Below are 57671 nucleotides of genomic sequence, written 5' to 3'. Positions count from 1 at the left end.
CCCGGTACCGGTTACGCCATCACTACGCTGACCAAATACGCGATCACACTGGTCGGCGGGATTATCGGCTTCTCACTGATCGGCATTGAATGGTCGAAAATGCAGTGGTTTGTTACCGCAATGGGGGTCGGGCTGGGCTTTGGTTTACAGGAGATTTTCGCCAACATTGTTTCCGGCCTGATGATCCTGTTCGAAAAACCGATCCGTATCGGCGATACCGTGACTATCCGTGACCTGACCGGCAGCATCACGCGCATCAACACCCGCGCCACCACGCTGACAGACTGGGACCGCAAAGAGATTATCGTTCCGAACAAAGCCTTTATTACCGAGCAGTTTATCAACTGGTCGCTCTCGGATACCGTCACCCGTATCGTCCTGACCATCCCGGTCCCGGCGGAAGCCAATCCGGAGCAGGTCACCATTCTGCTGCTGATGGCGGCACAGGACTCGGCAATGATTCTGGACACACCAAACCCGGAAGCTTACCTGGTTGATTTACAACAGGGTATTCAGATCTTTGAACTGCGCGCCTACGCCGCTGAAATGGGGCACCGCCTGCCGGCGCGTCATGAGATCCACCAAAATATCCTGCGCAGCTTCGCGGAAAACAATATCATCCTGCCGTTCCCGCCGTTTGAAGCACGGGTGGATATGGTGGGGAATATTCTGCGCAGCGGCACAAAAAATCTGTCGGGCCGTAACCCGTCACGGAAATCAGGGGCGTTGTGATATCACAGAACCGACCCGGAGAGACGACAGGAGCAGTTCACACTTTGTTCATTTCCGGGGGACAATATCACGTATGCCACCGGGCTCTCATTTTTTATAAAATCACTTCTTCACGTAAATTTATACGTAATAAGCAATATTAATGATTGTGCCGTTTGCTTCAGACCACGTTTAATCATGATTATTACTGTCCGGGAGAATATTTTTCTCCCGGAATGCCATTTTTCCTCCCGGAAAAGCATTATTTTTTCTGATCTGCATCCTTTATGATAACGACATTAAAAAAATAAGCCTGCTGATAATAAAACGTTATTACACGATACGTTGTTTAAATCGCACCCGTTAAGAACAACATTGTTTAAGATTTAAACATTAAGGATGTTATTTATGGCGATAAATACAACACGTTCCGCAGCGGCAAATGCAGGAATGAGTGAAGAACAGTGGCGGGCAGCGACCAAATTTGATGGTACTGACATCGGCTGGGTTATTATGAGCATCGGGATGGCTATCGGCGCGGGTATTGTTTTCTTACCGGTTCAGGTCGGTCTGATGGGGTTATGGGTTTTCCTGCTGTCCTCCGTTATCGGCTATCCCGCCATGTATCTGTTCCAGCGGTTATTTATTAACACCCTCGCGGAATCCCCGGAATGTAAAGACTACCCGGGTGTGATTACCGGTTATCTCGGTAAAAACTGGGGAATTTTACTCGGGGCGCTGTATTTTATTATGCTGGTGATCTGGATGTTTGTTTATTCCACCGCCATCACAAATGACAGTGCGTCTTATTTCCGGACTTTCGGTGTGACAGAAGGATTATTATCCGACAGCCCGTGGTACGGATTAATTTTGATTTGTCTGCTGGTTGCTATTTCTTCACGCGGCGAAAAGCTGTTATTTAAGCTATCCGGTTTTATGGTACTGACCAAACTGTTTATTGTCGCCGCACTCGGTATATCGATGGTGGGCATGTGGCACCTGTATAATATCGGCTCACTGCCGCCTGCCGGCCGTTTAATTAAAGAAGCGGTTATTACACTGCCGTTTACCCTGACATCCATTCTGTTTATTCAGACTCTCAGCCCGATGGTCATTTCATTCCGTAATCAGAATGTAAACCGGGAAGTGGCCCGCTTTAAAGCCCTGCGGGCAATGAATATCGCCTTTATTATCCTGTTCTGTACTGTCTTTTTCTATGCCGTTTCCTTTACCCTGGCAATGGGTCATGACGAGGCGGTTAAAGCTTATCAGCAGAATATTTCCGCGCTGGCAATCGCCGCTAAATTCTTCCCCGGCGGCTGGGTAACAGTGGTCAGCGTGATGCTGAATATTTTTGCGGTTATGACGGCATTTTTCGGGGTATATCTCGGGTTCCGCGAAGCCACGCAAGGGATTGTGATGAATATTCTGCAGCGCATAATGCCTGCTGAATGGATTAATGAAACCCTCGTGAAATACGGCATTATGGTATTTGCGGTGCTGCTGGCCTGGGGCGCCATTATTCTCAACGCACCGGTGCTGAGCTTTACCTCAATATGCAGTCCGATTTTCGGGATGGTCGGTTGCCTGATTCCTGCTTATCTGGTTTATAAAGTCCCGGTGCTGCATAAATATAAAGGCATCTCCCTGTATCTGATTATTTTTACCGGGTTGCTGCTCTGTGTGTCGCCGTTCCTGGCATTTTCCTGATAATACACTCAGAAACAAAAAAACCGCCGGATTTATTTTCCGGCGCCCTTTTGTTGATCTGAATATAAAACTTACTGCTGATATAACCGGCGCAGATAATGAGCAACCGCGTCATCCGCATTAGAGCCAATCACTTCCATTTCCGGCAGAATATCTTTCAGACGCTGATGCGCTCCCGCCATAATGCAGCCTTTTCCGGCCATTTCCAGCATTTCGCGGTCATTCATGCCGTCACCGAAAGCAATGCAATCATTCAGACGGTAACCCAGTGATTCTGCAACCTGTTGCAGTGCCTCACCTTTTGAAACGCCCCCGGCCATCACTTCCAGACAACTGCGCAGCGAGAAACTGACATTCACTCTGTTACCGAAACGCACACGGATTTTGGCTTCCAGCGCGACAAGTTTCTCGTGGTCATCACAGGTGAAGTAGACTTTACAGACCTGATCAACCGGAAAATCATTGCGGTCAAACAGTTCATACATAAAAACAGATTCCTGGAAAAACTCTTTTTGTTCAGGACTTTCTCTGTTGATCATCCAGCCGTCACCCCGGTAATAGTTGGTGAGGATATCCGGATTATCAAACTCCATCAGACACAACTCGCGGACGACATCCGGGTCCACATCATGACTGAATACCAGTTCGCCTTTGGTGTTGTGCACCCGCGCGCCGTTGGAGGTGATCATAAACGCATCAATCCCCAGCGCATCACGGATCTGCGCCACATCCACATGATGGCGGCCGGTGGCAAACACAAAATGCACGCCTTTATTGATGGTCAGCAGGCGGAGGGTTTCCTTGGTGTAGGGGGTTAAACTGTGGGCAGGTGATAATAACGTTCCGTCTAAATCTGAAGCAACCACATGATACATATGCAAATTCCTGAAAATTGATTAGTGGAGTCCGAAAAAATGACAAATCGCATTGAGCGCGACAGCGCGCAATGCGTCTTCTTCGAACAGGATCTCGTGATAAGCTCCCTCAAACGTCAGAGGCATATGTTCTTCTTCTTGTCCTGTCCGGGCTTTACGGCGGTTTTCGCAGAAAGCCAGCAACTCCCGATTGTCCACCACCTTATCTTCTGATGCCATCAGCACCATCAGCGGGGTGTTTATCTCTCCCGCCTGCGCAATTATTTTCTGCCCGATATCAATGCTTTCGCGTAACCAGTGATACGTGGGTCCGCCGAGACGTAAAGCAGGATAGTCAGCATAACAGCGCAGGTAACGCCGGTACCGCGGGTAACTGTGGGTCAGCATGTTGATTAAAAACGGCAACGGCTGCCACTTCCCGGTTGATACCGCATACTCATTGCGTTCCGACGGCCGTTTATCGGCCCGGTTCACAATCATATTCGCCAGCCACATCGGCATCGGTAAATTGATGCCGAACATCGGGGCACATAATACCGCAGCACGGAAGGTGTCCGGCTCACGTAACAGATAACCGCTCAGTATCGCACCGCCCATCGAGTGTGCCAGTGCATAGCGGTAAGCGTAATTTTTCTCCGCCAGCGCGATGCCGGTGAACTGAGAAAAATCATCAATATAGTCGTCAAAACGCTCGACATGGCCTTTTTGCGGATCATCCAGCATCCGCCCGGAAAGCCCCTGCCCCCGGTGATCCATAATAAAGACATCAAAACCGAGGTGGAAAAAATCGTACAGCACTTCCGGATATTTGACGTAACTTTCGCTGCGCCCGGAACTGATCACCAGCACTTTGTCATGGGCAGGATCAGTAAACTGCACATAGCGGATAGTGACATCATCCGTGCCCTGAAATGTCCGCTCATCCCGCCGGTTCCAGAAATCAAGTAACGGGCCGTTCACAAAGGCAGAATATTCCGCTTCGCGTTCCAGCCAGCTTGCTTTCAGGGTATCCGGTGGCAGCATAGGGTGCTCCTTTAGTCGTCAAATCCGGTGAGATGTTCGCGGATAAGGGCCATAAATGCATCGCCGAATCGTTCCAGTTTCCGCTCTCCGACGCCATTTATCAAGAGTAAATCATTTGCCCTGACCGGGCATTGTTCCGCCATTTCAATGAGTGTGGCATCGTTAAACACCACAAACGGCGGAATATTTTCCTCATCCGCAATGGATTTGCGCAGTTTACGCAGTTTTGCGAACAGTTTTTTATCGTAATTACCGCCGTAACTGCGGGCAGTCTGACGCGGCTTGATATTCTGGATCCTCGGCACCGCGAGTTGCAGCGGCACCTCGCCGCGCAGAACCGGGCGGGCGGATTCGGTTAATTGTAACGCAGAATAATTGGCAATGTTTTGCGTTATCAGCCCTAAGTGGATCAGCTGACGCAGCACACTCACCCAGTGTTCCTGGCTTTTGTCTTTGCCGATGCCGTAAACCGCGAGTTTGTCGTGTCCGTATTCACGGATCCGCTGGTTATTCGAGCCGCGCAGCACATCCACAACATACCCCAGACCAAAACGCTGCCCGGCGCGGTAAATGCAGGACAGCGCCTGCTGCGCCTCAACCAGCCCGTCATACTGTTTCGGCGGATCCAGACAGATATCGCAGTTGCCGCACGGTGTCTGGCGGTTCTCGCCGAAGTAATTCAGCAATACCAGACGGCGGCAGGTCTGCGCCTGGGCAAACGCGCCCATGGCATTCAGCTTGTGCTGTTCGATATCTTTCTGCGGCCCGGACGGTTTTTCATCCAGACAGCGGCGCAGCCACGCCATATCCGCCGGGTCATAAAACAGAACCGCTTCCGCACTGACCCCGTCACGTCCGGCACGGCCGGTTTCCTGGTAATAGGATTCAATATTGCGCGGGATATCGAAGTGCGCGACAAACCGGACGTTGGATTTGTTGATTCCCATCCCGAACGCCACCGTGGCAACCACAACCTGTAAGTTATCTTTGAGGAAGGCATCCTGAACCCATTCACGCTGTGAATTATCCAGGCCGGCATGATAGGCCGCGACACTCAGCCCGCGTTTTTGCAGACGGGCGGCGACATCTTCCACTTTATTACGGCTGTTACAGTAAATAATGCCGCACTGGCCTTTCTGACCACGGACAAACATCCACAGCTGATCAAATGCTTTATATTTTTCCACCAGCGTGTAGCGGATATTCGGGCGGTCAAAGCTGCTGATGTGGATCAGCGGATCACTGAGGCACAGCCGCGAGCAGATATCAGAGCGCGTGGTGTTATCGGCGGTGGCTGTCAGGGCAATCACCGGCACACCCGGCAGATGCTGGCGAAGCTCGCCTATCGCGCAGTATTCCGGCCGGAAATCGTGCCCCCACTGAGAGATACAGTGCGCTTCATCCACCGCCAGCAACGACGGCTGCCACTGCTGTAACTGACGGATAAAGCTGCCCATCAGCAGGCGTTCCGGTGCCACATACAGCAGTTTGATGCGGTTATTGTGACAGCCTTCCAATACCTTCTGCTGTTCCTGCGGGGTCTGCGCCGAGTTCAGATAACCGGCTTCCACCCCCAGCAGGCGCAGCTGATCGACCTGATCTTTCATCAGGGAAATCAGCGGTGACACCACCACTGTCAGCCCCGGCAGCATCAGTGCCGGAATCTGATAACACAGTGATTTTCCGCCGCCCGTCGGCATGACCACCAGACAATCGCGTCCGCCGGTGACGGTACCGATAATATCGGACTGTCCGGCACGAAATTGCTGATAACCAAAGACCTGGCGCAGGATAGCGTCAGCGTCGGGCAGGGTATTGATGACTTCGGCGGTAGACACGCAGCTCCTCAGGTGAAACAGAAATCCGGGCAGTGCATTCTGCCGGTAAAAAGATGCTTCTATGCTAGCTCAGTTTGCCATCAGATAACAGACTATCCGCACGGACGGTGATAATATTCGGTCGGTGCTGAGTTTTTTTGCGCACAGCTGCTGGTGTAATTTTGTGATGCGCGTTACACTTTCACATCTTTTTAACGTCTTTGCCGCCATCCGGCGTATCGCAGGCGATCACATTTTACGAATAATTAATTAATGACGTGATTAATCACGTTGTAACTATATAATTTCAATGTGATGTGATTGCACTGCGAAAGTGATCGCTCCGGCAGGTATCTTCTTTTCTTTTTTCTTTCAGACTTGGACTATCATGAGCCAGCAACAGACCGTAAAAGGCGTCCTTTGTGCTCTCGGCGCTTACTTTATCTGGGGTATTGCCCCGGTGTATTTCAAACTGATCCAACAGGTGCCTGCGGATGAGATCCTGACACACCGGATTATCTGGTCATTCTTTTTTATGATCCTGCTGATCACCGTGTCACGCCAGTGGCCGCGTATCCGCCAGATTATCCGCCAGCCGAAGAAAATCATGATCCTCGCGCTGACCGCCTGTATCATCGCCTCAAACTGGCTGATCTATATCTGGGCGGTAAACCACAACCATATGCTGGAAGCGAGTCTCGGGTATTTTATTAACCCGCTGGTAAACGTTCTGTTCGGGATGCTCTTTCTCGGTGAGCGTTTCCGCCGCCTGCAATGGTTTGCGGTGTGTCTCGCCTTTACCGGCGTGCTGATCCAGCTCTGGCAGTTCGGCACCGTGCCGGTGATCGGGCTGAGTCTGGCCATGACATTCGGTCTGTATGGTCTGCTGCGTAAAAAGCTGGGGGTGGATGCCCAGGCCGGTATGCTGGTGGAAACCCTGTGGCTGCTGCCGGTTGCCGGTATTTATCTGCTTTTCTTCGCCAACAGCGCTACCAGCAATATGACCATGAACAGCCTGACCCTGAATCTGCTGCTGATTGCCGCCGGGATTATCACCACCGTGCCGCTGCTGCTGTTTACTGAGGCCGCTAACCATCTGCGTCTCTCCACGCTCGGCTTCTTCCAGTACATCGGCCCGACCCTGATGTTTGTGCTGGCGACCACCGCGTATGGCGAGGCCATTTCCGCCGAACGGCTGATCACTTTCGCCTTTATCTGGGCGGGACTGATTGTCTTTACCCTGGATGCGCTGTACACCCAGCGCCACCGCTACAAAAAAGCGTGATATCCTGTGAGACAGCGCCGGATGTGCCGGTGCTGTCACCGGGAGGATAACGATGGACTGGATCACGCATCATCTGGCGGTACTGCACGGCCACCCGCTCTGGCTGCTGGCCATTTTGTTTGTTATCGCCCTGAGCAAATCCACGATTATTCTCTCTTCCGTCCTGCCGCCCGCCTCGGTCATGCTGATGACGGTGGTGACGCTGGCATTTCCGGTCGTTCCGGTGGTGATTATCTGGCTGGTAATTACGCTGGGTGCCGCTTGTGGTTCGATGATTTCGTATTATCTCGGGCGTCTGATTATCACCCGCAACTATTTTCCGGGGCTGATGGCGAAATATAAAACCGCCCTCGGCAAAGCCCAGGCACGGCTTCAGACCAGCGGGCTGCTGATCCTGTTTACCTCACGGTTTATTGCGGTGCTGCGCTATCTGATCCCGATGGCGGCCGGATTGCTGCGTTTTACACAAACCCGCGTGCTGGTGACCTGTCTGCTGTCCGCCGGGGTCTGGACCGCCCTTTACATGCTGATTGCAAAGGGCATTGAATTCACGTTTTTCTGAGGAAGGCTGTTACAGCCAGTTCTTGCGTTTGAAATAAAGATACGGCGCGAGTGCAGCGGCAACCATCACCCCGATCGCAGCGGGATACCCCAGCGACCAGTCCAGTTCCGGCATAAATTTGAAGTTCATCCCGTAACTCGATGCCACCAGTGTCGGCGGCAGGAATACTACGGAAACAACGGAGAAGATTTTGATAATGCGGCTTTGTTCGATATTGATAAAACCCATTGCCGCCTGCATCAGGAAGTTCACTTTCTGGAACAGGGATTCATTGTGCGGCAGCAGGGATTCGATATCGCGCAGGATCTCACGCGCCTGCTCCAGCTGATTGGCCGGCAGACGGGTACGGCGGACCAGGAAGTTCAGCGCACGCTGGGTATCCATCAGACACAGACGGACTTTCCAGCCGATATCTTCCTGCTCGGCCAGGGCAGACAGCGCTTTATCAAACTCATCATCCTGTTTGCCTTTCATAATCGCCCGGCTGAGCGTTTCCAGATGACTGTAGATGTTTTCGATTTCATCCGCGAGCTGCTCGATTTTGGTTTCAAACAGATCCAGCAGGATTTCGTAACCGTTGCCGTCCTGCATGGTCTGTTTACGGGCACGCATGCGATAGAGGCGGAAAGCAGGCAGTTCCCGCTCGCGCAGCGTGTATAAGCGCCCGTCACGCAGGGTAAATGCCACAGTGGAGTTTCCGGCGTGGTCGTCCGCATCTTCGTAATAGAAAAAGGAGTGGACGTGAAGCCCGTCATCGTCCTCAAAGAAACGTGCGGAGGCTTCGATATCGTCCAGTTCCGGGCTGGTTGCCAGTTCCTGGTTGAACTGCGTCTGGATCAGCTGCCGTTCATGCTCTTCCGGTTCCGAAATATCCACCCACAGCGCATCTGTCAGGGCGTCGCCCTCTTCTAAATCAAGACGTTGCAAACGCTTATTATCAACTTTAAATGCGCTCAGCATGGTGTGCGGCCTCCGGAAACGAAAGGAAAAGAAAAAGTGTGCGCATGTTATGCGCAGATGAAAAATAGTGTCAACCGGTTATTCCCCGGTTAACACTTTACTCTGCGGGAAATCAGGGTTTTTCCAGTTTGGCGTAGGAGGCCACCAGCCATTTGATCCCTTCACCCTGGAAAGCTATCTGTAAGCGGGTATGCTCACCGTTGCCTTCCATATTGATGATGGTGCCCTCGCCGAATTTCGGATGACGGACACGCTGCCCGAGGGTATAGCCGCTGTCATTGGCGGTGATCGGTGTGCCGAGCCGCTGATGGTTGACCGGGCGGGATACGGCGGCACGCAGGCGCACTTCCTCCACACACTCCGGCGGCAACTCACCGATAAAACGGGATGGCCGGTGATACACTTCTTTACCGTACAGACGGCGGGTTTCGGCATAGGTCAGGGTCAGCTTCTGCATGGCGCGGGTCACGCCGACATAAGCCAGCCGCCGCTCCTCTTCCAGACGACCGCTCTCCTCCATCGACATCATACCCGGGAACATGCCCTCTTCCACCCCGACGATAAAGACCTGCGGAAACTCCAGCCCTTTGGCGGAGTGCAGTGTCATCAGCTGGACGGCATCCTGATAGCGATCCGCCTGACCTTCGCCGGATTCCAGCGCGGCGTGGGACAGAAATGCCTGTAACGGCGTCAGCCCTTCATCAGCATCCTGATAGCTGAACTGGTTGGTTGCGGTCACCAGTTCCTCTAAGTTTTCGATCCGCGCCTGGGCTTTTTCCCCTTTTTCCTGCTCGTAGTGTGCCCGAAGACCGGAATCGCGGATCACGCGGTCAGTCTGCACATGCAGCGGCATGCCATCGGTTTCCTGTGCCAGCAGATTGATCAGTTCGAGGAAACGTCCCAGCGCGGAGGCAGCGCGTCCCGCCAGTGCTTTTTCTTCCAGCAGCACACCGCAGCTTTCCCAGAGGGTCAGTTCCCGCTCACGGGCAGTCTGACGCACCACGTCCAGGGTGCGGTCGCCGATCCCGCGTGTCGGGGTGTTCACCACGCGCTCAAATGCGGCATCGTCGTGACGGTTTGAAATCAGGCGCAGATACGCGAGTGCATCTTTGATTTCCTGGCGCTCGAAGAAGCGCTGACCGCCGTAAATACGGTACGGCAGCGCGGCCTGCAACAGTGCCTCTTCCTGTAAACGGGACTGGGCGTTGCTGCGGTAGAGAATCGCGCAGTCCGCCAGCGCACCGCCGTTTTCATGCCACTGTTTGATGCGTCCGACCACATAGCGCGCCTCATCCAGATCATTAAAGGCACAATACAGGGAGATAGGTTCGCCATCCTCGCCGTCCGTCCAGAGGTTTTTCCCCAGCCGGTCGCTGTTGTGCGAGATCAGGGCGTTTGCCGCTTTCAGGATATTGTTGGTGGAACGGTAGTTCTGTTCGAGGCGGATAGTGGTCGCGCCCGGGAAGTCTTTCAGGAAGCGCTGGATGTTTTCCACCTGCGCCCCGCGCCAGCCGTAGATAGACTGATCATCATCACCGACAATCATCACTTTGCCGGTATCCCCCGCCAGCATACGCACCCAGGCGTACTGGATGCTGTTGGTGTCCTGGAATTCGTCCACAAGGATATTGGTAAAACGGTCGCGGTAGTGCTGTAAAATCGCCGGTTTGTTGAGCCACAGTTCATGTGCGCGCAGCAGCAGTTCGGCGAAATCCACCAGCCCGGCGCGGTCACAGGCTTCCTGATACGCCTGGTAGATCCGCAGCCAGGTGGCTTCCACCGGGTTGCCGTAGCTCTCCACGTGCTGAGGCCCCAGCCCCTCATCTTTTTTGCCGTTGATATACCAGCAGCCCTGTTTGGCCGGCCACTGTTTTTCATCGAGATTCATGGCTTTGATCAGGCGGCGGATCAGGCGGATCTGGTCGTCACTGTCGAGGATCTGAAAATCCTGCGGTAATCCGGCATCAAGATGATGCGCGCGCAACAGGCGGTGTGCCAGGCCGTGGAACGTCCCGATCCACATCCCGCCCTCACTGGTGCCGACCAGCTCTTCAATACGGTGGCGCATTTCCGCCGCCGCTTTGTTGGTAAAGGTCACTGACATCACGGAAAACGGAGACGCATTCTCCACTGCCAGCAGCCAGGCGATACGGTGCACCAGCACCCGGGTTTTTCCGGAACCGGCACCCGCCAGCACCAGCATGTTTGAGCGGGGAGCCGCCACCGCTTCGCGCTGTTTATCATTAAGGCTTTCAAGCAGATAAGAGACGTCCATAATTTCCATCAGTGTTTTGTGCGGCAGCGCCGCGAAAGAAAAAGCGGCTTCCGGACAGCCGGATCCGGAAGAACTGGTTTTTTATACAGATAAAATTATAACAGTCCGGTTAAAGAATCCAACTGTGTAATTTCAATATGCGGCAGCAGGCGGGTTTCCGGGTCGTGATAAACATCGCGTCCGCCGGGGTTGATCCAGCAGGCCTGCATACCGCTGCACAGCGCACCTTCCACATCGGTATTCAGGTTATCACCGACATGCAGAATATTTTCTGCCGGGAGAGCCAGCCGCTGCGCCGCCGTGCGGTACATATCGCAGAACGGCTTGGCGCGCCCGTCAGGACCGGCTTTGAGAATAAAAGCAAAATAATCCGCCAGCCCGCATTTTTCCGGCTCCATATTGCCGTTGGTGATCGCCACCAGCGGGATTTTTGCCGCCAGTGCAGCCAGCGTATCATGCGTGGACTGCGGTACATCAATACGGCTGCGCCACTGCGCAAAATGCGCCATCACCGCATCCGCCCCGGCCTGAGCACGGGCAGCGGTATAGCCGTAATGCAGGAAAAAGGTGCGCCAGGAGAGCAGACGCCAGCGGCTGACATCATGGAAAATCGCCGGCTGCTGACGGCGGATCCGGTCACGGAACACATTAATATAGTCAGCCGGTAAGTCACTGAAACGCGGATCATACTGACGGATAAACGCAATGACCTCCTCCTCGGTTTTATCCATCACCGGACGATTATCATACAGCGTATCGTCAAGATCGAACGTCATGGCGCGGACAGGTGAAAGGGGGCGGTAAAAACGCATTACGGTTTTCCTCGTTTGGCCCGCGGATGTGCAACATCATACACATTGGCAAGATGCTGAAAATCCAGATGGGTATAGATTTGCGTGGTGGACAGATTAGCATGCCCCAGCAATTCCTGCACGGCGCGCAGGTCGCCGCTGGATTCCAGAATGTGTGTCGCAAAGGAGTGGCGCAGCTTATGCGGGTTCAGATGGCTGTTCAGCCCCTGATGCAGACCCCAGTATTCAAACCGTTTCTGCACATTACGCGCTGAGATCCGCTTACCGCTTTTGGTGGAGATAAATACGGCCCGGTCTTCCGGGTCATACAGTTCACGCAGCGGCAGCCAGCGTTCCAGACAAGACACCGCTGTTTTGCCGAGCGGCACTTTGCGCTCTTTGCTGCCCTTCCCCAGCACCCGTACTTCACCGGTGGCCAGATCAAAATCCCCGGTATTCAGCCCGACCAGTTCAGATAAACGCAGCCCCGCACCATACATCACTTCCAGCATGGTACGGTCACGCACTGTCAGCGGATCATTACTGCTGATATCCATCAGCCGGGCAATGTCATCCACATCCATATTTTTCGGCAGATGCCGTCCCTGTTTCGGGGCGCTGACCGCTTTCGCCGGATTGGCGGGCAGCAGGCCGTTACTGACCTGCCAGTCAAGAAAGGAGCGCAGGGCGGAAAGACGCAGCGCCAGACTGGCGGGCTGCAGCCCGTTGCGGCGGCTTTTCGCGGCCAGCATCCGCACGGTTGCCGGTTCCAGCTGCGCCCAGCTGCGGAGTTTGCTGCTGACCATCATGTCCGCCAGCGCGGTGAGCTGACGGCGGTAATTGGTAATCGTGACCGGACTTAACCGGCGCTCCACCCGCAGATACTGCAGAAACTGCTCTGCCGTGACCAGCAGATCATCCGCCGTGCTGTCTGTCATGCCAGTTCCACCCAGCGTTGCAGCAGCTGCGGCAGGAAATACGCGATATGTTCCAGCATGGCGGTGCCCATATCCTTCTGATAGTGCTGCTTGTCACGGCTGACAAAAATCACCACACCGAGATCATGCTGTCCGCCCAGCAGCGATACCGCCGCTGAGCCGATAAATGCACTGTCCGGCAGCAGCAGCTGAATTTCAGGGGCCGTCAGCTGCCCGAGATAATGGTTGTGATCCCCGAAACGGGAAAGGCGGATAGTTTCAAAGTGTGCGCGGGACAAGGCCAGATCCTGATGACGGAATGGTGCGCCCAGCCGCCAGCTGTCGGTAAACAGACGGATTTTGGCATGACTGAGTTTCAGCCCTTTCGCCCACTGATTCAGGCGTTCGGAAAAATCATCAAGAGAAGTGGCAGCGGACAGTGATGCCAGCAGTTTCAGCAGACGTGAAAACAGGTGTTCATTTTCGCGGGCCTGTATCATCAGCTGCATCAGATCACCGGTCAGTGTGCCGATCCGCTCACGCTGGCGTCCGAGCTGCCATTCCACCAGAGAGATCGCACCTTTTACCGGGTGCGGGATGGTCATCTCAGTGAGCTGCGCGGCATTGCGGATGAAAAAATCCGGATGTGCTTTCAGATACGCCAGCACTGCCGCATCATCCGGCTCTCCGGGGGCGGCGAATACTGCGGTATCCTGTTGACTGTCCATTGCTATTTATCCTCTTTATGATGATTAAAGATGGATAACACCATCATATACATGCGTGGCCGGGCCGGTCATAAACAAGGGTTTTCCCTCCCCTTCCCAGCTGATAAACAGAGTGCCGCCGGGTAAATCCACCTGTACATTCTCTGCCAGCAACCCCTGGCGTATCCCGACAGAGACCGCCGCGCAGGCACCGCTGCCGCAGGCCTGTGTTTCACCGACACCGCGCTCATACACCCGCAGACGGATATGGTCACGCGACAGGATCTGCATAAAGCCGATGTTTGCCCGCTCCGGGAAACGCTCGTGGCTTTCCAGAACAGGGCCGATAACCTCAACTTCCGCGGTTTCCGTGCTCTCCACCTGGATAACACAATGCGGATTGCCCATCGACACCACACCACACAGAACAGTGCGTTCCGCAGCGCGGATAATATAGGTTTTCTCTTCTTTGACCGCGCGGAACGGTACCAGCGCCGGTTCAAACACCGGCACGCCCATGTTCACGCGGACATTATCATCATCGGCGATCGTGAGCACCATGCGCCCGGATTGCGTGCTGACACGGATATCCCGCTTGTTGGTCAGCCCCTTCAGGCGGACAAACCGGGCAAAACAGCGTGCGCCATTGCCGCACTGCGCCACTTCACTGCCGTCAGCGTTAAAGATGCGGTAGTGAAAATCCAGTTCCGGGTCATAGGGGGCTTCCACCACCAGCAGCTGATCAAAGCCGACACCGGTGTGCCGGTCTGCCAGACGGCAGATAAGCTCCGGAGAAAAATAGATATTCTGGGTGACGGCGTCCACCACCATAAAATCATTACCCAGGCCGTGCATTTTGGTGAACTGCATGTTCAGATCCTGTTTGCGCCTCAGTAACCGGGATTATCCGGTGATCATTTTTGCGTTTTGCCGGTCTCAGCGTTGTCAGTCTGCACCGCAGACTGCTCTGCGGCAGGGACGCTTTTCGCGGCGGCAGGCTCTTCCGGCGGGAAGTAAAGCGGGCCTTTCAGTCCGCAGCCGGACAGGGTCAGCAGCATCACGGCGGATACCGCACAGATCATTTTTTTCTTCATTTACAGTCATGCCTGTTAATCATCAGTCAATACCCTCTATAATCGCAGTTAGATGTCGAAAAGCAAATAGGAAATGACAATGAACGATACAGAATTTCATCAGACAGCGGATACACTGCTGCAGGATATTGAAGCAAAATTAGATGATTACGACGGCGATGCGGATATTGACTGCGAAACCAACGGCGGAGTGATGACACTGAGTTTTGAAAACGGCTCAAAAATTATCATCAACAAGCAGGAAGCATTTCATCAGATCTGGCTGGCGGCGCGCAACGGCGGCTATCATTTTGATCTGAAATCAGATAAATGGATTTGTGACCGCAGCGGCGGCGAGCTGTTTACCATGCTGGCACAGGCCATCAGCGAGCAGAGCGGCGAACCGTTCAGCTTCTGAACATCAGACTGACGGCACAGAACCTGTGCCGTCGCGTGTCAGCCGCGTTGCCCGGCGGCCTGATACTGTAACGGACGGATATCCGCCCGGAAATCCGGATACGGGGCATCACGCGGCTCTTCCGTAACAGGCTGGGAGAACATCGTGCTGTGGAACGGCGTGACCTGTGTTTTACCGTCCGTTTTCAGGATCTGATAAAACTGCGGCAGATTGAAATTAATAAAGCTGGAGCCGTATGTAAAGCGGTCATGGGAAGAGGAATAGAACCGGCTGACATCCCGGATCAGATCTTCTTTGCTGCCTTCACAGCCGGAATAAATTTCCACCCGGTTTGATTCATCCAGTACATAAATATTGAAGCCGTTATCATCACGGTTTTCAAAGAAGAACTGAATAATTCCCTCGCTGGCATAGCCGTCCACCACATCCGGCAGATGACCGGTTTCCGTACTGATTTTCACCGGAAACCCGCGCAGTTTGTTGTTGGAAATCGCACCGTAGAATTCCACGGCATTTTCCAGTTTCTGCACCGAGACGTTAAGGCGCTCAAAGAACAGCCCCCAGGTCTGACCGGCCAGGCGCAGTGCCTTAAAGCGGCCCGGATCCTGACGGTTGGTGGTCAGGCGCAGCTCAATACATTCGGAAACCAGCTGGCGGATGCGGGTGCTGATCAGCCCGCGCAGGTGGCGGCTGTAGCAGAACACTTCCACACCGGACGGTGGCGCGGCATCCTGGTGCATCTTGCCGAGAATGGTTTTCAGGGCTTCCAGCACAGACTGTTCGCCGCTGAAATGCAGTGTGCGCACTTCATTCCAGGAATTGCGGTACAGCAGATCAATGCTGCCGACCAGACATTTCTGCTCCTGACCGAAGCTGAACACATCCAGCTTGCTCATATCGAAATGCACGACCTGCTCGGCGAAATCTGCAGTCGGATCCTGCTCCAGATTGACAATAATCGCCAGATGGCGGATTTCACACGGGCTGTACAGCGCGCGCGGGGTCGGGGCAGGCAGACGGATAGGGAAATTCTGTGACACATCATGCACCAGCTCGTGCAGTTTCTGCTCATCACAATGTGATTCACCGTTATGAATATAGACGCGGGTTCTGTCTGTCAGCAGGCCGTTGAAGTAAGTCCAGGAAACCAGCTTATTCAGATAGCGGTTATATTCCAGCGGCTGATGGCCGATGATGGTATGGATTGTCGGCGCCTGATTATACAGGTACCAGCCGCTGCGGTTGGCACGGCCCGGCGGAACATAGATAAAAGTCAGATTCTCTTCTGACAGATCCGGTGAAATCTGCGGATTGACCAGGGTGACTTTCCCCGGCAGTGCCTCGAACGCGGCATACAATTTTCGTGTCAGCACGCCGATATCCTGCGGGCTGGCACTGACACTCAGATTATTGCGGCGTGCAAAGCGGATAAGGTTGCGGTAACTCTGCATCATAGTATCGAGCAGTTCATTGTGAGCATCCCGCACCTGCTCAATTTTCCAGGCATTGCGGCGATCCAGCACCGCCAGCCGTTCAGGGGACCAGCCCCAGCCTTTCACCATCTCAGACAACACCTGACAACGCCAGCCGCAGCAACCGCAGGATGCGCGTTCACTGACATCCGCAGGTGGTTTCTCACAGACTTTCAGATAGAAACAACGGCGGATCAGGTCAAGACGGGTTTCGTCATTGATAGCTTTCAGGTAACGGGTGACGCGGTCGAGCATCATCGCGTAAGCATCCAGGCCGTGATGAACAATCTCACCGGCATGCAGATGCTTTTTAAACTCGGTAGCCAGAAGCTGCCCGTTCGGGTAATCCCACGAGTAAGCTTCCAGCAGTAAACTTTTGATCACGGCTTTATACGGGGAATCCACACTCTTATAAAGCTGCCACAGGCTGGCACCGAAATACTCTTCCGCCGACAGTTCGCCCAGTCCGCCCAGATCCAGCCACTCGTTCGGGGTTAAGACACCCTGCGCATAAAGGGAAAGAACATATTCATCATAGTGATGTTCTTCTTCTGCCGGGACCATGGTCCACAGCAGGCGCTTACCGGCCATCCGCACAGCGGTCCGGTAAAATTCATCGAGCAGTAAAATATGCTGGGTCGAGCCGCAGTCCTCACCGTTGAGGCTGCCGCTGGCATTATGACGGAAACGGTTTTCATCAATCAGGAAGAAGGTGACATCGATACCTTTTGCCGCAGCCCATTCTTCAATCAGTGTGCATTTGCGGCGCAGATTCTGTTTTTCATCGTGATCAAGCCAGGACTGATGACAAACCCAGATATCGAGATCAGAAGAGTGGCTTTGCCCGACAGATGAGGTACTGCCCATGGAATAAATACCGGTAATCGGCAGTTCCCCGCCGGTATTGCACGGCAGACACCCGCCGTGCTGACGGGAAAATTCCGCCAGCCAGTGTGACTGGTCATCATCGGACGCCCAGAAACAGACACCGTGCGGTACATTACCCGGCATATAGCCCGGCATATCCGGATGGTGATGATGCAACAGTACCGGCAACAGACTGTACACGTCTTTAAACGCACGACTCATCCCGATGGTCGCGCGCTCTGATCTGAGCTGATTTATTGCATCCAAACGCTGCTTGAGTGTTTCAATATAAAGATACAAAGGATTCGCCTGATTTTATTTCATGTAACTGGAAACGACCTGATGCCCGGCTTTATACGTATATGAATACAGACTGATAATCTAATGCTGAAAAATGATAAGAATCGAACCAAAGTTAAATTGCCGGAAACGTGATCAATCTAACACCTTCGGGGCAAAGGGTAAAGCTTCGCACTAAAAAAGGCACGATTACACAAAGTTGTTATCACCCGGATAACTAGTTGTAAAATATATATTTTCGTTGAAAATCACCGTGATACACACAAAAAATCTAAGGAAATATCCGGGAAATTCTGTGCGCGCCTGTTTTCGCCTGTTTTTTAACCAAAAAAGTAATGCTACTTACTCATACCCGGTGTGCTCATTTATTTTAATTATGCTATGAAATAGTTATTTAAATTAAACCTGATTAATTAATATATTTCTTATAATTACAAAATATTTTTATTATTTAAAATATGTTTTAATTATTTACTGGCAGATACCGGCCACCGGACTGAGACTATTTATTCCTGATCGTCTTTTTTTCGTTGTTATCTGCCGGGCAGGTCTCGTCACGTAACTGGAAAAATAATCAGCAAAATGATAAAACAAAGGCAGTTTTTCTTATTTTTCCGGCTGGGTTTCGCCTGAAAAACACCGGATAAAAAGACAAGGATCCCTGACAATTATCATGACCACTCAATCTCTGCGTATTGCCACCCGCCAAAGCCCGCTTGCACTGTGGCAGGCTGAATTTGTCAAACAGGAACTGGAACAGCATCATCCGGGGCTGCACGTTGAACTCGTTCCGATGGTCACCAAAGGTGACATTATTCTCGACACGCCGCTGGCGAAAGTCGGCGGTAAAGGGTTGTTTGTCAAAGAACTGGAACTGGCATTACTGGAAAAACGGGCGGATATCGCCGTGCACTCCATGAAGGATGTCCCGGTCGGTTTCCCGGACGGACTGGGGTTAGTCACTATCTGTGAGCGGGAAGATCCGCGCGATGCTTTTGTTTCCAACCATTATGACAGTATGGATGCCCTGCCGCCCGGCAGTATCGTCGGTACCTCCAGTCTGCGCCGTCAGTGCCAGTTGCGCGAACGCCGTCCTGATCTGGTGATCCGCGATCTGCGCGGCAATGTCGGTACCCGGCTGGGCAAACTGGATAACGGCGACTATGACGCTATTATCCTGGCCGTTGCCGGACTGAAACGCCTGAAACTGGATGAGCGCATCCGCTGTGCGCTGCCGCCGGAAGAGTCCCTTCCCGCTGTCGGCCAGGGTGCGGTCGGGATTGAGTGCCGCCTGGATGATGAACGCACCCGCTCACTGCTCAGCGCCCTGAATCACGCGCAGACTGATATCTGTGTCCGTGCCGAACGCGCCATGAATACCCGGCTGGAAGGGGGATGTCAGGTGCCGATCGGCAGTTATGCTATCTGGCAGGGGGATAAAATCTGGCTGCGTGCGCTGGTCGGCGCACCGGACGGCAGTGAAATTGTCCGCGGGGAACGCCTGTGCGACCCGCAGGATGCCGCCGCTGCCGGGGTTTCTCTCGCTGAGGAGCTGCTGGATAACGGTGCGCGGGCTATCCTCACGGAAGTCTATCAGGGGCATACGCCTGCATGACTATCCTGGTCACCCGTCCCTCACCGGCCGGTGAAGCCCTGGTCAGCGCTCTGTGCTCACGCGGGCAGAGAGCCCTTTCTGCCCCGCTCATCCGTATCTCTCCGGGACATGAACTGCCGCTGCTGATCGCCAAAACAGCGGCACTTTCTCCCGGAGATGCCCTTTTTCTGCTGTCAAAGAATGCGGTTTATCACGCAAATGAACAGCATATTCAACAGAATTACCTGTGGTCTGATAAGCTTTGCTATTATGGAATTGGTCAGTCAACCGCAAACTGTTTTGAACAACTGACCGGATTACCCGCCGCCTTTATGCCCGGCGGGGAAACCAGCGAGCATCTGCTGGCCCTGCCGGATTTACAGGATATGACCGGCCGCCGCGCACTTTTGCTGCGCGGTAACGGCGGCAGAGAACATCTGGCACAGACGCTGCGTGAACGGGGCGCAGTGGTGGATTACTGTGAATGCTACCGCCGCGAACCCGTAAATTACGACGGCGGGGAATGTGCCCTGTTGTGGCAGCAGCAACAGGTTCAGACGCTGGTGGTGACCAGCGGCGAAATGCTGCACCTGCTGCGGCAGCTGATACCGCCCGCGCACCTCGGCTGGCTGCTGCAATGCCGGATTATTGTTGTCAGTGACAGACTGGCAGCTATCGCACAATCACTGGGCTGGCAGAAAATTGATGTCGCCGCCGGTGCAGATAATGAAGCCTTACTTCAGGCTCTTCAATGAACAGACATGGGATGCCACGAATGACGGAACACGAGAAAAAACCCGGATCGGCCGATGTACCTGAAACACAGGATGCCGTAACCAATACCGATCCGCAGGCAGAGAAAAAAGACACGGCTGCCGGGAAAAAAGCGGCCGCGAAAAACGTCACTGATAAAGCAGCGTCTGAGAAGAAGCAGGCGGAGACGCCGGCTGCTGACAGTAAACCGGCAGATACCACAGCAAAACCGGCACCGGAAGCCCCGCAGCCCCGGAAAACCCCGCCGGCAGCTGAGGAAAAACAACCGGCCGGTTTTCTGCTCGGTGCGATCGCACTGGCGGTTATCCTGCTGGTCGGCGGTGGTGTCTGGTATGCCTCGCAGGCCGGTACACAAGCACTGTCAAAAGACCTTGCCGCAGAAAATGCACAGCTGAAATCTCAGATGGCGCAGTTGCAGCAGGAGCAACAGCAGACACAAAAACAGATGCAGGAATTTAAGGAATTTATCGCGCGGCAGTCTGCACTCAGCACACAGCAGCAGCAACAGGAAGCCGCCCTGAAACACGAGCTGGAGCTACTGCGCAGCCGTATCACCGTACTGTCGAGTACCGATGTGAAAAGCTGGCTGCTGGCTCAGGCGGATTTCCTGGTCAAAATGGCAGAGCGTAAATTGTGGAATGACCAGGACGTGGTCACCGCCATGGTGCTGCTGAAAAATGCTGATGCCAGTCTCGCAGAAATGAATGACCCGAGTCTGCTGGATGTGCGCACCGCGCTGCGTAATGATATTACGGCACTGTCCGCCGTCAGCCAGATCGATTTTGACGGCACAATCCTGCGTCTGAACCAGCTTGCCGGTCAGGTGGATAATCTGCGTCTGGATGACGGCAGCCGTGACGGCGCGCCGATGGACAGCAGTGACAGTGAAGGGCTGACGTCTTCGGTTGCGGACTGGCGCACTAACCTGACCAAAAGCTGGAAAGGGTTTATGAGTGATTTCATCACCATCCGCCGCCGCGATAATACGTCCGCCCCGCTGCTGGCTCCGAATCAGGACATTTATGTCCGTGAGAATATCCGCGCCCAGTTACTGATCGCCGCTCAGGCGGTGCCGCGTCACCAGGAAGAGAGCTACAAACAGTCACTGGATGCGGTCTCCACCTGGGTCCGTGCCTATTTCTCAGATAACGACCCGGCCAACACCGCCTTCCTGGCCGAAGTGGATGCCCTGGCCGCCCAGCCGATTTCAATGAGTGCGCCGGACAGCCTGACCAGCCAGCCGCTGCTGGATAAACTGGTACAGACCCGTATCCGCCGTCTGCTCAACGATGAAACCCCGCCACCGGCACCGGCACCGGCGGCACCGCAGCAGGCAGCTCCGGCTGCTGCACCGGCGCAACCGGCAGCAGCACCGCGACAGGAGGGATAACAGATGTTTAAAATCTTTATTCTGTTTCTTATCCTGATTGCCGGGATTATTGTCGGTCCGCTGATGGCCGGACATCAGGGTTATGTCCTGATCCAGACCAATAATTTTGATATTGAAACCAGTGTCACCGGCCTGATCATCATCTTCCTGATACTTCAGGCGGTTCTGATGCTGCTGGGCTGGTGCTGGCGCCGCCTGAAAAGCGGTAGTTCCCGCACACTCGGCTGGTTTGGCGGCCATAAACGTAACCGCGCCCGTGCGCTGACCAACGATGCCCTGCTCAAACTGGCGGAAGGGGATTTCCGGCAGGTGGAAAAATTACTGAGCCGCAGTGCGGATAACGCAGAGCAACCGCTGGTCAACTATCTGCTGGCAGCAGAAGCGGCACAGCAGCGCAGCGATAATCTCCGCGCCAATCAGTATCTGGAGCGGGCTTCCGAGCTGGCGGGGCGTCATCAGTTACCGGTGGATATCACCCGCGCCCGTATTCTGCTGAGCCGCAATGAAATTCCGGCGGCGAGAACCGCTATCGACAATCTGCTGGAAGTTGCACCGCGCCACCCGGAAGTACTTCGCCTGGCGGAACAGGTTTATGCGCGTTCCGGTGCCTGGAAATCCCTGATCGCTATTCTGCCGCAGATGAAAAAATCCGGTGAATTTACGGATGAGCAGGTGGAACAGACCGAAATCCGCGCCTGGCTCGGTATGATGCAGCAGGTTGCGGATCAGGACGGCAGCGATGCACTGCGCCACTGGTGGAAGAACCTCAGCCGCCATCTGCGCCACAACCCGGAGATGGCCGTAGCGGCCGCGCAGCACTTTATTGCCGGTAATGATATGGCGGATGCCGAAGCGGTAGTGCTCGACGGACTGAAGCGTCAGAAAGATCAGCGTCTGCTGATGCTGCTGCCGCAGATCCGGACAGACAATCCGAAAGCCATCCGCAAGGTGCTGAACCAGATGCAGAAGGAAGATGCGGATCAGCCGCTGCTCAACAGTACTCTCGGACAACTGGCCATGCAGGAAACACGCTGGGAAGATGCGGAAAAGTACTTTAAATCTGCCCTGAGCAGCCGTCAGGACACACATGATGCCGCCTGGCTGGCCGATGTGCTGGATAAGCAGAAAAAGTATGAGGAATCTGCCATGATCCGCCGTAATGCTCTGCTCAATACCCTGACATTACCGGATGAAAAAACGCCCCGTAAATAAGCACAACGGCGTTATTTTTTATCACACAGAGCCAATCCTGCCGGATTGGCTTTTTTTATACCGGCATATCATTAAAAGGGATTGACGGAACACGTTATTGATGGCAAGAATAAGACATAAAAAAACACCTATCGCGGAACGATAGGTGTATAAAATACAATCAGGTCTACAGACGGATGGTGCCTCACTCAACGTTACGTCCTGTTGCTGATGTAAAGATTTCGGGATCTTTTACATCGATAACCCGGACAATAGGCACCGAATTTAGCTCTGCGTCATCTCCGGGTTTATGAAGCTTACGCAAACATAAGAAATGAGATGAGCATCTACACCCTGATATAATGCACAAGACGTGCCAACTTTTACGCCCTCTCAATTTCCCGCGGTTCCCGTGGGTTTATTTTTTTTATCTGCCCTTCCGCTTACCAATCACTGATGTAATTCTGTCCGCAGTGTCTCTGTTTTGCGACGCTTTATGACAGCATTATTAAAATACTTATATATCAATAGATTAAATGTCTCATTTTAGCGACAAGCATTATGCTCTTTGTCGCCGAATCTATACAATACTCATAACATAATGATTTGTATTGAAATTATCAGATATCACTGACCCGGCTGTTTCACGGAAAGCCCGCGTGTTTTTGTCTGCCTGAACACCCAATCAGCATCAGCACAAACGAAACAAAAATACGCTGCGGAGCAGCAGCAGAAAGAAAAGCAGGACAGGAAAAAACAGAAACCGCAGAAACGAAAAAGCCCCGCTGTAAGCGGGGCTTTCTCTGAATATGGTCGGCGAGATAGGATTCGAACCTACGACCCACTGGTCCCAAACCAGTTGCGCTACCAAGCTGCGCTACTCGCCGAAAGGCTGACTTGTCATGATGATGGTGCGAAGGGGGGGACTTGAACCCCCACGTCCGTAAGAACACTAACACCTGAAGCTAGCGCGTCTACCAATTCCGCCACCCTCGCAGGTTCATCACTACAGTCATGTTACATGTTATTAAATGGGGTGGCTAATGGGACTCGAACCCACGACGACTGGAATCACAATCCAGGGCTCTACCAACTGAGCTATAGCCACCATAACATCGCAACATTTTACTACTTACAACAACGAAATACTATACCGTAACTCTTACACGCATAATGGCGCGCCCGACAGGATTCGAACCTGAGACCTCTGCCTCCGGAGGGCAGCGCTCTATCCAGCTGAGCTACGGGCGCTTTGCGCCGTTGCGGGAGAGGATAGTACGGATTTCTCATCCGTCTGTCCAGTGCTTTTTTTCACAAATGTATTGTTTGCTCAGTCTTTGCCCGCTTTGCTGATAAAGAGAGCATTTTCCCGCAAAAAGCCGCCCGGACAGGGGCAATTATAATTTATTACCGTAGTAATAACCCAGAAATTTCAGCAGTTTTAACTGACGGCGGAAGCGGGTCGGTTGTGATAACAGGCGGTAAAGCCACTCCAGCCCCATGTTCTGCCACACCTTCGGCGCACGCTTCACATGACCGGTAAAGACATCATACGTACCGCCCACCCCCATATACAGGGCATCCGGGTGGATCTTACGGCAGTCGCGCATAAAGATTTCCTGTTTCGGTGAGCCCATGGCCACTGTCACAATTTTTGCGCCGCTGTCGCGGATGCGTTCAAACAGGGCATCACGCTGTTCTGCGGTAAAATAACCGTCCTGTGTGCCCGCCAGATTGACATTCCACTGTGCTTTCAGTTTGGCTTCGGTTTCCGCCAGCACTTCCGGTTTGCCGCCGACCAGAAACACCGGTGTGTTTTCCTGCCCGGCGCGTTCCATCAGCCCTTCCCACAAATCCGCCCCGGCAATCCGGGCGACATCCGCCTGCGGGTATTTGCGGCGGATAGCACGGACAATGCTGATCCCGTCCGCATACAGATATTCCGCGTTGCTCAGCAGTGTGTGCAGCGCCTCATCCTGTTCGGCAGTCATGACTTTTTCGGCATTAATGGCCACCAGCGTACCGGTTCTGATCTGTCCGTCCTTAAACAGATAATCCAGAAAATGTGCCTGATTCCGGAAACCCTGAATCGGGTGGTTACGGATAGAATACTGCGGGATATTTTCCGCGCTGCCGGCATCAGAAGATAACGGTTCCATGCTAATTCCTTACGATGAAAGACGGGTGCGTTTGCCCTTTGAAATCACATAATGGCGGATAAGCCCGGCCGTTTCGAACAGCCAGTACAGTAATTTCGCCACCACCAGACAAAAGCCGAAAATAAGACAGAAAAACACCACGCGGGAAACGAATGAATCCATTCCTTCGCGGGCCAGCACAATCATGTTAAATATCGCGCCGAAACAAAATGCATGCAGAATGGCCGCTTTGTAACGGTTTGTCTCCCGTTTGCCCAGCTCATACAGCCAGTCGAACCATTTGATTATCAGCCCGACCACCACCGCACCGAGCGGGATAAACCAGAAGCCGCCCATCACCACCAGTGAGCCGATCAGTGTCGGGGATATCGCTAATCCGGAATGGTTATTCAGCACTTCCCAGGTAAAATAGTTTGCTGCATTGAGTACAGTATCCGGGCGATCCGGCCACAGCCAGGACGGGATAAAGACATAGAAGTCACGGATAATCGGCGCCAGCCCCTGGAACTCAATTTTGTCGTAGTTATTCAGCAGCAGGCCGAGATTTTCCCACGGTGAGAAGGTATCGCGGGTCAGATAGAGGAACGTGTAAAACGCCTCCGCCCCGCTGACATCCAGGCTGTAGCGTTTGAGTGCCAGCCAGAACATCCCCACCACGCCGAAGACCCCGGCGCTGACCAGCATCCACAGCGAAATCCAGCCGCGCACAATGCCGATAAACAGAAACAGCGCAAACGCGATAATAATGTTGGCGCGGGTACCGCCGACAATCACATAAGTCATAATCCCGAACGCCACCGTGGTGATCAGGAAGAAAATCCAGCGCCGGAATGTCGGTTTCAGGAAGAATACCACCAGCATCGCCGGGATAAAGAAGTAGAAAAAGCGTTTTAAAGCCACGCCGGTGACCTGGCTCGAGAAAATCTGACTGTAGGTTTTCAGCTTAAACAGCAGCAGCCCGTTTTCCATAAAGAAAATACCGGCAGTCGCGACAGCAATCGCCGCCAGCAGCAGCCAGGTGAGCTGGGTTTCTGTTTTGTTCATGGAAAACAGTGGTGTGCCGCTGTAAACCGCGTCGGGTCTGCGCAGCCGGGTTTTATACGCCACATAATAAATGGCATAGAAACTGACTGACGCCAGCAGCGCCTGCAACAGCGCAGACGGCGGCACCACCTGCACATCAAACTGGAACACCAGCGCAAAGGTAAACGGGAAGCCGAAAAAGAAGGTCAGCAGATAGAGCATGGAGAAAAAGATATTAAAACTGAAGCGGACCCGGCGGAACTCGCGGTAGGTCAGCAGCAGAATAAAGGCCAGCGAGATAAACCAGACGGCAAACAGCCCGATGAAATCAAACTGACTCATGCCTGTTTCTCCTGCGCGGCGGCCAGTGCCTGCTCCCAGCCCTGCACAAAGTTCGGGCTGAAAAAGGCAATTTTTTCACGATCCAGCGCGAACAGCTGCTCCCGCGCCTGCGCCACCACATCCGGTGTCACATCATCACCGTAAAACAACACCGGCACCTGCTGCTCGGTCATATCCTGCCAGAACGGGTTCTGACGGCTTATCACAAACGGAATACCGAACTGGATCAGCAGACACAGTGTGCCGATCCCCTGCTGGCGGTTAAAAATAAAGTAGCCGAGGTCGCATTGTTTCAGCAGATTCAGATAGATATCAAAATCCATCTTGTCTTTCAGGATCTCCGTCTGCTGCTGAGGGAACAACTGCTGTGCGAAAGCATCCACTTCGGTAATATAGTCACTGTTGTTTTCCGGATAACCCATCGGGATGATAATTTTCACCTTATCGCCGAACTGCTCATGAATGCGCGTCAGCGCCTCTTTATGGCGGTTTGAGCGGTCACCCGAGTTACCCAGCAGGATCATCATATTATCGTCACCACGCGGCTCAGGCGGCGTTAAAACCGTCAGAGAGGGATCCATCCGCGTCGGAAAATAGAGCAGGTCAGCCGGGATCTTCGGGCAGAACTGGGCAAAATAGTTTAAATCGCCGCGCGTGCCGAACACATGGCCGACCCGCTTCTGTGCCAGGCGGCGCAGATGATAAAACAGTCTGAATTTCAGCTGACGGGAATCCTCATACAGATCCGCGCCCCAGATATGCCAGTAAAACTGATAACGTTTAATTTTTCCTGACAATAATGCCAGCCAGATCAGGGCATTAAACTGACCATGGAAGAAAAACCGGCACTGCCGGTCACGTTTTGCTTTCGCGGTGACGGCATTCGCCAGGCTTTTTTTATCCGGCCAGACATCCAGTTCCAGGTTGGGATATTGCGCCAGAAGCTGCCCGGCGGTGGAAACAACCATAAATTCAGGCATTTCCTCACGCGGCAGCTGCGGTGCCAGCACATCATTGAAGAAGCGCAGCACGGTCTGGTTATGATGCGGGATATCAGATCCTAAAACGTGAATTAAAGTTGTCATGCTCGCCTGCAATAGATCAGAAATACGCTACAACACAAAAGGAAGTAGATAATATATGTCAGCATATAGGCCTGTGCCGCGCCGACAGCACCGTGTGCCGGAATCAGCCAGTACGCGGACAGCGTCAGTAAAGCAAACTGGGTCACTTCCGTGAGGATATAAAACCGCAGTGCGGCTTTGGCAATCACCAGATAACCGAAAACGTAAGCGCCCACTTTCAGGACATCACCGACCAGCTGCCAGGCAAACAGGTCGCGCATGCCGGTAAATTTATCCGTGAACAGCAGCCAGATAGCAAAATCGCGCAGCAGCCAGACCATAAAACTGGCCGCAGCCACCGCCGGTAACACAAATTTCAGTGATTTGATGATCTCACGGCGGATATCACTTTTTGCCTGTAACCGCGATAACGTCGGCAGCAGATAGACAGAAAACGATGCGGTAATAAACTGGAGGTAGGCATCCGAAATACTGGTCACGCCGCCCCATATCCCCACTTCCTCCCAGCTGTAGCGGGAGGCCAGCAGGTTCCGCATCATGATGTACGCCACCGGCAGAGTAACTGCGGTCATCAGCGCCATCAGGGTGAATTTCCCCAGATGGGAGGCAATCGCCCGGTCCCAGGCCGGTTTCAGCTCGGAAAGCGGAAAATGGCGGCGGCGCAGCAGCATGGCAAACGCCGGGATAATAATCAGTGCCGGTACCAGTGCAAGCCCGGCCAGTGCGCCGTCATAGCCCCACCAGTGCTGGCAGAGGTAATACGCCGTTACGCCGATCAGACTGCCTGCGATCAGTGCCAGCGCATTGCCGGACGCATCCCGGTATCCTTTGATAATCGCGAGAAAATAGTTGGCGTAAGCAATACCCATCTGGATAAAGGCCACCGCCGCAACCACATCCTGATAAGCGTCATTGCCGTCAAACAGCGCCATGCTGATCGGCCTGCTGAACAGCAGAAACACAAGCGCCAGCAGTGTCGAGAACACCAGGATCAGGGTTGAGGACGTGCCTAACACCGCCCGGCGTTTTTCCGCATCATCACGGTGCTCGGCGATATATTTGGTCACGCCGTTAAAAATACCGGCGCCTGACAGTACTCCCAGCACCGTAATCAGCTGGCGGAAGTTCAGGGCCTGACCGATACCGGCCGGGCCGAATGTCAGCGCCATTAATTTAATGACCAGCAGCCCCGCCCCGATTTTTATCAGGGTGGAGCCTGCGGTCCAGACAGAGGCTTTGGCTAAGGACATACTACGCGAAAAAGCCCTTAATCAGGTGGATCACACGCTGCTGCTCGTCTTCTGTCATGTTGTAGAACATCGGCAGACGTACCAGGCGCTCGCTTTCACGGGTGGTAAAGATATCCTTACCGTCAAAACGGCCGAACTCCATACCTGCCGGGCAGCTGTGCAGCGGCACATAATGGAATACGGTCAGCACGTCATTGGCTTTCATGTATTCGCTGAATGCAGTGCGCTCTGCCACATCTTTCAGTTTGATGTAGAACATGTGCGCGTTCTGCTCCAGATTCTCCGGAACAACCGGCAGCGTCAGCAGGCCATCCTGCGCCAGCGGGGTCAGGGCATCATAGTAAATCTGCCAGAATGCCAGACGGCGCTCGTTGATTTTCTCCGCTTCTTCCAGCTGAGCCCACAGGTATGCGGCCTGTAAGTCAGACATCAGGTAGCTGGAGCCGATATCACGCCAGGTGTATTTATCCACCTGTCCGCGGAAGAATTCACTGCGGTTGGTGCCTTTCTCACGGATGATTTCCGCACGGCCAATCATTGCAGGATCGTTAATCAGGGTGGCACCCCCCTCTCCGCCGGAGGAGTAGTTTTTGGTTTCGTGGAAGCTGTAGCAGCCGATATGACCGATAGAGCCCAGCGCGCGGCCTTTGTAAGTTGACATCACGCCCTGCGCGGCATCTTCCACCACAAAGAGGTTATATTTCTTCGCCAGCGCCATGATGATGTCCATTTCACAGGCCACGCCTGCGTAATGCACCGGTACAATGGCTTTGGTTTTATCAGTGATAGCCGCTTCGATTTTGGTTTCATCGATATTCATGGTGTCCGGACGGATATCAACAAACACCACTTTCGCACCGCGCAGCACAAAGGCGTTGGAGGTGGAGACGAAGGTATAGCTCGGCATGATGACTTCATCACCCGGCTGAATATTCAGCAGGATTGCCGCCATTTCCAGTGAGGCGGTACAGGACGGGGTCAGCAGAACTTTAGCGCTGCCGAACCGTTTTTCCATCCACTCTTCGCATTTTTTGGTGAACGAACCGTCACCGCACAGCTTGCCGCTTTTCATGGCCTGCTGCATATATTCAACTTCAGTGCCGACTACAGGTGGTTTATTAAATGGAATCATTGCATCCTCGGTATAACCAGTAGGCAGTGCTGTCAACCGCACCACCGCTTTTTGTATAAAGGCGCATTGCCGCAAGATTACTGAGTTGTGTTGCCACCCGTAATATCCGGCAGTGATGTTCTGCACACCACTGTTGCGCCGCCGACATTAATTTCAGGCCGATACCCTGACCCTGATTGCCCGGCAGTACCGCCAGCAGCCCGATACGGGCGCTGTGTTCATCTGTCTGACGGAGAGTGACAAACCCGGCAATCTCATTGTTTTTATTGCGGATCAGCAGACAATCTTTATCGAATGTCCCGCGTACCGCTTTTTCCGCCCACACCGCATAAAAGCGGGCGCTGTCATCCGGCCGGTACCACGGGGCACGGAAACGGCTCTGGCTGAAAACCTGTGCCGCCGCCTGTTTTATCACCGGGATATCCGTTTCATCCGCATAACAGAGTGTACTGGCAGACACTGCATTTTCTGTGCCACTCTTGAGTGACAATGCAAAATCCACCTCACTTTCTGCGAGGGAGAAGCCGAGTGCCGATAAACCGTCCAGTGCCGCGTTATCCCCGGCACTGATTTTGGCCTGCACCAGATCGTACGGCGCAAAATCTGCCGCAGACAGTGGTGCTGCGTCCGGAGAAAATGCCAGTTTTGCCGTTTTCAGGGCAAAAAAATCACTTTCCCAGGCGAGGTGCTCAATACTGGCGCGGACGGACATGAAGTAAATTCTTCAGATACTGACCATAACCGGTCTTCGCCAGCTGACGGGCGGATTCTGCCACCTGTTCGTCATTCAGCCAGCCGTTGCGCCAGGCAATCTCTTCCAGACAGGCAATTTTAAAGCCCTGACGTTTTTCAACGGTCTGCACAAAGGTGCTGGCTTCAATCAGGCTGTCATGGGTGCCGGTGTCCAGCCAGGCAAAACCACGGCCGAGCAGCTCAACATTCAGTTCACCGCGCTCCAGATACATCTGGTTGATACTGGTGATTTCCAGTTCGCCGCGCTCAGACGGCTTCACCTGCTTCGCGATATCAACCACCTGATTATCATAGAAATACAATCCGGTAACCGCCCAGTTGGATTTCGGATGAGCCGGTTTTTCTTCTATCGACAGGGCACGGAATTCATCATCAAACTCCACTACACCGAAACGTTCCGGGTCCATCACCTGATAGCCGAAAACAGTCGCTCCCTGTGTCCGGGCAGCGACACTTTTCAGTTTCGGACTGAATGCATGGCCGAAGAAAATATTATCGCCCAGCACCAGACTGCAGCTGTCATCACCGATAAATTCCTCACCGATGATAAAGGCCTGTGCCAGGCCATCCGGTGACGGCTGTTCGGCATAGCTCAGAGAGATACCAAACTGATCACCGTTACCCAGCAGACGGCGGAATGATGGTAAATCTTCCGGCGTGGAGATGATCAGAACCTCGCGGATCCCGGCCAGCATCAGCACAGACAGCGGATAGTAGATCATCGGTTTGTCGTAAATCGGCAGCAGCTGTTTTGACACCCCGCGGGTGATCGGGTGCAACCGTGTTCCGGAGCCGCCCGCCAGAATAATTCCTTTCATAGCAGCCTCTTACTTATCCTGTCCCAGTCCCAGACGCTGTCCGGCATACGAGCCGTCCTGCACCCGGCGCCACCAGGTTTCATTATTCAGATACCATTCCACGGTTTTGCGGATACCGGACTCAAACGTTTCCTGCGGGCGCCAGCCCAGGTCACGCTCAATTTTATCGGCATCAATCGCATAGCGCAGATCATGGCCCGGGCGGTCTGTCACATAGGTGATAAGGTCGCGGTATTGCGCGACACCGGCCGGTTTCTGCGGATGCAGCTCTTCGAGCAGATCGCAGATAGTTTCCACCACCTGAATATTTTTGCGCTCGTTATGACCGCCGATATTGTAGGTTTCACCGATAGTTGCCTGCGTTACCACGGTATACAACGCACGGGCATGGTCATCGACAAACAGCCAGTCGCGGATCTGCTCACCTTTGCCGTAGACCGGCAGCGGTTTGCCGGAAATCGCATTGAGAATCACCAGCGGGATCAGTTTTTCCGGGAAGTGGTACGGCCCGTAGTTATTTGAACAGTTGGTGATCACCGACGGGAAGCCGTACGTCCGCCGCCAGGCGCGAACCAGATGGTCGCTGGAGGCTTTGGAGGCAGAATACGGGCTGCTCGGTGCATACGGTGTGGTTTCCGTGAAAAAGCCGTCAGGCCCTTCCAGGTCACCGTAAACTTCATCAGTGGAAATATGGTGGAAACGGAATGCGGATTTTTTCTCCGCATCCAGTGCCGTCCAGTAATGGCGCGCGGCTTCCAGCAGTGTGTAAGTGCCCACAATGTTGGTTTCGATAAACGCCGCCGGGCCGTCGATAGAGCGATCCACATGACTTTCCGCCGCCAGATGCATCACGGCATCCGGCTGATACTGTGCAAACACGCGATCAAGTGCCGCGCGGTCACAAATATCCACCTGTTCAAAGGCATAGCGCGGGTCATCCGCCACCGGTGCCAGTGATTCGAGGTTACCGGCGTAAGTCAGTTTATCCACCACCACCACACTGTCAGCAGTATCACGGATAATATGACGAACAACCGCAGAGCCGATAAAACCGGCTCCGCCTGTCACTAAAATACGTTTCAACGCCATACTCCTTTGGTATCGATAATCCATTTCTGCGGGATCTGGCTGCCCGGGATACCTTTGAACGGGGTATGATCCACCAGCAGCAGAATAATATCCGCGTCAGTAATCGCTTTTTCGATGGAGACCAGCTCTGTCAGACCTTTCAGTTTTCCCGGCAGTTCATGGACATTCGGCTCAACTGCCAGCGTTTTCCCTGCATGCCACTCTGCCACCATTTTGGTAACCTGAACCGCAGGGCTTTCACGCAGATCGTCGATATTTGGTTTGAATGCCAGGCCAAAGCAGGCAATCGTCACTTCATTGGCACGTTTACCGGTTTCCGTCAGGCAATCAGCAACCGCTTGTTTTACCTGATCAATGACCCACAGTGGTTTGCCGTCGTTGACCAGACGGGCAGTGTGGATCAGACGGGCCTGTTTCGGGTTCTGCGCCACGATAAACCACGGGTCAACCGCGATACAGTGGCCGCCGACACCCGGACCCGGCTGCAGGATATTCACACGCGGATGGCGGTTTGCCAGGCTGATCAGTTCCCAGACATTAATGCCCTGGTCAGCACAAATCAGTGATAATTCATTCGCAAACGCAATATTCACATCGCGGAAGCTGTTTTCGGTCAGTTTACACATCTCAGCCGTGCGCGCATTAGTGATGACACACTCACCTTCCAGGAAGATGTTATAGAGTTCACTGGCGCGTTTTGACGATTTTGGTGTCATCCCGCCGACCACACGGTCGTTTTTAATCAGTTCAATCATCACCTGGCCCGGCAGTACGCGCTCAGGGCAATAGGCGATATCGATATCCGATTCTTCCCCCACCTGCTGCGGGAAGGTCAGATCAGGACGTGCCGCCGCCAGCCACTCTGCCATCTGCTCAGTCGCACCGACCGGCGAGGTGGATTCGAGAATAATCAGGTCACCTTTTTTCAGTACCGGCGCGATAGATTCCGCCGCAGACTGCACAAAAGCCAGATCCGGCTCGTGATCACCTTTAAACGGTGTCGGTACGGCAATCAGGAATGCATCCGCAGGTTGTGGTTTGGTGAACGCTTTCAGGAAACCGCCTTCCACCGCGGTTTTCACAACCGCGCCCAGATCCGGCTCCACAATATGAATTTCACCGCGGTTAATGGTATCAACCGCATGCTGGTTCACATCCACACCAACCACATTCTTCTGACGGGAGGCAAATGCTGCCGCTGTTGGTAAACCGATATAACCCAGACCGACAACAGAAATAGTTTCAAAACTCATAATGTCACCTGATTGTTTTTCAATGCTTCAAGAATACGCTGGCACGCTTTTCCGTCCCCGTAAGGGTTATGTGAACGGCTCATCTCATGATAAGCCGCCGGATCGGTCAGCAATCGCGTTACTTCACGAACAATAGTGCCGGTTTCAGTGCCGACCAGACGAACAGTCCCGGCGTCAACAGCCTCCGGACGTTCGGTGGTATCGCGCATCACCAGAACCGGTTTACCTAATGACGGTGCTTCTTCCTGAATGCCGCCGGAGTCGGTCAGGATCATATAAGCATGGTTCATAAGGTAGACAAAAGGAAGGTAATCCTGCGGACTGATCAGCACAATGTTGCTGATATCATGCAGGATCCGTTTTACCGGCTCACTGACATTCGGGTTGAGGTGAACCGGGTAGACAATCTGGACTTCCGGATGGGTCGTGGCAATTTCCGCCAGCGCGTGACAAATCCGCTCAAACCCGCCGCCGAAACTCTCACGGCGGTGGCCGGTAACCAGAATCATTTTTTTGCTGCTGTCGATAAACGGATACTGTGCATCCAGCTGCGCCAGCAGGGCTTTGTCCTGCATGATGCGGTCACGGACAGCAAGCAGGGCATCGATCACCGTATTGCCGGTGACGAAAATATGATTATCGCGGATACCTTCATGCAGAAGGTTTTCGCGTGAATTTTGTGTCGGCGCGAAATGGTACATCGCCAGGTGTCCGGCAATTTTGCGGTTGGCTTCTTCCGGCCATGGTGAGTACAGGTTGCCGGTGCGCAGACCGGCTTCCACATGCCCCACCGGGATCCGCTGGTAAAACGCCGCCAGGCTGGTTGCCATGGTGGTTGCGGTATCGCCGTGAACCAGAACGACATCCGGTTTAAAGTCGGCCAGAACCGGCTTTAACCCCTCAAGAATACGACAGGTAATATCTGTTAAATCCTGCCCCGGGCGCATAATATTGAGATCATAATCCGGTGTGATCTCAAAAAGGTGTAATACCTGATCCAGCATTTCACGATGCTGCGCGGTCACACAGACTTTTGCCTCAAAAGCCTGATCCGCTGCCAGCGCATGTACCAGCGGCGCCATTTTAATGGCTTCCGGGCGGGTACCAAATACAGTCAATACTTTCACTGAGAGTCTCTTTTATTTTATATGATATCCGGCTTTCCGGCCGGTGACGGTTACCCGCCTTAAAACAGGCCGGGAACAGCGCCCCGGCCGGTTGTTCTGCCGCTGCCGTTACGGACGGCGGCGAACCAGTGCCACTCCGGCACCGGTCAGGGCGCCGATAAAGCCCCACATAATCATCATGAAGGCACGGCGCGGGCTGTCACGTTTTACCGGTTCATCCGGTGTCCGCAGATAGCGGTAGGCACGGAAGTTGTCTTCCAGCGCCGGGCCGACATTCAGCGTCGACAGCATGGCAATGTTCTGCTCGTAATCTTTATCAAACTCAGGTCCTGCGGCTTCCAGTGTCTCCAGACGCGCCTGTAACATCGGCGTGCCTAACAAAAACAGCTGCGAGGACGGCAGTTCGTCAGCAGGTATATCTGTCCGGCTGCGGCTGATCCCCTGTTTCTGTGCGGCCACGATAGCATTTTTCAGCTGTCCGGTTTCACGCTGATACAGTGATTCCGCCACCATCTTCTGGCGTTTGACCAGTGCTTTCAGTGACTGAGTGCGGGTCGCCCAGGCACCTTTCAGCTCATCGTTAAGATTCTGAGCCGCACGCGCATTGGCGAAATCCACATACTGACTCAGCAGTTTCGCAGAGTCAGCTGCCGATTCCGCTGTCAGGGTCAGCGTATCATTCACCAGTTTTTTCGTGTCATCACGCGGGGTCAGCGTGATGTTGTTGATCATTTCGTCCAGCAGTGCCGCATCCGCTTTGGCATCATTTTCCATACGGGATTTGTAGTAATCCGTCTGTAACCAGAAGTCACGGCGGGTATCGTAAGAGGCCGCCTGGGTAATAAACTCCTGGTAAGCCTCATTCGGGATAGGCAGCAGTGCGGAAGATTCCTGTGCGGCATTCAGATGCGTGTCCAGATTGCGCATAAATTGCTGCTGGGAATAATATCCGCCTAAATTATTAACGGTCGGATAGTCAGTGATCGCCGTGGAATTCCACTTCTGCTGCATAAAATAACTGGCACCTAATGCAACCAGCGCAAACACAACCGCCGTCCCGGCAATCCATAATTTTCCGCGCCATAACGACATAAATAACGCACGGATATCTAATTCCTGGTCATACTGCGTTTGTTGCGGGTCCGGAGTATTTTCTGAACGCATATCAACATGTGCCTCTGTGGTTAAAAATTTAGTGTGTGACCGATTTACGACGCATACGGCGTCTGTGGCGTTTGATAAAACGGGCCACTTTCCAGGCACGTTTTATGCAGTAGCCGTACATAATAAAAGCAAGCAAGAACAGTGCCAGCATTACCCATTCAGGGACAAAGCTGAGTATCTGTCCGGTAATACCGATGGCCGCCAATACTGCCGCCGCAAGGGTTATCACCACAAAGGATTCGCGGGACGTAAACCCGGAACGCATAATCAGATGATGAATATGCTGGCGATCCGGTGAGAACGGGCTCATCCCTTTACGCAGACGGCGGTACATAATGGCCACCATATCCATCAGCGGAATGGCGATCACCCACAATGCGGTCACGGCATTAATCGCATGCGGCTCCCCGCCCTGTGAGGCCGATGTCAGCAGCCAGATAATGGTGAACCCGATCAGCGTACTGCCCGCATCCCCCATAAAGACTTTAAAGCGGCGGCCGAACAGCCCCAGGTTAAAGCAGATATACGGCAGAATGGCGGCGATAAAGGTAAAGCACCAGAATGCCAGACCGCTGTTGCCGCTCAGAGCAAACAGGATCCCCAGCGCGCCGAAAGAGACACAGGAGAGCCCGCCGAGCAGACCGTCGATACCATCCACCATATTGAACGCATTTACCGCGCCCCATACCGCAAACAGTGTCAGCACATAGCTGAACGGCCCGAGAGTCAGCTCCCACGGCCCGAATGCATGACCCAGGCTGTCAATTTTCAGGTTGGCAAACACCATCATAATGACAGCAACCACCGCCTGAACACCGGCCCGCAGTTTCACACTGAGGTCAAACCGGTCATCGAGCGCCCCGACCAGCACCAGCGCACCGGCGCACCCGAGATATATAAATTTATGCGCAATAAACTCATCACTGATGAGGAAAGCAAAGCAGACACTGATAAAAATAGAAATTCCGCCGACTAACGGGACCAGTCCCTGATGCTTTTTGCGGTAATTGGGTTTATCCACCAAACCGACAGCGACGCCGGCCTTACGGGCAGCAAAGACCGTCGCGGTGGCGAACACAAATATGATTAGGAGTTCAGTTAACATAGTGAGATTCACAACAACCCTTTCAGATATTTTTATTATCCCTGCCGGCCGACATCACCGTACAGAACCTGCCATTACCAGGCAAATAATACATGCAAGAAACATACCATACCCTGTAAAACGGGCGTTCCGTGCATAACCGGTAAAAAAAAACGCCACAATACATGCGGCGTTAGTTATAAAGTGTCGTCGAAAAGCTACGAGCGTTTCATGAAGTCGAAGAACTCTTCGTTGGTCTTCGTCATCGCGAGTTTGTTAATCAGGAACTCCATGGCATCAATCTCACCCATCGGATGGATAATTTTGCGCAGGATCCACATTTTCTGCAGTTCATCCTGAGTGGTCAGCAGCTCTTCTTTACGTGTACCGGAGCGGTTGTAATCAATCGCCGGGAAGACACGTTTTTCTGCGATCTTACGGGACAGGTGTAATTCCATATTACCTGTACCTTTAAATTCTTCGTAGATAACTTCATCCATCTTCGACCCGGTATCAACCAGTGCCGTTGCGATGATAGTCAGGCTTCCGCCCTCTTCCACGTTACGCGCGGCACCGAAGAAACGCTTAGGACGATGCAGGGCGTTGGCATCCACACCACCGGTCAGGACTTTACCGGAGGAAGGAACCACGGTGTTGTAGGCACGGGCCAGACGGGTAATGGAGTCGAGCAGGATAATGACATCTTTTTTATGCTCAACCAGACGTTTGGCTTTCTCGATAACCATTTCCGCAACCTGAACGTGACGCGCTGCCGGTTCATCAAAGGTGGACGCGATAACTTCACCTTTAACCAGACGCTGCATCTCGGTCACTTCTTCCGGACGTTCGTCGATCAGCAGAACCATCAGCACACAGTCAGGGTAGTTATGCGCGATATTAGCCGCAATATTCTGCAGCAACATGGTTTTACCGGCTTTCGGCGGTGCCACAATCAGACCACGCTGACCACGGCCGATAGGGGCGGCGAGGTCAAGAACACGGGCGGTTAAATCTTCTGTTGAACCATTACCACGCTCCATACGCAGACGGCGGTTTGCGTGCAGCGGTGTTAAGTTTTCAAACAGGATTTTACTGCGGGCGTTTTCAGGTTTGTCGAAGTTGACTTCGTTAACTTTCAGCAGGGCAAAATAACGTTCGCCTTCTTTCGGCGGGCGGATTTTACCTGAAATGGTGTCACCGGTACGGAGGTTAAAACGGCGGATTTGGCTGGGAGAAACGTAGATATCATCAGGACCTGCGAGGTATGAACTGTCAGCAGAACGGAGGAAACCAAAGCCGTCCTGCAATATTTCCAGCACACCGTCACCGAAAATATCCTCGCCGCTCTTCGCGTGCTGCTTGAGGATAGAGAAGATGATGTCCTGTTTTCTCATACGGGCCAGGTTTTCCAGCCCCATATTTTCGCCGAGAGTAATCAGTTCTGATACCGGCGTATTCTTTAATTCGGTAAGATTCATAATGGTGGGTTCTTTGACTCGGGGTGTATCTCGAATTATGAACGTGAATAATACGGTAACGTTATCGCTACCAGGTTAATTTTTTACAAAACCGATTTTCACTGTTAATACGAATATTTTTGCATTTCCAGGTAATCGTCTGCAAGACTGACTGTGAACACCCGGCACAGGGCAAGATGTGATGCACATCCTATTTGGGAGAACAAATTGGGTGACATTCCCGCAAATTAGATTTATCTCCGAGGGATAACCGGACACCGGGACCGGAATATCGGATACCTTGATGTATCCGGAGATAACAGACTTTCAGACACTACAGAGTTGTCAGTATGCTATGCTGTCTGAGGAGCTTCAGCGATACCTGATCAGCTGGCGCTAACTTATCATGCTTCAGAGAAGACGTCCAGCGGGTGAACAAGGATTAATTCACGTTCCCGAAGGACATCTTAACGACAAATGCTGAAACCGGCTATCAGATATTGTTATCGATAAAGGTTTTCAGCTGGGTTTTGGATACCGCACCAACCTGCGTTGCCTTCACCATGCCGTCCTTGAACAGCAGTAATGTCGGGATACCGCGGATGCCGTATTTTGGCGCTGTCTGCGGGTTATCATCAATGTTCAGTTTTGCGATAGTGATTTTCCCTGCATATTCGTCGGCGATTTCGTCTAGAATAGGGGCAATCATTTTACACGGGCCACACCAGGCTGCCCAAAAATCAACGAGCACAGGGCCGTTTGCTTTTAATACGCTTTGTTCGAAAACGGAATCAGTCAGGTGAATAATTTTATCGCTCATTGTTCCACTCCAAAATTTGTACGATACCCGGTTAGTCTACCATTATTTAATGATAGGATTTACCTATTTCAGCGAATAGACTTCCGTAACGCAACATTAAACTGATATTCTACCTAAATATGAGCAAAACACATTTAACAGACAAGAAGTTTTCTGACTTCGCCTTGCATACTAAAGTGGTAGAAGCGCTTGATTCTAAGGGCTTTTATAACTGCACGCCTATTCAGGCGCTGACACTTCCCCTGACGATCAACGGCCGGGATGTTGCAGGACAGGCACAAACAGGAACAGGAAAGACGCTGGCATTTCTGACGTCAACGTTTCATCATTTACTTACCCATCCTGCACCGGAAGGCCGCAAAATCAATCAGCCGCGTGCGCTGATTATGGCACCGACCCGCGAACTCGCGGTACAGATCCATTCTGACGCCGAACCACTGTCACAGCTTACCGGGCTGAAAACCGGCCTGGCTTACGGCGGTGACGGCTACGACAAACAAATCAAAGTGCTGGATGACGGCGTCGATGTGATTATCGGCACCACCGGGCGCTTAATCGACTTCGCCAAACAGGGCCGTATTGATCTGAGCGCCATTCAGGTTGTGGTTCTCGATGAAGCAGACCGTATGTACGACCTCGGCTTTATCAAAGATATCCGCTGGCTGTTCCGCCATATGCCGCCATGTGCCGAACGCATGAACCTGCTGTTCTCCGCGACACTATCCTACCGTGTCCGTGAGCTGGCATTTGAGCAGATGAACAACCCGGAATATATTGAAATTGAACCGGAACAGCGTACCGGTCACCGGATCAAAGAAGAGTTATTCTATCCGTCCAATGAAGAAAAAATGCGCCTGCTCCAGACACTGCTGGAAGAAGAGTGGCCGGATCGCTGCATTATTTTCGCCAATACCAAACACCGCTGTGAAGATATCTGGGCACACCTGGCGGCTGACGGCCACCGTGTCGGCCTGCTGACCGGCGATGTGGCGCAGAAAAAACGTCTGCGTATTCTCGAGGATTTCACTCACGGTAATCTGGATATTCTGGTGGCAACGGATGTTGCGGCCCGTGGTCTGCATATCCCGTCAGTGACTCACGTCTTTAACTATGATCTGCCGGATGACTGTGAAGACTATGTTCACCGTATCGGCCGTACCGGACGTGCCGGGGAAAGTGGTCACTCCATCAGCCTGGCCTGTGAAGAGTACGCACTGAATCTGCCTGCGATTGAAGAATATACCGGTCATCCGATTCCTGTCAGTAAATACAACAGCGATGCGCTGCTGGCTGATCTGCCGGTACCGAAGCGCCGCCGCCGTCCGCCGCGCACCGGAGGTGGTCAGAACCGCCGCAATATGCCGCGCCGCAACAGCAACGGGCCGCGTCATAACAATAACCGCACCAAACGCTGAAGGCCGCCATGCTGAGATCGTCTTCGCTTTATGCTGCCATCGATCTGGGTTCCAACAGCTTTCATATGCTGGTGGTACGGGAGATCGCGGGCAGTATTCAGGTACTGTCACGGATAAAACGCAAGGTTCGTCTGGCAGCCGGGCTGGATAAAGAGAATATCCTGTCTCCGGCAGCGATGGCCCGCGGCTGGCAGTGTCTGCGCCTGTTTTCCGAACACCTGCAGGATATCCCGGATTCCCAAATCCGCGTGGTGGCAACAGCGACCCTGCGCCTGGCTAAAAATGCCGGTGAATTTCTGGAAACAGCGGCGGAGATCCTCGGTCATCCGGTCACCGTGATCCGGGGTGAGGAAGAAGCACGTCTGATTTATCAGGGCGTTGCCCACACCACCGGCGGGTCGGATAAACGTCTGGTGGTCGATATCGGCGGCGGCAGTACCGAACTGGTGACCGGCAGCGGCACCAAAACCACGGAACTGTTCAGCCTTGAGATGGGCTGCGTCACCTGGCTGGAGCGCTATTTTACTGATCGCTCTCTGACCACAGAGAATTTCGCCGGTGCCGAACAGGCTGCCCGCGATATTATCGCCCCGGTCGCCCCGGCGCTTCTGGCGCAGGGCTGGCAGGTGTGTGTCGGCGCATCCGGCACCGTTCAGGCACTTCAGGAAATTATGATTGCTCAGGGCATGGATGAACAAATCACCCTGCCGAAACTGCAGCAGCTCAAACGCAAAGCGATTGAGTGCGGCAAACTGGAAGAGCTGGAAATTGAAGGGCTGACGCTGGAGCGGGCACTGGTGTTCCCGAGCGGGCTGGCTATTCTTATCGCGATTTTTGAAACGCTCGGCATTGACAGCATGACACTCGCCGGGGGAGCACTGCGTGAAGGGCTGGTCTACGGCATGCTGGAATTGCCGGTAGAGCAGGACATCCGCACCCGGACACTGAAAAATATTCAGAAGCGTTTTCAGATAGATGCCGACCAGGGCAAACGTGTCCGCCAGTTAGCGGATCACTTTTTTCAGCAGGTGGCAACTGCCTGGCAGCTGGATATCCGCTGTCGTGAACTGCTCAGCAGCGCCTCGCTGATCCATGAAATCGGGCTGAGTGTTGATTTCCGCAAAGGCCCTGAACATGCCGGTTATCTGGTCAGTAATCTGGATTTACCCGGTTTCACACCGGCACAGCGCCGCCTGTTAGCGGTATTGCTGCGTAATCAGAGCGGCCCGTTAGATATCCATTCTCTCAACCAGCAAAATGCACTGACGCCGCGTGAAGCCGGTTGTCTGTGTCGTCTGCTGCGTCTGGCGATTATTTTTGCCAGCCGCCGCCGTGATGACACACTGCCGTCACTGCGCATCCGGGCGTCTGCGGAAGGGCTGATTATCACACTGCCGGTCGGCTGGCAGCAATTGCATCCGCTGCGCGCGGAAGCATTACAGCAGGAAATTCAGTGGCAGAGTTATGTGCAGTGGTCACTTATGCTGGAAGAACAGAAACCATCCACCCCCGACTGACAGATAATAAGCCCTGATTATTCGTTTTCGGACATTATCAGGGCTTTAATTTTATGAGCTTTTTCAAAGTGATCCAACTTACTGGTCATAATCCACCACGTAGCGGCTTCCATCAGTAATTCGGGATCATCATTTTTATTGGCAAAGAACGCGTAAAACGATAAACCTGTATTTTCACCTTTTTTCAGTATCTTATCATCACATACCGCGATCATTTTTGCTCTGAGTGATTCCCTCATCCGTTTTCTTCCTTTTTCTTTGCCAGCATCGCCTTCAGCCCGGCCACACCGCGCAACCCGGTCTGTTGCTTCTCCTCGGCGGTTTTCACCACTTTTTTGCCGTCGTCCCAATGCAGATCATCCTGCGGCAGTTCATAGAGAAACCGGCTCGGTTCAGGGCGGATCAGCTCGCCGTACTGGCGGCGCTCACGGCACAGGGTAAAAAAGAGGGATTTCTGCGCACGGGTGATCCCCACATAAGCCAGACGCCGCTCTTCATCCACATTATCCTCATCGATACTGGACTGATGCGGCAAAATCCCCTCTTCCATACCCACGAGGAAAACATACGGAAATTCCAGCCCCTTAGAGGCATGCAGTGTCATCAGTTGCACCTGATCCAGCTCTTCCGCTTCCTCGCCGCGCTCCATCATGTCGCGCAACGTAAAGCGGGTAACCACCTGTGCCAGCGTCATCGGCTCGTTGAGATCATCGCCTTCCAGCATTTCTGCCATCCAGCTGAACAGCTGATCGACGTTTTTCATCCGCATCTCAGCGGCTTTCGGGCTGGCAGACGTTTCAAACAGCCAGCTCTGATAATCCAGGCCATGCAGTAAATCACGCACCGCGATCAGCGGCTCGCGCTCAACCAATTTTTCCACATCGGCCAGCCAGCCGGTAAAATTCGTCAGTGCCGCCAGTCCCTGACCGGAAAGCGTCTGCCCCAGCCCGAGGTCGAAACTGGCCTGATACAGGCTTTTGTCCCGCGTATTGGCCCACTCACCCAACTTCTGGATAGTAGCCGGTCCTATTCCCCGGCGCGGCGTGTTCACGATGCGCAGGAAAGCACTGTCATCTTCCGGATTGGTCAGCACGCGCAGATACGCCAGCAAATCTTTAATTTCCGGGCGGGAGAAGAAAGAGGTTCCGCCCGAGATCCGGTACGGGATCCGGTTTTGCATCAGCATTTTTTCAAAGATCCGCGACTGATGGTTGCCGCGGTATAAGATCGCGTAATCTTTATAATCGGTCTTATTGATAAAATGATGGGCGATCAGCTCCCCGGCCACCCGCTCCGCTTCATGATCTTCATTATTCGCGGTGATCACTTTCATCGGATCACCATACCCGAGGTTTGAAAAAAGCTGTTTTTCAAATACATGCGGGTTATTGGCGATCAGGATATTCGCCGCATTCAGAATACAGCCGGACGAGCGGTAATTCTGCTCCAGCTTGATCACACGCAGCTCCGGAAAATCTTTACTCAGCTGTACCAGGTTTTTCGGTTGTGCGCCGCGCCATGAATAAATTGACTGATCATCATCACCCACGACCGTAAAATACGCGCGTTTACCGACCAGCAATTTGACCAGCTGATACTGACTGGTGTTGGTATCCTGATACTCATCCACCAGCAGATAACGGATACGCTGCTGCCAGCGCTCACGCGCCTGTTCATCACGGGCAAACAGCAGGGTCGGTTTGGTGATAAGGTCATCAAAATCAAGCACATTACAGCTGCTCAGGTGCAATTCATAACGGCGGTAACACTCAGCAAACGTATGTTCGCGCTCTGATCGCGCCAGCCCTTTTGCCTGTTCCGGCGTCAGCAGGGCGTTTTTCCAGTTCGAGATCTGACTGACCAGTTGTTGCAGTAACTCTTTATCTTCTTCCAGATGATCTAACGTCAGCTCTTTAAGCAGCGCGAGCTGATCCTGATCATCGAACAGGGAGAAATTACTTTTCATCCCCAGCGCTTTGTATTCCCGCTTGATGATCTCCAGCCCCAGTGTATGGAATGTGGAGATCATCAGCCCTTTGGCCTCTTTGCGCCCAAGGGTTTGTGCAACACGCTCTTTCATTTCCCGCGCGGCTTTATTGGTAAAAGTCACCGCCGCAATCTGGCGCGGCTGATAGCCGGTATTGCGGATCAGATGGGCAATTTTATTGGTGATCACACGGGTTTTGCCGGAGCCGGCACCCGCAAGCACAAGGCACGGCCCCTGAACATACTCAACGGCCTGCTGCTGGCCGGGATTTAATTTCATACGCGCTGTTAACTCGACTCAATACTGGAACAGAAGGGAATTGTAGCAGAAAGGTACAGCAGAAGTGTAACCGGACGCCGCTCATTAAAACGGAAAACGGCACCCGAAAGTGCCGTCTCATTTCATCATTAAACGATTTTGTTATCAGCCGCCGACTGCGATACGTTTCATATCTGTCATATAACCACGCAGGGTTTTACCAACAGTTTCAATCGGATGCTGGCGAATCGCTTCATTGATATCACGCAGTTGCGCGTTATCCGTGCCGTAGTCTGCCCCGGATTTACCCAGGTCGCCCGGCTGCAGTGATGCCATAAAGTCTTTCAGTAACGGCACGGCTGCAAACGAGAACAGATAGTTGCCGTATTCTGCGGTATCGGAGATAACCACATTCATCTCATACAGACGCTTACGGGCAATAGTGTTGGCGATCAGCGGCAGTTCATGCAGTGATTCATAATAAGCGGATTCTGCAATGATCCCCGCGTCAATCATAGTTTCAAATGCCAGCTCAACACCGGCTTTCACCATTGCGACCATGACAACTCCGTGGTCAAAATATTCCTGCTCACTGATTTTCTGCTCAGAATCCGGGTAATTTTCAAATGCCGTTTTACCGGTTTCTTCACGCCAGGTCAGCAGGTTTTTATCATCATTTGCCCAGTCTGCCATCATCGTTGAGGAGAAATGGCCGGAAATGATGTCATCCATATGTTTTTCAAACAGGGTCTTCATCTGTGCTTTCAGGGTCTCAGAGAGCTGATAAGCACGGACTTTTGCCGGGTTGGACAATCTGTCCATCATCAGCGTGATCCCGCCCTGTTTCAGTGCTTCGGTAATGGTTTCCCAGCCGTACTGGATCAGCTTGCCCGCATACGCCGGATCTGCGCCGTCAGCAACCATTTTGTCATAACAGAGCAGAGAACCGGCCTGCAGCATACCGCAGAGGATAGTCTGCTCACCCATCAGGTCAGATTTCACTTCCGCAACAAAAGATGATTCCAGAACACCCGCACGGTGACCGCCGGTTGCCGCAGCCCAGGCTTTGGCAATCGCCAGCCCTTCACCTTTGGCATCATTTTCCGGATGTACCGCAATCAGTGTCGGAACACCAAAGCCGCGTTTGTACTCTTCACGCACTTCCGTTCCCGGACATTTCGGTGCCACCATCACAACGGTGATATCAGGGCGGATAGTTTCGCCGACTTCGACAATATTGAAGCCGTGTGAATAACCCAGCGCCGCGCCGGATTTCATCAGCGGCTGAACCGCTTTAACCACCGCAGAGTGCTGTTTGTCCGGTGTCAGGTTAACTACGAGGTCAGCCTGCGGGATCAGTTCTTCATATGTGCCGACGGTAAAACCGTTTTCGGTGGCACGACGCCATGAGGTGCGCTTCTCATCGATAGCTTCCTGACGCAATGCATAGGCGATATCCAGTCCGGAATCGCGCATATTCAGTCCCTGGTTCAGCCCCTGTGCACCACAGCCGACAATCACCACTTTTTTGCCTTTGAGATACCCTGCCTCATCCGCAAATTCTTCGCGTGCCATAAACCGGCATTTGCCTAACTGCGCCAGCTGCTGGCGCAAATTCAGTGTATTAAAATAATTCGCCATGGTGACTCCGTGTATTGTGTTTGCTCAGATTGCTGTCTTCGCAGCACTGATTGATTGTTTTCCGGTGTGATAAACACCCTTTATTTATAATGACTATATGTCATGATTTTCATTGCTTAAATTGATATATTCACAAGATAGTGATGCAATTTATGCAACGTACCGACTAAAACATAATCCCCTGAGAGGTTGTGATGGATATCCGGGAACTCAGACTGTTTTTACATCTTGCGGAAAGTTGCCACTTCGGCAAAACCGCTGCTGCCATGTATATCAGCCCGTCGACACTCTCACGGCAGATCCAGCGCCTGGAAGAATCCCTCGGGCATCCGCTGTTTCTGCGGGATAACCGCACTGTTCAGCTGACAGCCGCCGGTGAGCAACTGAAAAAATTTGCCCGGGAAACAGTGCTGCAATACCAGCAGCTGCAACATGCCCTTAATCACCAGAGCCCGTCACTGACCGGTGAATTACATCTGTTCTGTTCCGTCACCGCCGCATACAGCCATCTGCCGCAGATTCTGGATCAGTTCCGGGCAGAACATCCGCAGGTGGAAATCAAGCTGACCACCGGGGACGCGGCGGATGCGGTGGAGAAAGTGCAGTCACAGGAAGCCGATCTCGGTATCGCCGGTAAGCCGGAAAAGCTGCCGGATAATGTCCGCTTTCACCAGATAGGCGAAATCCCGCTGTCACTGATAGCGCCCGCGCTGCCATGCCCCGTCAGACAACAGGCGGTACAGCCGGTGCCCGACTGGGAAAATATCCCGTTTATCATTCCGGAGCATGGCCCGTCACGTAAACGGATTGATTTATGGTTTAAAACTCACCGGATTCAGGATCCGCAGATTTATGCCACGGTATCCGGCCATGAAGCGATTGTGTCGATGGTGGCACTGGGCTGCGGTATCGCACTGATCCCGAATGTGGTGGTGGAGAACAGCCCGGACGCAATCCGCAGCCGGATACTGCAACTCGATAATATTTCGATGGTTGCGCCGTTTGAGCTGGGTGTCTGCACACTGAACAAGCGGCTGCATGAGCCGCTGATCAGAGCCTTCTGGCAACTACTGCCGCACCACCCCGGATAACTGCGGGGCAAGGAAACGGGCAAAGGCAGCGTTACCGGTTTCATCACGGAAGTCGTAGCCGAGTGCATTCAGATGCTGCTCAAACTGCACATCCCCTTCCTGAATTTCAAAAGCCGCCAGCACACGGCCATAATCCGTGCCGTGACTGCGGTAATGGAACAGGGTGATATTCCAGTGAGTACCAAGTGTTTCCAGGAATTTCAGCAGTGCGCCGGGCGCTTCCGGGAATTCAAAACTGAACAGCCGCTCCTGCAACGGTGCTGACGGACGGCCACCCACCATGTAGCGGACATGCAGTTTCGCCATTTCATCATCCGACAAATCTGTCGCACTGAACCCGGCAGCGGTAAGACCATCCAGAATCGTCTGCCGTGCGCCCGGGCCCTCATCGGCACGGACACTGACAAACACAGAAGCCTCATCTGAACCGCTGTAGCGATAGTTAAACTCTGTCACCACACGCGGGCCGAGCGCCTGACAAAACCGCAGGAAACTGCCTTTCTCTTCCGAGATCGTCACTGCGAACACGCCTTCACGCTGTTCTCCAAGCTCGCACCGCTCTGACACATAACGGAGCACATGGAAATTCACATTGGCACCGGAAAGCACATGCGCCAGGTTTTCCCCCTGAATATTGTGCTGCTGAATGTATTTTTTCATCCCCGCCAGTGCCAGTGCGCCTGAGGGTTCCGCCACTGCCCGTACATCATCAAACAGATCTTTCATGGCTGCGCAGATGGCATCACTGTCCACGGTGATGACATCATCCAGATACTGCTGACACAAACGGAAGGTCTCATCACCAATCCGTTTTACCGCCACACCTTCGGCAAACAGCCCGACTTTCGGTAATTCGACCGGATGTCCGGCATCCAGCGCCGCTTTCAGACAGGCCGCCTCTTCCGCCTCGACACCAATCACTTTAATATCCGGCATCAGGTGTTTGATGAATACCGCCACCCCGGCGGCCAGCCCGCCACCGCCGACCGGTACAAAGACTCTGTCGAGCCTGGCATTCTGCTGTAACAGTTCAAGAGCGATCGTGGCCTGACCGGCGATCACCGACGGATGATCAAACGGCGGAATAAACGTCATACCGAGGGAAGCAGCCAGCTCCAGTGCATGTGCTTTTGCCTCATCAAAATTCGCGCCGTGGAGAACCACTTCGCCGCCGAACCCGCGAACCGCATCCACTTTGATATCCGCAGTCGCCACCGGCATCACAATCAGGGCTTTCACCCCGGTTTTCCCGGCAGATAACGCCACACCCTGAGCATGGTTTCCGGCTGATGCCGTCACCACGCCCCGCCGTTTCTGTTCTTCTGTCAGCTCCGCAATCATGGCATACGCGCCGCGCAGCTTAAAACTGTGCACGGGCTGCCTGTCTTCCCGTTTCACTGAAATGGTATTGCCGAGCCGTGCCGACAGCTTCGGCATCAGTTGCAGCGGCGTAACCTGAGCGACATCATAAACGGAAGCGCTGAAGGCGGCTCTCACATACTCAGCCGCTGACGGCTGAGCGGACAATGGTTGTTTTGCGGTCATCCTTAACCCCCGAGTTTACTTTTATCCCGCACCGCACCTTTATCGGCACTGGTCGCCAGCAACGCATATGCACGCAGCGCAAAAGAGACCTGACGTTCGCGGTTCTGCGGTGACCAGGCTTTTTCACCTCTTGCTTCTTCCGCCGCCCGGCGTGCTGCCAGAGTCTGCTCATCCACTTTCAGTGAAATCTGCCGTGACGGAATATCAATGGCGATAGTATCCCCGGTCTGAACCAGCCCGATCAGCCCGCCGTTGGCCGCTTCCGGCGAAACGTGGCCGATAGATAACCCGGAAGTACCGCCGGAGAAACGTCCGTCAGTAATAAGCGCACAACTTTTTCCCAGACCCATTGATTTCAGATAGGTGGTCGGATACAGCATCTCCTGCATCCCCGGCCCGCCTTTCGGCCCTTCGTAGCGGATCACCACCACATCCCCGGCAACAACCTCGCCGCCCAGAATCGCTTTTACCGCATCATCCTGGCTTTCATAGACTTTTGCCGGACCGGTGAAGGTTAAGCTGCCCTCATCCACCCCGGCGGTTTTTACAATACAGCCATCTGCGGCAATATTGCCGGACAATACCGCCAGCCCGCCATCCTGGCTGTAGGCATGGGTTTTGCTGCGGATACAGCCGTTTTTGCGGTCATCATCAAGGGACGGCCAGCGGCAATCCTGGGAGAAGGCTTTTGTTGTGCGGATACCGGCAGGCCCGGCAGAATACATCTGTTTTACCGCAGCATCTTTCGTCAGTGTAATATCATACGCCGCCAGCAATTCCGGCAGGGTCATCCCCAGCACATTGCTGACTTCCCGGTGCAGCAACCCGGCACGATCCAGTTCACCCAGAATACCGATAACCCCACCGGCACGATGCACATCTTCCATATGGTATTTCTGCGTACTCGGCGCAACTTTGCATAAATGCGGCACCGCACGGGAGAGACGATCAATATCCGCCATGGTGAAATCAACCTCCCCTTCCTGCGCTGCCGCCAGCAGGTGCAGAACGGTGTTGGTTGAACCGCCCATGGCGATATCCAGAATCATGGCGTTCTCAAATGCCGCTTTGGTGGCGATATTGCGCGGCAGAAAACGGATATCATCCTGTTCGTAATATTTTTTGGTGATTTCCACAATCCGGCGTCCGGCACTGAGGAACAGATTTTTACGATCGGCGTGGGTTGCCAGCAGCGAGCCGTTACCCGGCTGGGATAAACCCAGTGCTTCGGTCAGGCAGTTCATTGAATTCGCGGTAAACATGCCGGAGCAGGAGCCGCAGGTCGGACAGGCCGAGCGTTCGATTTGTTCGCTGTCGGCGTCGGAGACATCGGGATTCGCCCCCTGGATCATGGCATCCACCAGATCCAGCTTGATTATCTGATCAGACAGCTTGGTTTTACCGGCTTCCATCGGGCCGCCGGATACAAAAATAACCGGGATATTCAGGCGCAGTGATGCCATCAGCATCCCGGGGGTGATTTTGTCGCAGTTGGAGATACAGACCATGGCATCCGCACAGTGAGCATTCACCATGTATTCCACAGAATCGGCAATAAGCTCACGTGACGGCAGAGAATACAGCATCCCGCCGTGCCCCATAGCGATCCCGTCATCCACGGCAATAGTATTGAATTCTTTGGCAACGCCACCAGCGGCCTCTATCTCCTCTGCCACCAGCCTGCCCAGATCCCGCAGGTGAACATGACCCGGAACAAATTGTGTGAATGAGTTAACAACCGCGATAATCGGTTTGCCGAAATCGGCATCTGTCATTCCTGTCGCACGCCATAATGCGCGCGCACCCGCCATATTGCGGCCATGCGTTGTTGTCGCCGAACGGTACTGAGGCATTGTAATCTCCCGTGTTTGCAAAAATCAGGCGGGGAACGACCCGCCTGTAAATCTGTTTCGTTATTATGGATTTACCGGATCCAACCAGCCCCATTTGTCTTCTGTTTTCCCGGTGAACAGACCGAAGAATGCCTGCTGGATATCTTTGGTGACCGGGCCGCAGCGGCCGATACCCACCTGAATGCCGTCAACACTGCGTACCGGCGTAACTTCTGCTGCGGTACCGGTCATAAAGACTTCATCAGCCAGATAGAGTGATTCGCGGGATAGCGTCTGCTCACGGATTTCATAACCCAGCTCTTTTGCCAGGGTCAGAATCGCATCACGGGTAATCCCCGGCAATGCGGAAGAGGTAAACGGTGGCGTGAAAATAATGTTATTTTTAACTTCGAACAGGTTCTCACCCGCCCCTTCGGAGATATAACCGTGAACATCCAGCGCAATCCCTTCCTGATAGCCGTGACGGCGGGCTTCACTGCCGACCAGTAACGAGGACAGATAGTTACCGCCGGCTTTGGCTGCGGTCGGAATGGTGTTAGGAGCCGCACGGTTCCAGGATGACACCATCGCGTCAATCCCTGCATCCAGCGCTTCCTCACCCAGGTAAGCACCCCACGGGAATGCCGCGATGATGACATCAGTTTTATAACCCTGCGGCGGATTAACACCCATACCGACATCACCGATAAACACCAGCGGACGGATATAACCACTTGAGAGGTTATTTTTGCGCAGCGTGGCGCGGCAGGCTTCCATTAATTCATCAACGGAATATTCCACCGGCATACGATAGATTTTGGCAGAATCATGCAGGCGCTGCATATGCTCGCGATGACGGAAAACGACAGGGCCCTTATGAGACTCATAACAGCGGATCCCTTCAAAAACAGAGGTTCCGTAATGCATGGCATGACACATAACATGCACTTTTGCTTCTGCCCACGGAACCATCTCATCATTGAACCAAATAAAATCAGCTTTTTTTGTCATTGTAATTTTCCTTTATACTGCACAGCTAATATGTTGATAATTTTGTGTATTTTGTGTGAGGACTTCGACATCCGCCACATCCGCCAGCTTAACTAACTGTGTACAGAGCAGAGCCGGCGGCCGCAGGCTTGAAACTGTTAACTCAATGTTTACATTATCACCTTCGGAACCTTTCGCCAGATCCATTTTCATGGCACAGACGTTAAATCCGCGGTGTCGCACAACCCGCAGAACCCGTTCCAGGATTTCCGGGCATGAACGTGCCTGAATTGCTAACTGATGCTGCATCATAATGCGCTCTCCAACATATGTTCGTTACCCGCTCCCGGCGGTACTAATGGCCAGACGTTATCTTCTTCACGAATGGCGACATGTAATAAATACGGGCCCTGATGGTGTAACAGGGTCTCAATTGCGGACGGCAGCGCGGATTTTTCCGTCACCCGCTGTCCCGGGATATCAAACGAGCGGGCCAGGGCAACAAAATCAGGATTGTCATCCAGCACCGTCTCGCTGTAACGCTTATCGAAAAACAGTTCCTGCCACTGGCGCACCATGCCGAGACGCTGATTATCCAGCAGCAGAATTTTTACCGGCAGGCGCTTGCGTTTGATGGTGGTCAGTTCCTGCACGTTCATCATGAAAGAACCGTCACCGGACACACACAGCACGGTTGCCTGCGGGCGGGCAATCTGTGCCCCGATCGCGGCCGGTAAACCAAATCCCATTGTGCCCAGACCACCGGAGGTCAGAAAATTCTCCGGGCCGTCAAAGGTCATATGCTGTGCCGTCCACATCTGATGCTGCCCGACATCCGTTGTCACCACACAATCTGCCGGTTTGGCCGCAGAGACCTGAGATAACAGCAGCGGAGCAAAAATACTGTCACCGGTATGTGAATAGTCAGGGGCGTGCTCTGCTTTCAGTTCCTGCACACGGCGCTGCCAGGCAGCTAACGACAGCGGTTGTGACAGCAGCGGCAGAGCCTGTTTTGCATCACAGGCAAGCGACACATGTGTCTGCCGTAATTTATCCAGCTCGGCAGGGTCGATATCCACATGGATCACCTTTGCATGCGGGGCAAATGCGTTCAGCTTGCCGGTCACCCGGTCATCAAAACGGGCACCGACCGCAATCAGCAGATCCGCTTCCTGCACCGCCAGATTTGCCGCTTTTGCCCCGTGCATACCGAGCATACCGAGGTACTGAGGATAATCCGGAGATACCGCACCTAATCCTTTCAGTGTGCTCACTGCCGGCATACCGGTTTCATTCAGAAATGTCCGCAGCTGTGCAACTGCGCCTGACATACCGACACCACCACCGGCATACAACACCGGTTTCCGGCTTTCCCGCATCAGCTGCCGTGCACGGGAGAGCGCCGCCGGTGACAGCGGTTCTGCATCATTTACCGGCAGAAAGTACGGGGTAAATTCACCAATCTGTAATTGAATGTCTTTCGGGATATCAATGAGTACCGGCCCCGGACGCCCGCCTGCGGCAATCGCGAAAGCCTCGGTAATAATTCGCGGCAAATCAGTAATTGATTCAACCAGGAAGCTGTGTTTTGTGCATGACAAAGACAGCCCCAGCACATCGATCTCCTGAAAGGCATCCGTACCAATCAGTGATGAACCTACTTGTCCGGTGATGGCAACAACCGGTACTGAATCAAGCAGTGCATCCGCCAGCCCGGTGATAAGGTTTGTTGCCCCCGGCCCTGATGTTGCGATACATACCCCTGTTCTCTGCCCTGCCCGTGCATAGCCGATTGCCGCCATAACCGCCCCCTGTTCATGACGGCAGAGCACGTGCTCCACACCACCGTCATACAGCGCGTCATAGACCGGCATGATCGCTCCGCCCGGGTAGCCGAACACAGTATCAACGCCCTGTGTTCGTAGTGCCTGCACTAACCACTGTGCCCCGTTCATGTGTGACTCCTTAGTCTGCCGTTTTCTTTTCAGTGAAAAATCATAATTTTAAGGTTAAAAAAAACCCCGCGCCTTTCGGTGCGGGGTTCTCGTGAGATCCTGGCTCGTATCAGCCATTTTCGTATCCGAGTGCAGCCCCGCACGGTGGGATAATAATCACCACCACGCTCACGATAATTAGGCTGATAACCCGGACAATCTTATTCATGGATAAATTCTTCTGTCTGCCGTATTCAGTTGGTCTCTTTATTTTAGAGTTATCATGTTATCGAATTCCTGACAACGGCTATTTGTCTTTTTTTTAACAACAAGAATAAAAATCCATATAATTCAGTTAACTGCCTTTTTAATTGAAGCATTTCACTGCCATTTTATAATCCGGCAACATCCTTATCTGTCAAAATCGTCGCTTCCGGAACAACACCGGAAAAACGGGGTATTATCCGGCACAACTTACTTTTCCTCTGAACAACATTCCCCGGAGCATGATGAAAAGCGTGGCAGATTTTTTATTCTGAAACCCGGAAATTAATTTCCTGCCACCCGGTTTTTCCATGCAACACGCAGAACAGAAATCACTTTTATGCAACATACATAAAATCTGTCGATATACATTGTAAAAAACGGTATTTCACTGCGAAATGATGCAAAAAATCATCATCATGATAATTCGTTTATGTAACTGCAGGATGACCTGATGTCATTTGCCATTGTTTATACCCGTGCCATGATCGGGACAGAAGCGCCGCTGGTCACGGTCGAGGCACATATCAGCGCCGGGCTGCCCGGATTAACACTGGTGGGATTACCGGAAACCGCGGTTAAAGAGTCCAGAGATCGGGTCCGCAGTGCCCTGCTCAACGGCGGATTTGAATTTCCGGCAAAGCGGGTCACTATCAATCTTGCCCCGGCTGATTTGCCCAAAGAAGGCGAGCGATATGACTTGCCTATCGCTATTGCCATACTCTCAGCTTCAGAGCAAATAGATGCAAAATTGACAGAAAATTATGAGTTTTCGGGGGAGTTGGGTCTTTCGGGAGAACTTCGGTTCTGCCGCGGAATATTACCGGCAGTACTGGCTGCCCGTCAGTCCGGAAGACAGGCTGTGGTATCAAAACAGCATAATGATGAATTATGTATTCTGCCTGCCGGTTCGGCACTGATGGCAGATAATTTACTGCAGGTTGCTGCTTTTTTTCATCAGCAGCAGGAACTGAATGAAAACATCCATCTGACGGGAAAAACAGAAAATGATAGCGGTACAGGTATTGATGATATTACCGGACAGCAACACGCCAAACGGGTTCTGGAGATCAGTGCAGCCGGCGGGCACAATTTACTCCTGCTCGGCCCGCCCGGCACCGGAAAAACCATGCTGGCCAGCCGGCTGGGAACTCTGCTCCCGCCGTTAACCGCGCAGGAAGCTCTTGACGTGGCGATAATACGGAGCCTGACCCAAACCTCATCAGAACCAAATAAATGGCCTCAGCGCCCGTTCAGGGCACCGCATCATACCGCATCCTCTGCAGCACTCACCGGTGGCGGCAGTATACCGCTGCCGGGAGAAATATCGCTGGCACATCACGGCATCCTGTTTCTTGATGAACTCCCTGAATTCTCCCGTAAATCACTGGATTCCCTGCGTGAACCGCTTGAATCCGGAGAAATTATTATTTCCAGAGCCAAAGCAAAAGTGTGTTTTCCTGCCCGTATACAGCTCATTGCTGCGATGAATCCCAGCCCGACGGGCCATTATCAGGGCATACATAACCGCAGCGGCCCTCAGCAGCTTCTGCGCTACCTTTCCCGCATCTCAGGACCGTTTCTGGACCGGTTTGATTTATCCATTGAAGTGCCGATGCTGCCCCCCGGCACATTAAGCCGGACAGAAAAAGATCCGCCGGTTCATGAGCAGGTAAAAGCACGGGTGAAATCCGCACGCAAACAACAATACCGCCGTAACGGGCAGGGAAAACTGAATGCGGGACTGTCAGGCAAAGAAACTGAGGAGGTGTGTGCACTATCAGCACAGGATGCCCGTTTTCTTGAGGATGCACTGACGCAACTTAATCTGTCTGTGCGGGCATGGCACCGTATATTGCGCGTCAGCAGAACTATTGCCGACCTGCGGGATGAAGGAGTACCTGTGTCACGAAAAGATATACTGGAAGCACTCAGTTACCGGGTAATGGACAGATTAATCCATAAACTGCAGCAGGCGGTCTCTTAAAAAGAGAAAGGGGCACGAATGCCCCTTTTAACTTATTATTTCTGATGATATTAATCATCTGTGTCGGTATAGTCTTCCGACGGATCGATCTGAGGTTTACCACCGGACAGCGTGTGGAAGCGTTTTGGTTTGCGAATACGCTCCAGATATTTAATCCACACTTTTTCTTCTGCTGTTTCCGGCATACGTTCACCACGGCATACAGAAACAAACTGTTTTTCTTCATCCGTCTGGGGGGCGCGTTTACCCATATCCAGTTCGTTGAAAGCAAAACCATGGCGCTCAAGTAACTGAGCTTCTTTTATGGTGAAATGACCATGGCGTGAAAAACCACGAGGATAATGTTTATTATCAAAAAAACGATTAGTCGTGATAAAGCTTTCTGCCATCTGACACACTCCTAATTCTCTACTGACATACTCTTTATGGCGCGGAGTATTAGATAGCATTAGGATTCTGTAAAACAAAATATTTAAATCTTAACGACAAAAATTTTTGGAGATACCAGTGGATACAGAATTACTGAAAACCTTTCTGGAGGTCAGTAAAACCCGTCACTTCGGGCGTGCGGCTGAATCCCTATACCTTACACAGTCTGCAGTCAGCTTTAGGATCAGACAGTTAGAGACAAATCTCGGGGCAAATCTTTTTACCCGCCACCGGAATAATATCCGCCTGACCGCAGCAGGCGAGCGGTTAGTGCCTTATGCTGAAGCGTTGATCAATACCTGGCAACTGGCAAAACAGGAAATTAATCATGCCTCTGTACACAACCCGCTTTCCATCGGAGCGACTGCATCATTGTGGGAAGCTTGTCTGACCCCCTGGCTCGGACGGACCTACCAGTCACACGCAGATCTGCGCCTTGAGACCAGAATTGCATCCCGTCAATCTCTGGTAAAACAATTACATGCACGCGAACTGGATTTACTGATCTCTACTGAGCAGCCTAAAATGGATGAACTGAAAAGTGAGATTATCGGTGAAATCACACTTCAGCTGTTCAGCATACAGCCACTGACGGCAGAGAATTCTCCGGGTCTTATCCGTCTGGAATGGAGTGCCGATTTTCAGCAGCATCATGAGACTGTTTTCGCCCGCTGCCAATCGCCGGTGCTGACAACATCATCGGCTTTTCAGGCAAAACAATTATTGTCAGTGACATCATCAGTTGCGTATTTACCTGCACACTGGAAAAAAACGTTCCCGGAGCTGAAACCCGTGAATGATGAGCTGATTACAAAGCCTCTGTATGCTGTCTGGCTGCAAAACAGTGATCAGCAGGGGCTTATCGGGCAACTAATCGCAATACCGGTATAACACCGGTTACTGATGATTTTAAAGATAGGTAGTTCGGTAACTGTTGCATTGAAGGGAGTGGCCGCAAAAAAGAAAGGAAATCCGGCAGGATAAAGCACCTGAGAAGGCAAAAATCAGATAATAAAAAACCCAGTTCATAACGAACCGGGCTATTAATAAATAAAGATCTTTAGTTATTACTTATCAAGTAAATGGCAGGGGCGGAGAGGCTCGAACTCCCAACACCCGGTTTTGGAGACCGGTGCTCTACCAATTGAACTACGCCCCTAAATGTTGGCGGAACGGACGGGACTCGAACCCGCGACCCCCTGCGTGACAGGCAGGTATTCTAACCAACTGAACTACCGCTCCGCGTATCTCTGTGTGACTGATGCAATCCTGCACCCTCACTTAATAATAACCTGGCGGTTCCCTACTCTCACATGGGGAGACCCCACACTACCATCGGCGCTACGGCGTTTCACTTCTGAGTTCGGCATGGGGTCAGGTGGGACCACCGCGCTACGGCCGCCAGGCAAATTCATTTCAATCCAAAACAAGCTTTTCATAATGACCGGCTTTATGCTCTGTCACTATGCTGAAAAATTCTTCGTCTCTCAACTCAAAACACCTTCGGTGTTGT

The 57671-nt window shown here is 52.9% G+C and carries 49 protein-coding genes, 6 tRNA genes and 1 rRNA gene (1 of these 56 running past the window's edge); 14 read left to right on the top strand and 42 right to left on the bottom strand.

The window, feature by feature from the left end; translation table 11 throughout:
- Both mscM and U868_RS0118760 read left to right on the top strand, forming a co-directional pair.
- A protein-coding gene (mscM, locus tag U868_RS0118770) for a miniconductance mechanosensitive channel MscM (RefSeq protein ID WP_025154639.1) crosses the window boundary here: on the top strand, window positions 1–732 show its final stretch. 2631 nt of this gene lie to the left of the window's left edge; 732 of the gene's 3363 nt are visible here — the last part of the coding sequence; its start codon lies beyond the left edge, outside the window; the stop codon is at window positions 730–732.
- A 378-nt stretch (window positions 733–1110) separates the two neighbouring features.
- Window positions 1111–2421 (top strand): amino acid permease, encoded by a 1311-nt coding sequence (locus U868_RS0118760; RefSeq protein WP_036412103.1) that lies wholly within the window; start codon window positions 1111–1113, stop codon window positions 2419–2421.
- A 71-nt stretch (window positions 2422–2492) separates the two neighbouring features.
- On the opposite strand, the gene yigL is transcribed toward U868_RS0118760, so the two are convergent.
- From yigL to recQ, 3 genes are read right to left on the bottom strand one after another with little or no spacing between them, the layout of a single operon-like run.
- Window positions 2493–3296 (bottom strand): sugar/pyridoxal phosphate phosphatase YigL, encoded by an 804-nt coding sequence (gene yigL, locus U868_RS0118755; RefSeq protein WP_025154637.1) that lies wholly within the window; start codon window positions 3294–3296, stop codon window positions 2493–2495.
- 21 nt (window positions 3297–3317) lie between these two features.
- Complete coding sequence (pldB, locus tag U868_RS0118750; protein ID WP_080694392.1) at window positions 3318–4319, bottom strand: lysophospholipase L2; 1002 nt, start codon at window positions 4317–4319, stop codon at window positions 3318–3320.
- A gap of 11 nt (window positions 4320–4330) precedes the next feature.
- On the bottom strand, window positions 4331–6157 hold the full coding sequence (gene recQ / locus U868_RS0118745) for an ATP-dependent DNA helicase RecQ (protein ID WP_025154635.1): 1827 nt from the start codon (window positions 6155–6157) through the stop codon (window positions 4331–4333).
- Window positions 6158–6524: 367 nt separating this feature from the next.
- Here recQ and rarD point away from each other — a divergent pair, with 367 nt between their 5' ends.
- Window positions 6525–7421, top strand: a complete 897-nt coding sequence (rarD, locus tag U868_RS0118740; RefSeq protein WP_025154634.1) for an EamA family transporter RarD — start codon at window positions 6525–6527, stop codon at window positions 7419–7421.
- A 52-nt stretch (window positions 7422–7473) separates the two neighbouring features.
- On the top strand, window positions 7474–7983 hold the full coding sequence (locus tag U868_RS0118735; protein ID WP_025154633.1) for a DedA family protein: 510 nt from the start codon (window positions 7474–7476) through the stop codon (window positions 7981–7983).
- Window positions 7984–7992: 9 nt separating this feature from the next.
- Here U868_RS0118735 and corA read toward each other — a convergent pair whose 3' ends face one another.
- The 7 genes from corA to lptM form a co-directional block, all read right to left on the bottom strand.
- Complete coding sequence (gene corA, locus U868_RS0118730) at window positions 7993–8943, bottom strand: magnesium/cobalt transporter CorA (protein WP_025154632.1); 951 nt, start codon at window positions 8941–8943, stop codon at window positions 7993–7995.
- Between the two features lie 112 nt (window positions 8944–9055).
- Window positions 9056–11227, bottom strand: coding sequence for a DNA helicase II (uvrD, locus tag U868_RS0118725; protein ID WP_025154631.1), 2172 nt, complete (start codon window positions 11225–11227; stop codon window positions 9056–9058).
- Between the two features lie 86 nt (window positions 11228–11313).
- Entirely contained in the window at window positions 11314–12030 is a 717-nt protein-coding gene (gene yigB, locus U868_RS0118720) for a 5-amino-6-(5-phospho-D-ribitylamino)uracil phosphatase YigB (RefSeq protein ID WP_025154630.1), read from the bottom strand.
- On the bottom strand, window positions 12030–12947 hold the full coding sequence (xerC, locus tag U868_RS0118715; protein WP_025154629.1) for a tyrosine recombinase XerC: 918 nt from the start codon (window positions 12945–12947) through the stop codon (window positions 12030–12032). The genes yigB and xerC overlap by 1 nt, the downstream gene beginning before the upstream one ends.
- On the bottom strand, window positions 12944–13654 hold the full coding sequence (locus U868_RS0118710) for a DUF484 family protein (RefSeq protein ID WP_025154628.1): 711 nt from the start codon (window positions 13652–13654) through the stop codon (window positions 12944–12946). The genes xerC and U868_RS0118710 overlap by 4 nt, the downstream gene beginning before the upstream one ends.
- A 24-nt stretch (window positions 13655–13678) precedes the next feature.
- The gene (gene dapF, locus U868_RS0118705) at window positions 13679–14503 is read right to left on the bottom strand and encodes a diaminopimelate epimerase (protein WP_025154627.1); all 825 of its coding nucleotides are present in this window, start codon (window positions 14501–14503) and stop codon (window positions 13679–13681) included.
- Between the two features lie 44 nt (window positions 14504–14547).
- On the bottom strand, window positions 14548–14727 hold the full coding sequence (lptM, locus tag U868_RS0118700; protein WP_025154626.1) for an LPS translocon maturation chaperone LptM: 180 nt from the start codon (window positions 14725–14727) through the stop codon (window positions 14548–14550).
- A 79-nt stretch (window positions 14728–14806) separates the two neighbouring features.
- On the opposite strand from lptM, the gene cyaY reads away from it, so the two are divergent.
- Window positions 14807–15124, top strand: a complete 318-nt coding sequence (cyaY, locus tag U868_RS0118695; protein WP_025154625.1) for an iron donor protein CyaY — start codon at window positions 14807–14809, stop codon at window positions 15122–15124.
- A 38-nt stretch (window positions 15125–15162) separates the two neighbouring features.
- On the opposite strand, the gene U868_RS0118690 is transcribed toward cyaY, so the two are convergent.
- Window positions 15163–17763, bottom strand: coding sequence for a class I adenylate cyclase (locus U868_RS0118690; protein ID WP_025154624.1), 2601 nt, complete (start codon window positions 17761–17763; stop codon window positions 15163–15165).
- 673 nt (window positions 17764–18436) lie between these two features.
- Here U868_RS0118690 and hemC point away from each other — a divergent pair.
- Genes hemC through U868_RS0118665 form a run of 4 tightly spaced genes read left to right on the top strand, consistent with a single transcriptional unit; the run spans window position 18437 to window position 22733 of the window.
- Window positions 18437–19378, top strand: a complete 942-nt coding sequence (hemC, locus tag U868_RS0118680) for a hydroxymethylbilane synthase (protein ID WP_025154623.1) — start codon at window positions 18437–18439, stop codon at window positions 19376–19378.
- The gene (locus U868_RS0118675; protein WP_025154622.1) at window positions 19375–20112 is read left to right on the top strand and encodes a uroporphyrinogen-III synthase; all 738 of its coding nucleotides are present in this window, start codon (window positions 19375–19377) and stop codon (window positions 20110–20112) included. The genes hemC and U868_RS0118675 overlap by 4 nt, the downstream gene beginning before the upstream one ends.
- A gap of 20 nt (window positions 20113–20132) precedes the next feature.
- On the top strand, window positions 20133–21521 hold the full coding sequence (gene hemX, locus U868_RS0118670) for a uroporphyrinogen-III C-methyltransferase (RefSeq protein ID WP_025154621.1): 1389 nt from the start codon (window positions 20133–20135) through the stop codon (window positions 21519–21521).
- Window positions 21522–21524: 3 nt separating this feature from the next.
- On the top strand, window positions 21525–22733 hold the full coding sequence (locus U868_RS0118665) for a heme biosynthesis HemY N-terminal domain-containing protein (RefSeq protein WP_025154620.1): 1209 nt from the start codon (window positions 21525–21527) through the stop codon (window positions 22731–22733).
- Window positions 22734–23522: 789 nt separating this feature from the next.
- Here U868_RS0118665 and U868_RS0118660 read toward each other — a convergent pair.
- The 18 genes from U868_RS0118660 to trxA form a co-directional block, all read right to left on the bottom strand.
- Window positions 23523–23599 (bottom strand) — tRNA-Pro (locus U868_RS0118660).
- 22 nt (window positions 23600–23621) lie between these two features.
- A tRNA-Leu gene (locus U868_RS0118655) sits at window positions 23622–23708 on the bottom strand.
- A gap of 36 nt (window positions 23709–23744) precedes the next feature.
- Window positions 23745–23820, bottom strand: a tRNA-His gene (locus tag U868_RS0118650).
- Between the two features lie 66 nt (window positions 23821–23886).
- A tRNA-Arg gene (locus tag U868_RS0118645) sits at window positions 23887–23963 on the bottom strand.
- 146 nt (window positions 23964–24109) lie between these two features.
- Window positions 24110–24871, bottom strand: coding sequence for a lipopolysaccharide N-acetylmannosaminouronosyltransferase (gene wecG / locus U868_RS0118640; protein WP_025154619.1), 762 nt, complete (start codon window positions 24869–24871; stop codon window positions 24110–24112).
- Between the two features lie 9 nt (window positions 24872–24880).
- Window positions 24881–26236, bottom strand: a complete 1356-nt coding sequence (gene wzyE / locus U868_RS0118635; RefSeq protein ID WP_025154618.1) for an ECA oligosaccharide polymerase — start codon at window positions 26234–26236, stop codon at window positions 24881–24883.
- Window positions 26233–27321 (bottom strand): TDP-N-acetylfucosamine:lipid II N-acetylfucosaminyltransferase, encoded by a 1089-nt coding sequence (locus tag U868_RS0118630; protein ID WP_025154617.1) that lies wholly within the window; start codon window positions 27319–27321, stop codon window positions 26233–26235. Before U868_RS0118630 ends, wzyE begins: the two co-directional genes overlap by 4 nt.
- Window positions 27318–28571 carry a lipid III flippase WzxE gene (gene wzxE / locus U868_RS0118625; RefSeq protein ID WP_025154616.1) on the bottom strand — a complete coding sequence of 418 codons (1254 nt, stop codon included), beginning with the start codon at window positions 28569–28571 and terminating at the stop codon, window positions 27318–27320. Before wzxE ends, U868_RS0118630 begins: the two co-directional genes overlap by 4 nt.
- Window position 28572: 1 nt before the next feature.
- Window positions 28573–29703, bottom strand: coding sequence for a dTDP-4-amino-4,6-dideoxygalactose transaminase (gene rffA, locus U868_RS0118620; RefSeq protein ID WP_025154615.1), 1131 nt, complete (start codon window positions 29701–29703; stop codon window positions 28573–28575).
- Window positions 29690–30415 carry a dTDP-4-amino-4,6-dideoxy-D-galactose acyltransferase gene (gene rffC, locus U868_RS0118615; protein ID WP_025154614.1) on the bottom strand — a complete coding sequence of 242 codons (726 nt, stop codon included), beginning with the start codon at window positions 30413–30415 and terminating at the stop codon, window positions 29690–29692. Before rffC ends, rffA begins: the two co-directional genes overlap by 14 nt.
- Entirely contained in the window at window positions 30393–31274 is an 882-nt protein-coding gene (rfbA, locus tag U868_RS0118610; RefSeq protein WP_025154613.1) for a glucose-1-phosphate thymidylyltransferase RfbA, read from the bottom strand. Before rfbA ends, rffC begins: the two co-directional genes overlap by 23 nt.
- Before the next feature lie 9 nt (window positions 31275–31283).
- Window positions 31284–32363: a dTDP-glucose 4,6-dehydratase gene (rffG, locus tag U868_RS0118605; protein WP_025154612.1), complete on the bottom strand. Its 1080-nt coding sequence runs from the start codon at window positions 32361–32363 to the stop codon at window positions 31284–31286.
- A complete protein-coding gene (wecC, locus tag U868_RS0118600) occupies window positions 32354–33616 on the bottom strand; it encodes a UDP-N-acetyl-D-mannosamine dehydrogenase (RefSeq protein ID WP_025154611.1) in 1263 nt (420 codons plus the stop codon). Before wecC ends, rffG begins: the two co-directional genes overlap by 10 nt.
- Window positions 33613–34743 carry a non-hydrolyzing UDP-N-acetylglucosamine 2-epimerase gene (gene wecB / locus U868_RS0118595; protein ID WP_025154610.1) on the bottom strand — a complete coding sequence of 377 codons (1131 nt, stop codon included), beginning with the start codon at window positions 34741–34743 and terminating at the stop codon, window positions 33613–33615. The genes wecC and wecB overlap by 4 nt, the downstream gene beginning before the upstream one ends.
- Window positions 34744–34851: 108 nt before the next feature.
- On the bottom strand, window positions 34852–35907 hold the full coding sequence (wzzE, locus tag U868_RS0118590) for an ECA polysaccharide chain length modulation protein (RefSeq protein ID WP_025154609.1): 1056 nt from the start codon (window positions 35905–35907) through the stop codon (window positions 34852–34854).
- 28 nt (window positions 35908–35935) lie between these two features.
- Window positions 35936–37012, bottom strand: coding sequence for a UDP-N-acetylglucosamine--undecaprenyl-phosphate N-acetylglucosaminephosphotransferase (wecA, locus tag U868_RS0118585; protein ID WP_029991336.1), 1077 nt, complete (start codon window positions 37010–37012; stop codon window positions 35936–35938).
- 197 nt (window positions 37013–37209) lie between these two features.
- Complete coding sequence (gene rho, locus U868_RS0118580) at window positions 37210–38469, bottom strand: transcription termination factor Rho (RefSeq protein ID WP_004234397.1); 1260 nt, start codon at window positions 38467–38469, stop codon at window positions 37210–37212.
- Window positions 38470–38941: 472 nt separating this feature from the next.
- Window positions 38942–39268 carry a thioredoxin TrxA gene (trxA, locus tag U868_RS0118575; RefSeq protein ID WP_025154607.1) on the bottom strand — a complete coding sequence of 109 codons (327 nt, stop codon included), beginning with the start codon at window positions 39266–39268 and terminating at the stop codon, window positions 38942–38944.
- Window positions 39269–39387: 119 nt separating this feature from the next.
- Between trxA and rhlB the strand changes: the two genes are divergently transcribed.
- The gene (rhlB, locus tag U868_RS0118570) at window positions 39388–40683 is read left to right on the top strand and encodes an ATP-dependent RNA helicase RhlB (protein WP_025154606.1); all 1296 of its coding nucleotides are present in this window, start codon (window positions 39388–39390) and stop codon (window positions 40681–40683) included.
- 8 nt (window positions 40684–40691) lie between these two features.
- On the top strand, window positions 40692–42200 hold the full coding sequence (gene gppA, locus U868_RS0118565) for a guanosine-5'-triphosphate,3'-diphosphate diphosphatase (RefSeq protein WP_025154605.1): 1509 nt from the start codon (window positions 40692–40694) through the stop codon (window positions 42198–42200).
- A 17-nt stretch (window positions 42201–42217) separates the two neighbouring features.
- Here the strand turns inward: gppA and U868_RS0118560 are convergent, their stop codons facing one another.
- The 3 genes from U868_RS0118560 to ilvC all read right to left on the bottom strand — a co-directional run bounded on the left by U868_RS0118560 (window position 42218) and on the right by ilvC (window position 46086).
- Window positions 42218–42439 (bottom strand): DUF6500 family protein, encoded by a 222-nt coding sequence (locus U868_RS0118560; RefSeq protein ID WP_025154604.1) that lies wholly within the window; start codon window positions 42437–42439, stop codon window positions 42218–42220.
- Complete coding sequence (rep, locus tag U868_RS0118555; protein ID WP_025154603.1) at window positions 42436–44466, bottom strand: DNA helicase Rep; 2031 nt, start codon at window positions 44464–44466, stop codon at window positions 42436–42438. Before rep ends, U868_RS0118560 begins: the two co-directional genes overlap by 4 nt.
- A 144-nt stretch (window positions 44467–44610) precedes the next feature.
- A complete protein-coding gene (ilvC, locus tag U868_RS0118550) occupies window positions 44611–46086 on the bottom strand; it encodes a ketol-acid reductoisomerase (protein WP_025154602.1) in 1476 nt (491 codons plus the stop codon).
- A gap of 194 nt (window positions 46087–46280) precedes the next feature.
- On the opposite strand from ilvC, the gene ilvY reads away from it, so the two are divergent.
- Window positions 46281–47177 carry an HTH-type transcriptional activator IlvY gene (gene ilvY / locus U868_RS0118545; protein WP_025154601.1) on the top strand — a complete coding sequence of 299 codons (897 nt, stop codon included), beginning with the start codon at window positions 46281–46283 and terminating at the stop codon, window positions 47175–47177.
- Here the strand turns inward: ilvY and ilvA are convergent.
- From ilvA to ilvL, 6 genes are all read right to left on the bottom strand, one after another.
- Window positions 47154–48722 (bottom strand): threonine ammonia-lyase, biosynthetic, encoded by a 1569-nt coding sequence (ilvA, locus tag U868_RS0118540; protein ID WP_025154600.1) that lies wholly within the window; start codon window positions 48720–48722, stop codon window positions 47154–47156. The genes ilvY and ilvA overlap by 24 nt on opposite strands.
- Before the next feature lie 2 nt (window positions 48723–48724).
- Window positions 48725–50575 (bottom strand): dihydroxy-acid dehydratase, encoded by a 1851-nt coding sequence (ilvD, locus tag U868_RS0118535; protein ID WP_025154599.1) that lies wholly within the window; start codon window positions 50573–50575, stop codon window positions 48725–48727.
- 63 nt (window positions 50576–50638) lie between these two features.
- Complete coding sequence (locus tag U868_RS0118530) at window positions 50639–51565, bottom strand: branched-chain amino acid transaminase (RefSeq protein WP_025154598.1); 927 nt, start codon at window positions 51563–51565, stop codon at window positions 50639–50641.
- A 12-nt stretch (window positions 51566–51577) separates the two neighbouring features.
- Window positions 51578–51856 (bottom strand): acetolactate synthase 2 small subunit, encoded by a 279-nt coding sequence (ilvM, locus tag U868_RS0118525; protein ID WP_025154597.1) that lies wholly within the window; start codon window positions 51854–51856, stop codon window positions 51578–51580.
- On the bottom strand, window positions 51853–53499 hold the full coding sequence (gene ilvG / locus U868_RS0118520) for an acetolactate synthase 2 catalytic subunit (protein ID WP_025154596.1): 1647 nt from the start codon (window positions 53497–53499) through the stop codon (window positions 51853–51855). Before ilvG ends, ilvM begins: the two co-directional genes overlap by 4 nt.
- 109 nt (window positions 53500–53608) lie before the next feature.
- Window positions 53609–53707 (bottom strand): ilv operon leader peptide, encoded by a 99-nt coding sequence (ilvL, locus tag U868_RS25115; RefSeq protein WP_079549161.1) that lies wholly within the window; start codon window positions 53705–53707, stop codon window positions 53609–53611.
- 489 nt (window positions 53708–54196) lie between these two features.
- Between ilvL and U868_RS0118515 the strand changes: the two genes are divergently transcribed.
- Window positions 54197–55729, top strand: a complete 1533-nt coding sequence (locus U868_RS0118515) for a YifB family Mg chelatase-like AAA ATPase (protein WP_025154595.1) — start codon at window positions 54197–54199, stop codon at window positions 55727–55729.
- A gap of 50 nt (window positions 55730–55779) precedes the next feature.
- Here the strand turns inward: U868_RS0118515 and U868_RS0118510 are convergent, their stop codons facing one another.
- Window positions 55780–56118, bottom strand: coding sequence for a DUF413 domain-containing protein (locus tag U868_RS0118510; protein ID WP_004234373.1), 339 nt, complete (start codon window positions 56116–56118; stop codon window positions 55780–55782).
- 118 nt (window positions 56119–56236) lie between these two features.
- On the opposite strand from U868_RS0118510, the gene hdfR reads away from it, so the two are divergent.
- Complete coding sequence (gene hdfR / locus U868_RS0118505; RefSeq protein WP_025154594.1) at window positions 56237–57049, top strand: HTH-type transcriptional regulator HdfR; 813 nt, start codon at window positions 56237–56239, stop codon at window positions 57047–57049.
- 192 nt (window positions 57050–57241) lie between these two features.
- Here the strand turns inward: hdfR and U868_RS0118500 are convergent.
- From U868_RS0118500 to rrf, 3 genes are all read right to left on the bottom strand, one after another.
- Window positions 57242–57317: transfer RNA gene (locus U868_RS0118500), tRNA-Trp, on the bottom strand.
- A gap of 6 nt (window positions 57318–57323) precedes the next feature.
- Window positions 57324–57400, bottom strand: a tRNA-Asp gene (locus U868_RS0118495).
- Between the two features lie 48 nt (window positions 57401–57448).
- Window positions 57449–57564 (bottom strand): 5S ribosomal RNA (gene rrf / locus U868_RS0118490).
- Window positions 57565–57671 lie beyond the last annotated feature (107 nt).

Origin of the sequence: Morganella morganii H1r, from assembly GCF_000633515.1 — a bacterium.
Classification (GTDB): Bacteria; Pseudomonadota; Gammaproteobacteria; order Enterobacterales; family Enterobacteriaceae; genus Morganella; species Morganella morganii_B.
The sequence above is the reverse complement of the archived record's forward strand: the minus strand, read 5'-3'. Positions and strand labels throughout refer to the sequence as shown.

Bases quoted from the DNA above. Each gene is read 5' to 3' on its own strand.
- U868_RS0118760 (WP_036412103.1), top strand. From the start codon at position 1,111: ATGTTATTTATGGCGATAAATACAACACGTTCCGCAGCGGCAAATGCA.
- yigL (WP_025154637.1), bottom strand. From the start codon at position 3,296: ATGTATCATGTGGTTGCTTCAGATTTAGACGGAACGTTATTATCACCT.
- pldB (WP_080694392.1), bottom strand. From the start codon at position 4,319: ATGCTGCCACCGGATACCCTGAAAGCAAGCTGGCTGGAACGCGAAGCG.
- rarD (WP_025154634.1), top strand. From the start codon at position 6,525: ATGAGCCAGCAACAGACCGTAAAAGGCGTCCTTTGTGCTCTCGGCGCT.
- U868_RS0118735 (WP_025154633.1), top strand. From the start codon at position 7,474: ATGGACTGGATCACGCATCATCTGGCGGTACTGCACGGCCACCCGCTC.
- corA (WP_025154632.1), bottom strand. From the start codon at position 8,943: ATGCTGAGCGCATTTAAAGTTGATAATAAGCGTTTGCAACGTCTTGAT.
- uvrD (WP_025154631.1), bottom strand. From the start codon at position 11,227: ATGGAAATTATGGACGTCTCTTATCTGCTTGAAAGCCTTAATGATAAA.
- yigB (WP_025154630.1), bottom strand. From the start codon at position 12,030: ATGCGTTTTTACCGCCCCCTTTCACCTGTCCGCGCCATGACGTTCGAT.
- xerC (WP_025154629.1), bottom strand. From the start codon at position 12,947: ATGACAGACAGCACGGCGGATGATCTGCTGGTCACGGCAGAGCAGTTT.
- U868_RS0118710 (WP_025154628.1), bottom strand. From the start codon at position 13,654: ATGGACAGTCAACAGGATACCGCAGTATTCGCCGCCCCCGGAGAGCCG.
- dapF (WP_025154627.1), bottom strand. From the start codon at position 14,503: ATGCAGTTCACCAAAATGCACGGCCTGGGTAATGATTTTATGGTGGTG.
- lptM (WP_025154626.1), bottom strand. From the start codon at position 14,727: ATGAAGAAAAAAATGATCTGTGCGGTATCCGCCGTGATGCTGCTGACC.
- cyaY (WP_025154625.1), top strand. From the start codon at position 14,807: ATGAACGATACAGAATTTCATCAGACAGCGGATACACTGCTGCAGGAT.
- hemC (WP_025154623.1), top strand. From the start codon at position 18,437: ATGACCACTCAATCTCTGCGTATTGCCACCCGCCAAAGCCCGCTTGCA.
- U868_RS0118675 (WP_025154622.1), top strand. From the start codon at position 19,375: ATGACTATCCTGGTCACCCGTCCCTCACCGGCCGGTGAAGCCCTGGTC.
- hemX (WP_025154621.1), top strand. From the start codon at position 20,133: ATGACGGAACACGAGAAAAAACCCGGATCGGCCGATGTACCTGAAACA.
- U868_RS0118665 (WP_025154620.1), top strand. From the start codon at position 21,525: ATGTTTAAAATCTTTATTCTGTTTCTTATCCTGATTGCCGGGATTATT.
- wecG (WP_025154619.1), bottom strand. From the start codon at position 24,871: ATGGAACCGTTATCTTCTGATGCCGGCAGCGCGGAAAATATCCCGCAG.
- wzyE (WP_025154618.1), bottom strand. From the start codon at position 26,236: ATGAGTCAGTTTGATTTCATCGGGCTGTTTGCCGTCTGGTTTATCTCG.
- U868_RS0118630 (WP_025154617.1), bottom strand. From the start codon at position 27,321: ATGACAACTTTAATTCACGTTTTAGGATCTGATATCCCGCATCATAAC.
- wzxE (WP_025154616.1), bottom strand. From the start codon at position 28,571: ATGTCCTTAGCCAAAGCCTCTGTCTGGACCGCAGGCTCCACCCTGATA.
- rffA (WP_025154615.1), bottom strand. From the start codon at position 29,703: ATGATTCCATTTAATAAACCACCTGTAGTCGGCACTGAAGTTGAATAT.
- rffC (WP_025154614.1), bottom strand. From the start codon at position 30,415: ATGTCCGTCCGCGCCAGTATTGAGCACCTCGCCTGGGAAAGTGATTTT.
- rfbA (WP_025154613.1), bottom strand. From the start codon at position 31,274: ATGAAAGGAATTATTCTGGCGGGCGGCTCCGGAACACGGTTGCACCCG.
- rffG (WP_025154612.1), bottom strand. From the start codon at position 32,363: ATGGCGTTGAAACGTATTTTAGTGACAGGCGGAGCCGGTTTTATCGGC.
- wecC (WP_025154611.1), bottom strand. From the start codon at position 33,616: ATGAGTTTTGAAACTATTTCTGTTGTCGGTCTGGGTTATATCGGTTTA.
- wzzE (WP_025154609.1), bottom strand. From the start codon at position 35,907: ATGCGTTCAGAAAATACTCCGGACCCGCAACAAACGCAGTATGACCAG.
- wecA (WP_029991336.1), bottom strand. From the start codon at position 37,012: ATGTTAACTGAACTCCTAATCATATTTGTGTTCGCCACCGCGACGGTC.
- rho (WP_004234397.1), bottom strand. From the start codon at position 38,469: ATGAATCTTACCGAATTAAAGAATACGCCGGTATCAGAACTGATTACT.
- trxA (WP_025154607.1), bottom strand. From the start codon at position 39,268: ATGAGCGATAAAATTATTCACCTGACTGATTCCGTTTTCGAACAAAGC.
- rhlB (WP_025154606.1), top strand. From the start codon at position 39,388: ATGAGCAAAACACATTTAACAGACAAGAAGTTTTCTGACTTCGCCTTG.
- gppA (WP_025154605.1), top strand. From the start codon at position 40,692: ATGCTGAGATCGTCTTCGCTTTATGCTGCCATCGATCTGGGTTCCAAC.
- U868_RS0118560 (WP_025154604.1), bottom strand. From the start codon at position 42,439: ATGAGGGAATCACTCAGAGCAAAAATGATCGCGGTATGTGATGATAAG.
- rep (WP_025154603.1), bottom strand. From the start codon at position 44,466: ATGAAATTAAATCCCGGCCAGCAGCAGGCCGTTGAGTATGTTCAGGGG.
- ilvC (WP_025154602.1), bottom strand. From the start codon at position 46,086: ATGGCGAATTATTTTAATACACTGAATTTGCGCCAGCAGCTGGCGCAG.
- ilvY (WP_025154601.1), top strand. From the start codon at position 46,281: ATGGATATCCGGGAACTCAGACTGTTTTTACATCTTGCGGAAAGTTGC.
- ilvA (WP_025154600.1), bottom strand. From the start codon at position 48,722: ATGACCGCAAAACAACCATTGTCCGCTCAGCCGTCAGCGGCTGAGTAT.
- ilvD (WP_025154599.1), bottom strand. From the start codon at position 50,575: ATGCCTCAGTACCGTTCGGCGACAACAACGCATGGCCGCAATATGGCG.
- U868_RS0118530 (WP_025154598.1), bottom strand. From the start codon at position 51,565: ATGACAAAAAAAGCTGATTTTATTTGGTTCAATGATGAGATGGTTCCG.
- ilvM (WP_025154597.1), bottom strand. From the start codon at position 51,856: ATGATGCAGCATCAGTTAGCAATTCAGGCACGTTCATGCCCGGAAATC.
- ilvG (WP_025154596.1), bottom strand. From the start codon at position 53,499: ATGAACGGGGCACAGTGGTTAGTGCAGGCACTACGAACACAGGGCGTT.
- ilvL (WP_079549161.1), bottom strand. From the start codon at position 53,707: ATGAATAAGATTGTCCGGGTTATCAGCCTAATTATCGTGAGCGTGGTG.
- U868_RS0118515 (WP_025154595.1), top strand. From the start codon at position 54,197: ATGTCATTTGCCATTGTTTATACCCGTGCCATGATCGGGACAGAAGCG.
- U868_RS0118510 (WP_004234373.1), bottom strand. From the start codon at position 56,118: ATGGCAGAAAGCTTTATCACGACTAATCGTTTTTTTGATAATAAACAT.